The following is a 48,446-nucleotide window of genomic DNA, read 5'->3' as shown; positions in this document are numbered from 1 at the left end:
CCAAGGCTACATTAATGACGGCTAGTGGCTTCTTCTTTGGAGTTGGGTGTGCCGCTCACGGGGGTTTCAACCTCCACGCTTTCGGCCTCCTCTGGTAACGGATCGGGTAGGTGTTGCAAAGCGATTTCTAAGACTTCATCAATCCATTTTACCGGACGAATTTCTAAATCTTGGACGATATTACGCGGTAATTCTTTTAAATCACGCCGATTTTCTTCGGGGATCACCACGGTTTTAATACGGGCACGCAATGCAGCCAAGAGTTTTTCTTTTAAACCACCGATGGGCAGCACCTCTCCACGCAGGGTAATTTCGCCGGTCATGGCTACATTGGCGCGGACAGGAATGTTAGTTAATGCTGACACAATTGCCGTGCACATGCCAATACCGGCGCTCGGACCATCTTTGGGCGTTGCACCTTCGGGTACGTGAATATGAATATCGCGATTTTCATAAAAATCTGTTTTGATCCCTAAGGCACGACTACGCGATCGGACGACGGTCATGGCGGCTTCAATCGATTCTTGCATCACATCACCTAATTGGCCTGTAAAAGTCGTTTTACCTTTACCAGAAACCACTGCAGCTTCAATCGTTAAAATTTCACCGCCCACTTCAGTCCATGCAAGACCTGTGACTTGGCCTACTCGATCTTGCTCTTCAGCAATGCCATAACGGAATTTGCGCACGCCTAAATATTTTTCAATATTACGCTGAGTAATGCGCTCCAATTTTTTGGCTGGTTTGGTTAGAATTTGTTTAACGACTTTACGGCAGATTTTCGCAATTTCGCGCTCTAAACCACGCACACCCGCTTCGCGAGTGTAATAACGAATAATTTCTTGCACTGAACCTGGCGTAATGTTGATTTCATTTTTCTTTAAGCCATTGGCTTTGACTTGTTTATCAATTAAATGGCGAGACGCGATATTCATTTTCTCATCTTCGGTATACCCCGGGATGCGGATCACTTCCATACGATCGAGTAATGCTTCGGGAATATTTAAAGAGTTTGCCGTGCAAACAAACATAATATCCGATAAATCAAAATCAACTTCTAGGTAATGATCGTTGAAAGTATTATTTTGTTCGGGATCGAGCACTTCTAATAAGGCGGAGGCCGGATCGCCGCGAAAATCCATGGCCATTTTATCGATTTCATCGAGTAAGAATAAACAGTTGCGCACGCCTACTTTGGTTAAGCGTTGAATAATTTTTCCTGGCATGGAACCAATATACGTGCGACGATGACCGCGAATTTCTGCTTCATCGCGTACTCCGCCTAAGGACATGCGCACATATTTGCGACCAGTAGCTTTGGCAATCGATTGTCCGAGTGAGGTTTTACCAACCCCAGGGGGTCCCACTAAACATAGTACAGGGCCTCGTAATTTTTTCACGCGTTGTTGCACGGCTAAATATTCGATAATTCGTTCTTTAACGCGATCGAGTCCGTAATGATCAGCTTCTAATACTTTTTCCGCTTTTTTTAAATCATTATTAATTTTCGTGCGTTTTTTCCAAGGAACGTTGACGATCCAATCGAGAAAATTACGCGAAACTGTGGCTTCTGCCGACATCGGTGGCATCATTTTGAGTTTGTGCAATTCTGCTAAGGCTTTATCAAGTGCTTCTTGAGTCATACCGGCTTTTTTTATTTTTTTCTCAAGAATTTCTAATTCATTAGGCGCATCTTCTAATTCACCTAATTCTTTTTGAATGGCCTTCATTTGTTCGTTTAAATAATATTCGCGCTGGCTTTTTTCCATTTGACGTTTAACACGACCACGAATGCGCTTTTCCACTTGCAATAAATCAATTTCAGCTTCCATTAATGCCATTAAACGTTCTAAGCGCTCTTGTAAATTGCGAATTTCTAAAAGACCTTGTTTTTCTTCTAATTTTAACGCCATGTGCGCCGCAATGGTGTCGGCTAAACGACTGGGATCTTCAATGCCGGCGATAGAACTTAAAATTTCGGGTGGGATTTTTTTATTCAGTTTTACGTATTGCTCAAATTGAGACGTCACCGAGCGCATTAAAATTTCTGTTTCGCGTTCAGAGACCATTTCTTCTTGAATAGGTTCTACCACGGCAGCGTAATATTTATCATACGCTTTAAATTCAACAATTTTAGCGCGTTTAATTCCTTCAACCAGCACTTTGACTGTGCCATCTGGTAATTTTAAAAGTTGTAAAACTGTGGAAATACACCCTACTTTAAAAATATTATCTTGTTTAGGATCATCATCTGAAGCATTTTGCTGGGTGACTAAAAAAATTTGTTTATCAACATTGGTTGCTTGATCTAAGGCTTCAATGGAGCGATCGCGTCCCACAAATAAAGGAATTACCATGTGCGGGTAAATCACAACATCGCGTAAAGGTAACAATGGAAATTCACTGATTTCGTGGACAATTTCATCATCATCGTTTGTCATAACTTAATCCTTTGGTAAAAGCAGATTGTTTTCACACTCTTACGGTTTTTCTCTAGCAACTAAGGCGTCATCGTTATTGTCGTAGATTAATAAAGGTTCGCTATCACCTTTTACGGAATTTTCATCAATCACAACCTTAGATACTCCGTCTTTCGAGGGAATTTCATACATTAAATCGAGTAAAACATTTTCTAAAATAGACCGTAAACCGCGTGCGCCCGTTTTACGTTCCATGGCGCGTTTGGCCACTAAACGTAATGCGTCTTCACGAAATTCAAGATCGACACCTTCCATTTCAAATAATTTTTCATATTGTTTGGTTAAGGCATTTTTAGGTTCGGTTAAAATTGAAATTAACGCACTTTCATCCAACTCTTCTAAGGTAGCAATCACCGGGAGACGACCGACAAATTCAGGAATTAAACCAAATTTAATTAAATCTTCGGGTTCTACGGCATTCAGCGTTTCACCAATCGATTTGCGGGTATCTTTATCGCGAATATCCGCGTTAAAACCAATACCCGATTTTTCAGAACGATCGCGAATCACCCGATCGAGTCCGGCAAATGCCCCACCGCAAATAAATAAAATATTTGATGTGTCGACTTGCAAAAATTCTTGTTGCGGATGTTTACGTCCACCTTGTGGTGGTACAGAAGCAATGGTACCTTCAATGAGTTTTAACAAGGCTTGTTGGACACCTTCGCCAGAAACATCGCGAGTGATTGAAGGGTTATCGGATTTACGCGAAATTTTGTCGATTTCGTCGATATAGACAATACCCGTTTGCGCTTTTTCGACATCACAATCGCATTTTTGCAATAGTTTTTGGATAATGTTTTCGACATCTTCACCCACATAACCGGCTTCGGTTAAGGTGGTAGCATCGGCGATGGTAAAAGGCACATTTAAAATTCGAGCAAGTGACTCTGCTAACAGTGTTTTACCACTTCCGGTAGGCCCAATGAGTAGAATGTTGCTTTTACCTAATTCTACGTCATCGTCTTTATGATTACTGTTTCTACGCAAACGCTTATAATGGTTGTAAACCGCCACCGATAAAATACGCTTAGCACGATTTTGGCCAATGACATAACCATCAAGAAAATCTTTGATTTCGCGAGGAGTAGGTAAGTTGAAACTGCCATCACTATCGTTAGTTTCATCCACTTCTTCGCGAATAATATCGTTACAGAGTGCCACACACTCATCACATACAAAAACAGAAGGACCCGCAATTAATTTGCGTACTTCGTGTTGGCTTTTGCCGCAGAATGAACAATATAGTACTTTGCCATTATCGTCACCACGGTTGTGGTAATCACTCATCAGTCGACCCCTTCTATTAATACTTTGAATATATAGCTATTTTCCACGATTTCAAGGGTATTTTGAAACGTTTTTCTTTAACTATACCCATTTTATTAAAAAAATGCGAAACATTCTTTGTAATTTGTCACATGAACATGGAAATTTTAGAACATTTAATACCAAACTTCGTCATTGAATTCTCTTGCGTGCAAGTATGGGATTATCTCTTTCAGACAGTATGATGATGGTTATTCTTATGAACGACTAGGGCGTGTTGACAATTCTACTCTGCTGGCCGTATCTCGCTGAATTTTTGTGCTCCGCTGCTCATTTATAGGCTGTAAACTGCGCGCTCGTGCTCAAAATTAACAAGAGAGTCCGCCAGAACGAATTGTCATCACGCCCTAGAATGTAACGAGTTACTCTTTGCCTTTCTCAGCTTTAGTGTTACGGTTTATCATCACATTATCGATCAAGCCGTAATTCAATGCTTCCTGAGCACTCATGAAATTATCACGTTCAGTATCGCGCATAATTTCTTGCGAGGTTTTACCGGTGTGCGTTGCCATGATTTGATTCAGACGTTCACGCACGGTTAAGGTTTCCCGAGCATGAATTTCAATGTCGGTGGCTTGCCCTTGATATCCGCCGAGCGGTTGATGGATCATCACGCGTGAATGCGGTAAACAATAGCGTTTGCCTTTAGCACCCGCACACAGTAAAAGTGCTGCCGCACTTGCTGCTTGGCCGATACACACGGTGCTAACATCGGGTTTAATGAATTGCATGGTATCGTAAATGGCTAAACCTGCTGTGACTACACCACCAGGAGAGTTAATGTATAAAGCGATATCTTTATCGGGGTTTTCAGACTCTAAGAAGAGTAATTGGGCGACAATTAAATTCGCCATATAATCTTCCACTTGTCCCACTAAAAAAATTACCCGTTCTTTTAACAAGCGTGAGTAAATATCGTATGAACGTTCACCCCGTGCGGTTTGTTCAACCACAATCGGTACTAAATTAGAAGTAATGGCATCTGAAAATTGATTTTTCCCATGTTGATAAGGTGTCATAAGCTCATCCTTTAGTGTTGACAGTTTTCATCGTGCACATGATCATGATCGAGGTGATGATCATCTACCTGTGCTTGTTTGGTGAATTCAGTATAACTGGTTACTTCGTAAGTTACAGTAGCTTCTTCGAGTAATTTTTCGACAGCTTGTTCTTCTAATACGGCAGTTTGCGCTTCATTCAATAACGCTTCCGTCGTATAGATAAGCTGTTTCACCCGTTCAGGTTGAGGATAGTTACTGACCATGAGATCCACATGCCTGTTTAATCTGTCTTGATCCAGTTTAATGGCATAATCGGTGATCACTTGGCGTAGTAACAAGGCGATATGAACGCGTTTTTTACTTTCTGCTTCGAAAAGCGCATCGGGCAATTGATTAATATCAATTTTGCCGCGCATTTGATTGACAGAGCGTTGTTTTAAGGCGTCAACTTCCGCACGAATTAATGCTCGCGGAATATCAATAGGATTAAGTTCGACGAGTTTATCGAGCACTTTACCTTTGATATCAGCTTTAATGCGGATGTCGATTTGTTCTTCCAAAAGTTTTTTTAATTCTTCTTGTAAGCCTGCCAATGTTTTATTTTCAACACCTAATTTTTCGGCAAATGCATCATCTAATGTAGGCAATTGGGCTTCTAATACTTTATGAAGTTTGATCGAGAAAACCGTGGGCTTTCCAGCTAAATCTTGATGATGATAATTCTCGGGGAAGGTAACATTGATATCACGTTCTTCACCCGCTTTCATTCCTAACAAGGGTTCTTCAAATCCAGGGATCATTGAATTTTTACCCAGCTCTAATTCAAATTCAACGGCAGTGCCGCCTTCAAATGCTTCACCATCGATTTTACCAACAAAATCAATCACGATTTTATCGTTATTCGCAGCACCGCGCTCCACTTCAACCCAGTCAGCATGTTGCTGTTGTAATTTTTGCATGGCTTCTTGCATATCATCACTGCTAATCTCGACTTTCTTTTGGGTTATTTCATTATTTTTTAGCGAGGTTAAAGTAAATTCAGGAAATACTTCAAAGCTCACTACATATTCGAGTGGTTTGCCTTCTTCAGCCGTGGTACTTTCGATTTTGGGCATACCAGCCGGAGTGATGGATTGTTCGTTTAAGGCTTTGTTTAAACTATCGCGCATAATTTCATCGAGCACTTCATAGCGCACGGACTCACCAAATCGAGATTTAACCACGCGAGCAGGTACTTTACCTGGACGAAAACCTTTTATTTGTGCTTTTTTTTGCAACTCGTGCAAACGCTCTTCGATCTTTTCAGTGATCTGTTCAGCGGGGATAGCGACGGTCATACGTCTTTCTAAGCCTTGGACGGTTTCCACGGAAACTTGCATAGTATTACCTCTAATTAATATATCAATAACCTGAAATTATGGTGCGAAAGGAGAGACTCGAACTCTCACGGGTTGCCCCGCTGGAACCTAAATCCAGTGCGTCTACCAATTTCGCCACTTTCGCAATGGTAGCACCCAATCTATGGGCTTGAAGTTGAAGAAAGAAAATCTTACTTTTTCAGATGGCGAGGATAATAATTTTACCCGCGTATTGCAAGGTCTTTTTTAATTTTCCAAGCCTTCCTCTACAGTTTTTATCGCAGGCATCCTGGTTTTTTTATTAAAAAGAATCGTGCCCGCTCCAACTAACGATAAAATAACCAATAAACCGAATAAGCCTGAAATTCTGCCAGTAAACAGCGCATTTAATAGTGTCGCAATTAGCCAGGATAAAGCAATCAGAGCCGTGAGTCCGCCCATAATCCATCCTTGTTCATTGGGATTAACGCTATTCGAAAACATGGATAAGAGAACGTTATATGTCATACTCATACCGATCCCACACGGCACCACCGCGGCATATATCCAATAAATATGATGCAATGCGAGAGTTAAACATAAAAATCCGCTGGCTAGGGCAAGCATGCCGAATAAAATAATCATCCAATGCGCCAACAGGCGAAGTAAGACGGGAAGCAGAACACCTAAGGAAAACGCAAACACAATACTGAGATAAGTCAGAAATAATCCAATTTGACTTGGCGTATAGTGATAATGATCGGCTAACAGTAACGATGTGGTTTGAAAAAACGTCGCCCAACCAATTTCCATGGCGAGATAAATAATCACAAAGGCGCGCACACGCTTATCGAATGCTGCGGAAAATACGTTTGCCATCACCCGCCAATAGTTGCGCTTTTGGGTATGGGCTTGCAGCAGAGTATTACGATAATATAAGCGTAATAAGACTACGTTAATTAACGTTAACATTAATGCCACGATAAACGGCGTATTGTAATTGAACCAGGAAACCAGATTGTGATCCGCAAGCACTCCTCCTGAGATAGGCCCTATCACAAAACCAAACACCATGGCCAAGGTGACTTTACTCATGTTTTTTGCTTTATTTTCAGGCGTGCTTAAATCGGCAATCGACGCTTGCGCAATGGCTTCGCAACCATCCATGAACCCTACTAAACAGCGACTCAAAAATAAAATGACTAAACTCGAGGTTAAAATGCCGACTACTGATAATAATAAACCTAAAGCAATACCTAAAAGGGATATCGTTAAAATGCGTTTACGCCCATATTGATCGGACAAACTGCCAAGCAAGGGTGAACCAAACATCATGAACAATACAGGAAGTGCGAGCAATGCAGTATAGGCAAAATTACGTATTGCCGCTGAAGTTCCCGGATCGAATAATGGACTATTAGCAACGGTTAGCATTGGCGCAAATACGGGGATCACTAAACCTAGGGTTAGTGCATTAATAAACAAGACTAAACATAATGCAAAAATCGCCACAATAATTACCTTTTTTCTTAAATAACTTTATTTTCGATGCGGCGTTGATGCAAAAATTCTTTTGCACTCATCGTGGGCGTTAATTGCACTTCATTGCGAGGATGCAAAAATAACGGCATGGAAAACCGTGAAATATTACGTGTGTTTTGCGGATTGTAAACGCGATGTTTGGTGGCTAGGTAATAACCTTGTGTCGCCAACTGTAACATATCTCCCGCATTGACAATAATATCGCCCTCTTCCGATCCCACATCATGCCAGCGACCTTGTTTATCGAGCGCTTGCAACCCGGGTTCCGAGGATGCCGGTAATAAGGTGATGGCATTAATATCTTCGTGAGGCGCTGCGCGTAAGGCATCGTGCTCTTCGCTACCCGTTAAGGGGGGATAATGTAAAATGCGCAACATAGTTATAGGACTGTCTTTTACCATCTCGGGCAAAGGCATGGATAATTGTTTGAGAATACTGTCCGGCGTATGTTCTTGCAGCCAAGATAATAAGAGAGAACCCATGGCTGATAATTGCTGATAAAGTTGTTGCGTGCGATCACTCATGTGCTGAGGATAAACACCCCAGGGATAATACTGAAAAAATTCTTTAATATCGCGTACGTGATAGCCTTTGGCTAATTCAGATTGGGTAATTGGAAAAAACCCTGCTTGCGTTTCTGGGGTAAATAAATAATGATGCTTTTCTGCGCTAGCGAAAAAATCTGCCCATTCTACAAAAGCCGCTTTTACTTCTGCATAATCAATCGGCGGATTGGTAATGACAGCAAATCCTGTGTCACTTAAGGATTGCGCAAACTGAGCTGGTGCTGTTTTTGCGGTAAAATCAACTTTTTTAATCCACATCTTTTCACCCTTAAAATGGCGGACGGTTAATCATAAAAAATAATGTTATTAACACAAAAATCAGTGTTAAACCGATGGTTTTTTGAAAGCGTTGATAAGAAATTGCGTAAGCTTCCGTATGGTAATCAGCATTGTTGTCTTGAAGTAAATCGTAACACTGGGTTAACGAAGTTGCCGCGCAAAATAGACTCATCACAAAACCGATAAACCCGACAATAGTGGCAATAATCCACGGCTGATGCAAGGAGTACGGTTTGCTGCTTATCATACTAAATCCTGAAATCAATTGGAATAGTATTAATAGAGTAAGCATTATCCAGGTGTAGTTTACGGCAATTTTTAAATAGGTTAAGACTAATGCGCGATTATTTTGCCGATGGGATATCCACACTAGACTATAAATAATCAAGCCACCGCCAACGATTAAACTTGCGCTGATCACATGGGCTATTTTCATCCAGTAGTACAGCATATTAGAGCGACACCAAGGTTTGTTTAGTGACAGCATCGTGAATGATTAACACAAAACTCACGATAAGAATTATTTGCAAGGCATGATACGTTAACCACATCCCCAAAGAAATTGACTGCCAACGCTGTTGTTGTACTTCGGCTTTTTTTCGTAAATAAGCAGTTAAGAACAATAAAATACTATTAATTCCTAATAAAAAATACGCAGCAATAATCCACGGCGTATGAAATGTAAAGCCTTTCGGATACACGAGTAGTGTACCTGTTAAGATTAATAGCACGATTACGCCATAGATAAAATAGTCGAGTTGTTGAAGAAAATTATTATAAAACTGTCGATGCGCTATTGAAGCCTCACGCCAATTAAATACGCTTAACCCATACGCTAACACACATGCACCAAATAAACTCATGGCTAAGATGACGTGCAAGTATTTTTCGAGATAAATTATCATGAGCGTATCCTCTTTGCGAATGATTGTAGCGATTCGCTTTTAAAAAGTCGAACGCTCGATGAGTATTTATCAGCGAACAGTCAATAAAAATTTTGGTAAATCTGGTTCTCATTCGCAAAATTTCGTACAATCGCAATCCCAAGGACACGGAATCCATAATACTCATGAATCAACCATTTTTAGCTAAGTTTGCTTTACTTGCCTGCCTTTTCACCCTGGTAGTGATTAGCTTGGGTGCATTTACTCGATTAGTCGATGCAGGATTAGGCTGTCCCGATTGGCCTGGCTGTTATGGCCATATTATAGTTCCAGCCAATGCGAATGTTGTTAACACTATCAATGCGCAATATCCACAAACTCCACTCGTCGCCTATAAAGCCTGGGCGGAAATGACTCACCGATTTTTTGCCGGCTCTTTGGGTATTTTGATGTTAGCAATAACAATTCTCGGTATTCGTCATAGCGTGCGTAGACAATTTCCTCGACAGTTGGCGATTTATTTATTTATGCCGCTATTACTGGCTTATCAAATTACGCTAGGCATGTTGACTGTTACCTGGAAATTATTACCCTTAATTGTCAGCTTGCATTTATTGGGCGGCATGTTGATCTTGAGCACGTTATGGTTGGTGCATTTACTCAATCGTCCGTGGCAGCCTCTTAGCGGCAATATTCCTTTTTCATTACGCGTTTTGAGCGCACTCGCTGTTGTTTTATTATTTTGCCAAATCAGTTTAGGTGCATGGACCAGCACCAATTACGCCTCGTTAAGCTGCCCAGGTTTTCCCACCTGTTTTGCCAATACACTTCTACAACATTGGGATTTCAAAGGTGCTTTCAATTTATTTCATCCCATTGGCATTAATTACCAAGGCGGCGTGCTTGCCATGAACGTGCGTAGTACGATTCAAATGGTACATCGCAGTGGCGCGCTCATCGTCAGTTTATATTTAGTATTTTTAGCGGCGTGGATTAATCTTAGGCTGAGAAAATTGCCGCAGATCAAAAAAGCGACGCAATGGCTGTTAATGCTATTATTCCTCCAACTGTGTTTAGGCATTAGCAATGTGCTGTTTAAACTTCCTTTGCTGATTGCGGTTGCTCATAGTGTGTGTGCAGGATTACTTTTAATGAGTGTTATCTATTTGAATTATTGTTTTTATCGCCAATTCAGTTAGAATCAAATGGCAGCATTCACGGAGGGAGATAAACGAGTGACGCCCGAACAAGAAGTGATCCGCAAGCTATCCGATCGCCTAGTCAACGCGCAAATTCCATTGCGAATTCTCGATTCAATTAAATGGAACGATGAGATTAAACAGGATTTTTTTAAGCACCAAGCCAAAGAACTTCCCCAAATCACTCCCGAATTTTATGCTCAACGCAAATTAAATTTTAGTCCCAGCGAAAAAAAAGAAGAATTTAATTTAATTATTCGCGATGCGCAAAATCAATTAGGTCAATATTCGATTATTACCCAGCTCATTCAACAGCGCTGTAACGATTATATCAAAGCCGTGGATATGCTAAAAGCTCGTGGTACACCAGAATTTTCTGCCATTTCCAAAGAACTTTATGGTAGCCCCAATGATGCATTTTATTTAGGCGGTCCTAATCTCTCGCAATTGGGCGGATTTTTAAGTGATATTTTAAAAAGCTTAAGCGCCGATTTACTCAACGTCAGCGATCAAAAAATTTATAGCGCTCAACAAGCTATCGAATTATTAGAACCCAAGCTTAAGCACTATTTTTATGATGATCAGCAAGTCATTGTCAAAATCAGCGATAACATTGTCGCCGACGCGGCAGCAGGAGCAGATTGCATTAAACTCAATCGCGATAGTTATTTTAGCGAACGTGATTTAAAATATTTAGAAGTGCATGAAGGTTGGGTGCATGTTGGCACCACCTTAAATGGATCAAAACAACCTTATTGCACTTTTCTCGCCAAAGGGTCGCCCGCTTCCACCGTGACTCAAGAAGGTTTGGCTGTGATCACTGAAATTTTTACATTCTCATCCTACCCTGATCGCATGCTCAAATTAACCAATCGCGTTCGCGCTATTGATAGGGTAAATCAAGGCGCTAACTTTTTAGAAACCTATCAATTTTTTTTAGAGCAAGATTATAGTGAAGATGAAGCCTATAATTATACGGTGCGGGTTTTTCGCGGCAGCGCACCGGAACTGGGACCATTTACTAAAGATTTATCTTACACCAAAGGGTTTGTTTTAATTTATAATTATATACGCCTGGCGGTGCAAAATGGTTTTGTCAATTACATTCCTATGCTATTTTGCGGTAAAGTATTAATTAACGAAGTGAAACTGCTGGCTAAATTGGCCGAACAAGGTTTAATTGCTAATCCCACGTATTTACCGCCGCAATTTAGCGATCTCTCGGCATTAAGCTCGTGGATGAGTTTTTCCCTTTATTTGAATAAGTTTGATTTGCAAGCCATGGTCAATCAATATAATTTTATTTAAGCACAGACTCCGCAATCCTCATAATCTGATTTCAGGCACAAAAATTTTAAACAGACGCTAAAACCAACGTTTGCGTTTAAAGAAAATAATTAAACAACAGACAATTAAAACCATTAAACCTAACACGCCAAAATAGCCATAGTGCCATTTTAATTCTGGCATGTAAGAAAAATTCATGCCGTATAAACTGGTAATAAAAGTTAAGGGAATAAAAATTGTGGCAAAAACTGCTAATACTTTCATCACTTCATTCATTTTATTATTCATGCTCGATAAATAAATATCCAACATATTGGCGACAATATCGCGCAGTAAATCTAAGTTGTCTAAGGTTCTCACGACGTGATCATGACAGTCGCGTAAAAATAATAGCGTTTTGGTATTAATCCATTCGACATTATCATGCATTAAATAAGACGTGATGTCGCGCAAAGGCATTAAAGATTTTCGCAGCCCCATCATATTGCGTTTTATGGTATAGAGCTCACTTAAAGAAAGTGCCGTCGGTTCTTCGACAAGAACCGATTCTAAGTAATCAATTTCATCGCTTAAATCATCGGTAATATCCATAAAGCGATCGACTAAGGTGTCTAGCAATAAATATAATAAAGTATCACTGCCGCTTTGACGCAAGCGACTATTTTTTTTATTAAGCTTCTGACGGATTAAATCAAAGGTATTATCTTGGCATTCACGAAACGTGATTAAACCATTTTTTAAAATAATAATACTAATTTGTTCATAACTAATTCGCCGGCTTGGCGCAGCTTCGCGATGCGGCATTTTTAAGGTCACGAAGGTATAATTTTCAAAATCTTCAATTTTGGGGCGTTGTGAGGGATGCAAAATATCTTCAATCACTAATTCATGAATAGACAGCTGTGTTCCTAGTTGTTGAATTAACGTTTCTTCAGAGGTGCTCAAATTAAGCCATAAAAATTCGTTATTCGCTAAAAAGAGTTGATCAAACTGCGTCGATTCATTAATTACGATCGTTTCACAAAGTTGTGAATTATAACGATAACTCTCATTGAGCATATTTGTTGCAGTTTCTTCCATCGTCCTACCCTATTTATTTGCTTGAGTAAAATAACTCTAGTTGCGATTTTTTAATGTGTTTTAAATGACAGGTTAAGCTAGGATCAATAATCACCCGTCGATTTAACGATTCGCGCCCCAATAATAAGCGATATTTTAAGGGATCGCGATTCGACAGCGCTAATTCCATTTCCCATTGAAAGCTTCCTAAGTGCAACGTGGTTTTTATAATACAACGTAATTCGCGATGACCATTGGAACTCATGACATAACGTTCATCAATTAAGGGTGCTCGACAATGCACGCTGATTTTTTCATTCGCCTGCAGCGGAAACACATCGAACTCAACCATATGCTGGTGTTGATGTTTTTTAACCACAATATTTTCGGCATGAATAGCCGAGGTTCGTGCGCCAGTATCAATTTTTCCTTTAATGGCTGGAATATTTAAATCCGGCAATCCGCACCATTCATGTCGACCAATTAATAATTTATCATGAAATAATTCATACATGGCTGCCTCATCCTTGATAGCGACTTTTTTTCCCAATTGGTTTTGCGTGTTTTTCCAAATATTGAATAATTAAACTGGCGACATCTTTTTTGGTGGCTTTTTCAATACCTTCTAGACCTGGGGAAGAATTAATTTCTAATAATAAAGGTCCGCGTTTGGAGCGCAATAAGTCAACGCCAGCCATACTTAAACCGGCCACTTTAGCCGCACGAATAGCGATTTCGCGTTCTTCTTTAGTGAGCTTGACTAAGCTTGCTTGTCCACCACGATGTAAATTCGCACGAAATTCGCCAATTTCAGCTTGGCGTTTCATCGCCGCCACCACTTTATCGCCAACCACAAAACAACGAATATCGGTGCCATTGGCTTCTTGAATAAATTCTTGAACAATAATATTGGCTTTTAATCCAATTAAAGTTTGCATTACTGATTCGGCGGCTTTTTTAGTTTCGGCGAGCACGACGCCAACGCCTTGTGTGCCTTCGGTTAATTTAATGACTAACGGCGGACCACCGACGAGTGCAATTAAATCGTCGATATCACTGGTGGCATGGGCAAACCCCGTCAGCGGCATTTCCACGCCTTTCATGGATAATAATTGTTGGCAACGTAATTTATCGCGTGAGCGCGTGATGGCAATTGAGGGATTAATTGAATAGGTGCCCATCGTTTCAAATTGACGCACTACCGCCGTTCCATAAAACGTGCGATTCGCGCCAATGCGCGGGATGATGGCATCAAATATTTCAAGCGTTTCGCCGCCATAATGAATAGAGGCATTTTGCGCGGTAATATTCATATAACAACGTAAATAATCGATAACCTGCACCTGATGCCCGCGCTCTTTTGCCGCTTCATACAAACGACGCGTAGAATATAACTGTTCATTTCGCGATAAAATAGCAATTTTCAAGCAATTTTCCTTTTAAAATATTAACGATAATAGGTATCGTTCAAAATAGTATTCACGCCTTTCCAACCCCAATAAATGCGATGACGCACAATTAATCCTTCGTCAATTTCCATGACTTCAATAAAATCCATTTGTTCGCCTTCTGGTGTATCGCGCGGATATTCCCACAGGATAGTCTTGCCATCGGTAAAATAATTACTGACATAAAAATTACGATACCTTGGTTTACGCAAAGCAGCGATTTCAATCACTTCTTTTAATTTTGCTTTACCGTGAATAACACCATGTTCAATGCCCAATAAATAGGGAAATAAAGGACTTTCTAAAATCACGTCATCCGAATAAAGTGCTAAAAAACCCACTAAATCATTGTCTTTCCAGGTACGATTCCAGGTTTCAAAAATATAACGGGCAGTGTTTAAATCGTCTTGTGGCATGGCAGGCTCTCAATAATCATGGATGATTAGGATTATACGCAAGCAAGTGGAAAATGCGAAGAAAGAATCCTCGGGACGGCGGGATTTGAACCCACGACCTCTTGCGCCCCATGCAAGTGCGCTACCAGGCTGCGCTACGCCCCGAAGTGCGTGCATGATACCGAAGTTTTATCGCAATTGGTACTGGTTAAGATTAAAAAATTAATGTAATGACCTTGTAAATCTATCAATAATCAGTATAATACAGTTTTTGGAATCAGATTATGATATTGGGCTATAGAAAAAATGTTAAGTAGAAAAGCCGTAAACAGAAGCGATGGTACAAGAGAAGTAGAAGTGTCATTTAACGATAATAATCAAGCTAAATTGATAGCTGATCTTATAATCGAAAAAATAAGCGATCAGGCTCTTGCGAAATGGATAAGCGGAATAAATTCGAACGATTTTAATGCTGTCATTAACCTGGTCGCTAATAAAATACTTTCAGATATTGATAAAATTGATTATACAACTGCTAGCCAGCTAATTTTTCATATTGCTAATGATTACGATGTTAGACTTGGTCAAGGAATGAATAATATAACTCCACAAATAAAGCAGCTTGTAACCAATATCCCCGATATGTTAGATATATCTACTGACAATAATTACCAAATCCTCGATAGTGAAGAAGAAGATGATGAGAACGCTCCAACTACAATTACTAAAAACTATTATAGAGGAATAGATAACCCTTTTTTAACTAGACAAACAGCTAAATACAACATATCAACTACTTCTAGAGAATATAATTACTATCTTCCGATTTATTCAGCTTCTGATACACAGGAAAATATAATCAGGAATGCTCTATTACGTTCACTATTCAGTAAAATAAGTAACTTTGAAACAAACTCATTAGTAGAAATTACCCAGCAGTTATTTACGCGCTATAATCAACGTTTTCCTTATGGTTCATTTTTTGCCTCTCAAAAAGGCCCTGCTGCCTCTTTCAAGATTAAAAATCATATATTCGCAAATAATCCAGAAATATTATTGCGCGGTTATAGAATGTTTCCTAGCCTGAACAAGAAGACGCTCAATTACATGTATAATAAAGATATTTTTGATAACTCAAAAGAATACTTAAAAAAGTATATTGCACTACTGGAAATGCATATAGTTATCTTAACTCAAGATAACAGTAAGCGATTAAAACCTATTCTTGAAAATATTCAAACTATGTTATTACATTACTACTTCAGAATTACTAATACGAATGAGTATATATTTCAAGTACTATTATCAGAAAAAGCAGCAAATTCTAACTATAACCAAAATAACGCCATGCAAGTTGGATTTGAAGCGCTGATGATTTTTACGCTATCCGAAAAAACCCTATTAAACTCAGTTTTGAATAAGTTAGATAAAGATGAAGCTAGCAATATCAAATCACGTTTCTATATCTATAACCCTTTTAATTGTCGCTAATGTTTTCATAATTATGAAACCTTAATGCTGAAAAATGAATAGAACGAGTTAATTTTAATTTCGCAGTTGAATAAATTCAGATAATTTAGTTATCCCAAAAAACTACGCCTTTAAAAGCTCTGCAATGAGTTTTAATTCACCAACAATTTCTTGAGAAGGAAGTGAGGTATCAGGGTTACAAAAATCGTTTAATTTTTCAGACAGCAAGGGCAAACTTAATTGCGTGCGCGCGCCACTGATGGTAAAACCTTGTTCGTATAATAATTCTTTGATGCGCTGAACTAATATAATGTCTTTTTGCTGATAATAACGGCGATTGCCTTTTCGTTTTAAAGGATTGAGTTGCGGAAATTCTTGTTCCCAATAACGTAAGACATGAGATTTTACCGCACACAAATCACTGACTTCACCAATGGTGTAGTAACGTTTGCTTAAATTGTTGCTTTCCGTGCTAATTTTTTTCATCGCTAAGAGGATGATCCATCACGCACGACTTGTCCACCAGCATAATTTTCTACACGGGCTTTGAGTTTTTGTCCGGCTTTAAACGTGACGACGCGTCTTGGGGTGATGGGAATTTCTTCACCGGTTTTGGGATTACGTCCTGGCCGCTCATTTTTATCGCGTAAATCAAAATTTCCAAATCCCGATAATTTGACGCGATGACCATTCGCCAAGGATTGTTTGACTTCTTCAAAAAAAATTTCGACGAGATCTTTGGCCTCTCGTTTATTGAGTCCGATTTCGTTGAAAAGATGTTCGGCAATATCTGCTTTGGTTAACGCCATGGCTCATGTCCTCAATGTCGCTCCCCACTCTTGCTGCAAGCCTAAAATTACTTGCTCCATGGTCTGATTGATTTCCTCATCAACCAATGTCCGAGTAGGATGTTGTAACACTATTCCTATTGCAAGACTTTTCAGGCCTTTGCTCACGCCTTCGCCACGATAGAGATCAAATAGCTTAATCTCTTGTAGCCACGCCCCTGCGGTAAGTTGAATTTTAGCGCAGATTGCCGCGGCTGGCACGTCTTCATTTACTAGTATAGCAAGATCTCGGCGAATACTGGGAAATTTAGAAATGTTTTTATAGACAGGCACTTGTGCGTCAAGTAAGGCGTTTAAGCTTAATTCAAACAAAAAGAGCGGACTTTTTAAATTAAAGTGCGCCATGAGTTTAGGATGTAATGCGCCCACATGGCCAATGATTTCATGATTTTTACGAATTAGCGCACATTGCCCCGGGTGAAAACTGGAATGGGTGCTCGCCGCAAATTCAAACGGTGTACGAGTTAGAATCAAAAGCGCTTCGACATCGGCTTTGATGTCGTAGAAATCGGTAACCCGTACTGGCGTATGCCAACCGCCTGTGCGCGCGAAGCCATAGCAAGCACCGGCTAACATCGGTTGTTGGACGATAGTTTCACCTTCTAGCAAATAGCGTAAACCGATTTCAAAAAAACAGCCTTGTTCTTGTTGACGATTTTGATTGTATGCAACTGTGGTTAATAACCCTGGTAATAAACTGGTGCGCATGACATTCATATCGCTGGCGATGGGATTGCGCAAACGCAGAGGTGTTATGTCAGGATTTAATGCGCGTTCAATTTTTTCATCGACAAAACTATAAGTAATAATTTCTTGATAACCCCGTTGAATTAAAGAGTCGCTGAATATTTCCGCAGTAAGCTTCGCTTCGGGTTGAGGTTGAAACGTTAAGCCCGCCTGCGGTGCTAAAGGTGGAATGGCATCGTAACCATGAATGCGAGCAATTTCTTCAATGACATCTTCTTCAATCGTAATATCAAAACGATAACTCGGCGCACACACTTCCCACGTTTCTGCATCTCGTTGGCTTAATGAAAAATTCAGTCGTTGCAAATAGTTTTTTATATCCTCAGCAGAAAATTCCATACCCAATAAACGTGAAATATGAGGTGTCTTTAATAGAATCGCGGGGTTTTTAGGTAGATGATGTTCTACGATCACTTCACTGATAGGCCCTACTTGCCCGCCAACAATCGCTAGTAATAATTCAGTAGCGCGCTCGAGGGCAGCGACGGTTAAGTTTGGATCGACACCGCGTTCGAAACGATGGGAGGAATCGGAGTGTAATCCATGTTGACGTGCTTTGCCCATCATGAAGGTGGGATTGAAAAATGCGCTTTCTAAAAATAAAGTAGTGGTTTCAGCGCTTACTGAAGAATCCACACCGCCCATAATTCCCGCTAACGCCAATGCTTTTTCAGCATCGGCAATCACTAAATCGTTTGGCAATAACGTGATTTCTTTACCGTCTAATAACACGATTTTTTCTTGAGGTTGTGCTAAACGCACCTCGATATGCTGTTGAATTTTAGCAAAATCAAATGCGTGCAAGGGTTGACCTAATTCCAACATCACATAATTGGTGACATCAACCACGGGATGAATGGATCGCAGACCGCTACGACGCAAACGTTCTACCATCCACAGCGGTGTTGTCGCGTTAGGATTAATATCGCGAATCATTCTACCCGCATAACGACTACAGGCTGTTGGTGCGGATAATCTCACTTCTAATTTTTCATCGAGCGTGGGTTTCACGATTGGAGAATTATTTTTTAAGAGTGATACACCATTTTTAGCAGCAATTTCTCGGGCAATCCCCTGAATACTTAAACAATCACCACGATTAGGCGTTAAATCGACTTCAATGATGTGATCGGGTAAATGTAAATAATCCTGTAAACTTTTACCTATCGGCGCATCTTCTGGTAACACCCAAATTCCACCAATGTCTTCACCTAAATTTAATTCTTTGGGCGAACAAATCATCCCTTGTGATGGAACTCCACGTAATTTTGAGAGTTTAATTTTAAAATTACCAGGTAATACCGCGCCAATTAAAGCCACCGGCACTTTGACACCTGCCGAAAAATTATGCGCGCCACAGACAATTTGCAAATTTTCTACTTCACCAATATTAACCTCACAGACGCGTAATTTATCGGCATCAGGATGGGGTGAAATCGTTTCTACCTGACCAATGACCACCTGTGAAAAATCATGACCAATGTTGATCACCTCATCCACTTCTAAACCGGCTAATGTTAATTGTTGCGATATTTCTTGTGTAGTGATAGCGGGATTAACCCATTCACGTAACCATTGCTCACTGATTTTCATGGTGATTCCTAAAATTGTTGTAAAAAGCGTTGATCATTTTCAAACATTAAACGCAAATCATCGATACCATAACGCAAGAGGGTTAAGCGATCGATGCCCATACCAAACGCAAATCCACGATATTTTTCACTATCGATATTCACAGCTTTTAATACTTCTGGATGCACCATACCGCACCCTAGCACTTCTAACCAACGCTCTGTACCCGGAATGGGTTTGCCCTGCTCATCATAATCGTAGGCTTGAATATCCACTTCAGCCGAAGGCTCAGTAAAAGGAAAAAAGGAAGGACGAAAACGAATTGTTAATTTGCGTTCAAAAAAATGTTCGAGAAAATCGATGAGGATACCTTTTAATTGCGCAAACGTTACGTGAGTATCGACGTATAAGCCTTCAAGTTGATGAAACATCGGCGTATGCGTCATATCGATATCATCGGTGCGATACACTCGTCCTGGTGCAATAATTCGCAAAGGAGGTTTACGTTGTTCCATTTGGCGAATTTGCACGCAAGAAGTGTGAGTGCGTAATAATAAATCGTGGGCATCCAAGAAAAAAGTATCTTGCATGTCACGTGCGGGGTGATTTTCGGGAAAATTTAACGCTGTAAAATTATGAAAATCGTCTTCAATTTCAGGACCCGTTATCGTTTGAAAACCCAGTTTTTCAAAAAAAGCCACCATGCGTTGGCGCGTACGTGAAATAGGATGATGATTTCCAGGTTTAAATCCGCGCCCCGGCAAGCTGACATCGATAGTTTGTTGTGCTAATGCTTGAGCTAATTGTTGCGTCTCTAAATTATTTTTTTTTTCTTGTAAAGCCTGTTGCAATGTGTGTTTTGCTTGATTGATTAATTGTCCGGCGTTGGGACGCTCACTGACTGGTAAAGAAGCAATGGATTTTAATAATTCCGTTAACTCCCCTTTTTTTCCTAAATATTGCACACGGATCTGTTCGAGTGCATTTAATTCTTGAACATGATCAACCGCAGTTAATGCCGTTGTTAAAATTGTATCTATCGAATGACTCATGAGTGGTTTCCAAAATAAAAAAAGGGAACACGCTTAAGCGTTGTTCCCTTTTATCCTCTTCATACTTGACTGTTAGGCTTTATCGCCAAGCTCAAGCTACTCAATCCTGTATTAGCTATACACTTTTTCGTAGCGTTATACTGAGCGCCTCACCTATAATCCAAGTGTTATGAGTAGACATAAAGCAAAAAATGTTGCTTAAGCAGACAACGCAGAATTAGCTTTATCTACTAAGGCTTTAAACGCTGCTTTATCATAGACAGCAATATCCGCTAAAATTTTGCGATCGATATTGATGTCGGCTTTTTTCAAACCGTCGATAAAACGACTGTAGCTCATGTCAAATTCACGCACTGCTGCATTAATTCGCACAATCCACAACGCACGGAATTGACGTTTACGCTGGCGACGATCGCGAAACGCATATTGTTCCGCTTTAATAACCGATTGTTTAGCCACTCGAAACACGCGTGAGCGTGCGCCATAATAGCCTTTCGCTTTTTTTAGCACTTTTTTATGACGGGCGTGTGCTTGTACGCCACGTTTTACTCTTGGCATCGCAACCTCTCCTATTCTTCTAACAACATACGGCGAATGCTTTTAACATCGCTTTTATTAACTTGATGCATGCCACGTAAATTACGTTTACGTTTCGTGCTCTTCTTTGTCAGAATATGATTGCGATTCGCACAGCGATATTTATAACCGCCTTTGGCAGTTTGTTTAAAACGCTTTGCTGCGCCGCGATTGGTTTTCATCTTTGGCATGGATGACTCCGCATTTATTAAATATTAATATTCGGCACAAGGTGGCTGCTTAAAAAAATTAAGCCGCTCTTTTCGGTGCTAATACCATGACGACTTGACGCCCCTCTAATTTAGGTTCTTGTTCAACAACACCATGCTCCAGTAAATCTTTACGTAAGCGTAGCATTAATTCCATACCTAAATCTTGGTGCGACATTTCGCGACCACGATATCGCAATGTTACTTTAACCTTGTCACCTCCGTTCAAAAAACGAATCAGGTTGCGTAGCTTTACCTGATAATCGCCTTCTTCAATGGTCGGACGAAATTTAATTTCTTTAACGTCAACACGCTTTTGCTTTTTCTTCGCCAGCGCTTTTTGTTTGTTTTGTTGGAATTGGTGTTTACCAAAATCCATAATCCGACACACCGGCGGCAAGGCATTGGGTGAAATTTCCACTAAATCTAAGCCCGCTTCTTCTGCAAGACGCAACGCTTCGTTTAGATTGACTACCCCAATTTGCTCACCTTCGATCCCGATCAACCGAATTTCTTTCGCGCGAATTTCATCGTTTACGCGAGATTGTTTTTGAGTGGTAATACGCCAACTCCTCCTAACAGTTAAACTAATTTTGTCCGACCACGTTGCGCTAAGTCTTGGTGCAAATGAGTCACAAACTCTTCAAGAGCCATGTTACCTAAATCTTCACCAGCACGAGAGCGCACCGTGACACGTTCGCTTGCAAGTTCTTTATCGCCGATGACCAGCAGATAAGGAATGCGTTGCAAAGTGTGCTCGCGGATCTTAAAGCCTACTTTCTCATTTCTCAAGTCTGTTTTGACTCTAAACCCACGTTTTTTTAAAATTTTTGCAATTTTTTCACAATAAGCATGCTGATTATCGGTAATCGAGAGCACTGACACTTGTGTAGGCGCTAACCAAGTCGGAAATTTACCGGCATAGTGCTCGATTAAAATTCCCATAAAACGCTCAAATGTGCCAAAAATCGCTCGATGTAACATCACAGGAATTTGACGAGAACCATCTTCAGCGACGTATTGTGCCCCTAGCCGTTCCGGTAAACAATAGTCGAGCTGCAAAGTTCCTAACTGCCAAATCCGCCCTAAAGAGTCTTTTAAAGAATATTCAATTTTAGGTCCATAAAAAGCACCTTCGCCAGGATTGAAATCAAAGGTCATGCCGGTTTCTGTTAAAGCATTGGTTAAATCGCGTTCTGCCCTATCCCAAAGATCATCAGACCCCACCCGTTTTTCAGGACGGGTAGAAAGCAAAACGATGATGTCATCAAAACCAAAATCATGGTAAACATCAACGAGTAATTGATTAAACTTAGTGACCTCTGCTTGAATTTGTTCCGGCGTACAAAAAATATGACCATCGTCTTGAATAAACCCGCGAACTCTCATAATCCCATGCAAGGCACCCGACGGTTCACAGCGATGACAATGCCCGAATTCCGATAATCGTAAGGGTAAATCGCGATAGCTTTTTAATCCTTGATTAAAAATTTGAATGTGGAAAGGGCAACTCATGGGTTTAATCGCATAATCATGATTTTCCGTTGTGGTCATAAACATATTTTCGCCGAATTTTTCCAAATGACCAGATTTTTCCCATAAAATTTTATCGGCCATAATCGGTGTGCGAACTTCTTGATAGCCGTATTCTTGGCATTTTTGCCGCATATACTCTTCTAATGCGCGATAAATGGTGAAGCCATCTGGATGCCAAAAAATTTGCCCAGGTGATTCTTCTTGGAGATGAAATAAATTTAATTCTTTACCAATTTTACGATGATCGCGTTTTTGCGCTTCTTCGATCCGCAATAAATACGCATCTAAATCTTCTTTATTTGCCCAAGCAGTGCCATAAATTCGTTGCAGCATTTCATTATTGGAATCGCCACGCCAATAGGAACCGGCATGCTTTGTTAATTTAAATGCTTTCAGTTTTCCAGTGCTTGGCACGTGTGGACCACGACACAAATCCACAAAATCACCTTGTTCGTATAAACTTAAATTTTCGTGTTCGGGGATTGCTTCAATGATATCAACTTTATATAGTTCACCTTGCGCTTTAAAAAAGGCAATAGCTTCTTCCCGGGATACGACTTTACGACTCACTGGAATATCGGCCTTTGCTAAGGCTTGCATTTTGGCTTCAATTTTTTGAATATCATCTGGTGTGAAGGAGCGTTCAAAACTAAAATCGTAATAAAAACCATCTTCAATCACCGGACCGATGGTGACTTGAGCGGTAGGATAAAGTTGTTTGACGGCATGCGCCATTAAATGCGCGCAGGAATGACGCAAGACTTCTAAGCCTTCGGGTTGTTTGGCTGTGATAATCGCCACAGTAGCATCGGTGGTGATCAGAGAATTCACATCGACCAATTCATTATTTACTTTTGCCGCCAAGGCAGCGCGCGCTAAACCTTCGCCAATCTTCTCTGCGACTGCAAGCGGCGTCACCGCGGAAGAATGATGTTGTTGACTGCCATCGGGCAGAGTGATCACCGGCATGAAAGGCTCCCTAATTTTAAATGAGACAAATATACTAACGATGTATTGGATTCTTCACAAGAGGTTTGACGAGGGGCGCTTCACACAAAGAGACTTAAGCACTAAGAAAAAAAGAGTATTTAATGATATTTGATGTAATCAGGAGGGTTAAGACATGGCTAAATCATTTAATAAATTACGTAATAAAATGTCTCCAGTAGCGAGACGACAAGCGGATAAAAAAACCAAGCAGATGCTTGCTGAAATGCCCCTGCAAGAATTGCGTCGAGCACGAGCAATGAGCCAAGAGCGATTAGCTGAAGTACTTGAAACAAAACAAGCAAATATTTCTCGTTTAGAGCGACGCACCGATATGTATATTTCAACCCTACGCAGCTATGTTCACGCAATGGGTGGAGAGCTGAGTATTATCGCGCATTTTCCTGATGGCGACGTGCAAATCAACCAATTTAAAGATCTTGATTGGCGATAAATTATAATCTCTGGACGGTTTAATAACTGCTGGGTCGTGTAGGGTTCGAACCTACGACCGATGGATTAAGAGTCCACTGCTCTACCAACTGAGCTAACGACCCATGGAATAAACATCGTACTTGCCATCCTGGCGCAACTTAGGTTTTCTTTATTACTTATCGTCCGGCCCGCGTCCCTTCGCGGGCGTTCGACCTAAGCAAAGCGGTGCTTTGCTTACCTCGCTACGCTCGGCCGGTCTCACCCAACTGAGCTAACGACCCATGGAATAAACATTTCTTTTTATAAAAGCCCTGCTATAGCAGGGCTTTTATAAAAAGAAATAGATGGGGTGAACGATGGGGCTCGAACCCACGACAACCGGGATCACAACCCGGGGCTCTACCAACTGAGCTACGTCCACCATATACATGATTATATGACGAGAAAAATGGATTGGCGCGCCCGGCAGGATTCGAACCTGCCACCCTCGGCTTAGAAGGCCGATGCTCTATCCGAATGAGCTACGGGCGCAAATTCTTGCTGCGAGGAGCGAACCTATGTGAGTTAGGTGGTCGGGGTAGAGGGATTCGAACCCCCGACATCCTGCTCCCAAAGCAGGCGCGCTACCAGACTGCGCTATACCCCGAACTTGTCCAACTCAATATAGACGCGTGATAATACAAGCGAATCCTCTGATCGTCAACAATTGTGCGCCCATTTATAAAAATTTTTTGTCACTAGCGATATTTCTGCAAACGCCTCGTAAAAATTGGTTATTGCCAAGGTGAATTGAGTATCTTATCAAAACATGACAAAATTCGTGTTTGTACTTTTAGCGATTGGTGAATATGAAAGCACAGATCCTGGATGGAAAATTATTAGCACAGCAATTGCGCAATCGCTTGAGCGAAAAAATCGCGCAATATACGCAGTATTCCGGTCGAAAACCAGGGTTAGGCGTGATATTAGTGGGCAATGATCCCGCTTCAGAAATTTACGTGCGTAATAAAAAAATTGCCTGTCTCGAAGTTGGAATTGAACCAACATTGCAGCGCTTACCCACTACGATCTCTCAACATGATTTAATGCAAGAAATTCACATCATGAACCAAAACCCCGCGATTGATGGATTTATTGTGCAAACGCCCCTACCTCGCCATCTCAATGAAAAAATTATTTTTGAACGAATTGCCGCTCATAAAGATATTGATGGCTTTCATCCGTATAATATTGGTCGGCTTGCCCTGCGCGTTCCCTTATTAAGACCGTGCACGCCATTTGGGATCATGCGGTTGTTGGATCATTATCAATTACCCGTTAAAGGCCAACACACGGTGATTGTTGGTGCGTCGAACGTTGTGGGTAGACCGATGGCACTTGAAATATTATTAGTCGGTGGCACCGTAACGGTAACCCATCGCTTTACTGAACAATTAGCTACCCACGTGGCTATGGCCGATATTTTAATCGTCGCCATTGGAAAGCGCGGCGTTATTCAAAGTGACTGGATTAAACCCGGTGCGGTGGTGATTGATGTTGGCATGAATCGCGATGAGGCGGGAAAATTATGTGGTGACGTGGAATTTGCAACAGCGGCAAATCGCGCCAGTTGGATAACGCCCGTGCCAGGTGGCGTTGGCCCGATGACGGTCTATAGCTTATTGGAAAATACGTATTTAAGTGCCAGTGAATTACACACGCCTTGATGCTGAGTTTTATCGGATTAATTTAACGCGTTGATAAAGGTTTCGAACCTGCTTGCTGAGTTGATTTTTCATTTCCAGCTTGTTTTGATGGATCAGCACTAGAAGAGTTTCCAAATAATCCCTGCTTTAATTTACCTGCAATTGAATCCGCACCTTTTGCCATTAATGCCACCACCACGGCTAATAGCACACACGGCATTTTAATAACGGTATACGGTACTGCAAGCAATAAATAAAGCGGATTTTTAGCGCTCTTTTTCCATAGCGTTTTATTAGTCTCCCATTTTTTAGTTAAATACTCCTTAGGCTCTTTTTTTAAAAAATTTAATTCGCGAAGGAGTAATACACTCATAGTGGACAGAAACGTAATAATAATAATTTTCGCTTCGGTGGAATAGAGTTTGATCATATCTCCTAAAAGAGATAAATCGTTAAAAATTCCCGCAATCGAATCTAAGGGGACTAATTGTTTTAATTTATTGAGCAGCGGCATAAAAAAATTTAAAAATAATACCGTCATTAACGCATAACCCAGTGCATTTAAAAAATGATCGAGCGCCAATTTTAAGTGTTTTTTTACGTCGTTTTCTTTCCAAGCTTTCCACAAGTGATAACACATACAACTAAAATGATACAAGGCATTGATGGCAACCATCGCCAACACGATGGCGGGCAAAACGTGCATGAGCACATAACCCGAAATGCCAATTAAGGTGGCAACGCCAATAATAAGCAATGAAATATTACCCACTAAACGCAAACCGTGAAATAATAATTTCAATATCGCTTGGCGTTTGCGTTTTGTAGTTTGGTTTTCTTGACGATATTCTTCTAAGGCAATTTCAATGGCGTCCCAATCTTCAGTAATCGCCAAGGCGGCAAACACCATTTGAAAAACAAAACCACCAATCCGCATACTTTTTGAAGCCATAACATTCCAAAATCCCTTATCCAATTGCGGATGCGGGACGATTTGATTGGGCACGGCTTGCAAATTTTGGGTGGCAGTAGCTAAATTAGTCGATAAATAGCCGGCCGTGCTTAAGGCAAAACTTGAAGAGATTGTCGTTGACTCTGTCGTGTTTGATTCTGTGGACATGCTATTCTCGCTATTTTTATCAATGTCTGTGCAATTACCAGCATCAGGAAGACGTCCAGTTTAAACCGATTTGTTCAGCAATGCAAAATAGCGCCCGTTGCGTGATTTAAATGTGTTTAAATTATTGTCGACGCCAAACGGTATTGCCCGATTGATCTTCTAAGATCACACCTTGCGCTAGTAAATGATCGCGAATTTCATCGGCTTTTGCCCAATTTTTTTCTTGTCGCGCCAATTGCCGCAGTTGAATTTGCGTTTCAATATACGCCGTATCCAATACTTCACCTTGCACATCACTTTGCAAAAATAATTCTGCATCGGTTTGTAATAAGCCAATAATTCCAGCTAGCTGTTTAAGAATGCTTGCCAAATGATGCGCTAATTTTAGATCGTGTTCACGCGCCCGATTTATTTCATGAGCTAAATTAAATAAAACAGCGAGCGCTTCTGGCGTATTAAAATCATCATTCATCGCCTCAAAAAATCGCTGATAATATTCTGAGGAAGGATCCGCAAGCGGTTGATTGATGGTTAATCCTCGTAATGCCGTATATAAACGATTTAAACTGGCTCGCGCATGGTTTAAATTTTCAGTGGAATAATTAATTTGACTGCGATAATGACTGGCTAATAAAAAATAACGCACGACTTCAGGATGATAATGCTTTAATACTTCACGGATAGTAAAAAAATTACCGAGTGATTTTGACATTTTTTCATTATTGACTTGCACAAATCCGAGATGCATCCACACATCCGCAAAGGGTTCTCCTGTGGCTCCCACCGATTGGGCAATTTCATTTTCATGATGAGGAAATAATAAATCAAAGCCACCACCATGAATATCAAAATGATTGCCTAAACATTGCGTGGACATCGCCGAGCATTCAATGTGCCAACCCGGTCTACCCAAACCCCAGGGCGATCCAAAGGCCGGTTCAGAGGGTTTAGCACTTTTCCATAACACAAAATCCAAAGGATCTTCTTTGGCCTCAGTAATTTCTACTCGCGCACCGGCACGCAAACTTTCCAGATCGCGACGCGATAATTTGCCATAGTCTTTAAAGGCGCGCACGCGATAAAACACATCGTTATTTGGCGCTTGATAGGCTAAACCGTGTTGAATTAAACGTTCAATCATGGCAATAATTTCGCTGATATAAGCCGTAGCACGCGGTTCAACATCGGGCGGCAATACCCCAAGAGCTTCTGCATCTTCATGCAACGCTTCGATAAAACGCGAGGTGAGGGTTTGATAAGGTTCTTGATTATCGTTGGCGCGCTGAATGATTTTATCGTCGATATCGGTAATATTGCAGACATGAGTGACGTCATAACCCACGGCACGCAAATAGCGAGCAATCATATCGAAAGCTACCAGTAACCGCGCATGTCCTAAATGACAATAATCATAAACCGTGATCCCACACACATAAAGCCCGACTTTCCCAGGCTCGCGGGGAATAAATTCTTCTTTGGTTTGGGTTAAGCTGTTATAAATTTTCAACACAAAACAATCCTCATCTTCTAGGCCACGAACGCTAAAAATATGAGCGACATCATAACCAAATGACATCGACTTGCCTACTGTTTCGGCTTAATGTTTTGAATTTAAGGAATGCGTATAATAAAATAGCATAAGCGTTTTCAGCACAGTGAATGTTTTCAGTTATGGCCACGTATTTTATTTCGGATTTGCATTTGGATGAATCTCGTCCTGAGATCACGGAGTTATTTTTGCATTTTTTAACGCATCGCTTGCTAGATGCAGATGCTTTATACATTTTGGGCGATTTATTCGAAGTGTGGATCGGCGATGACGAACAAACCTCCTTGCAACAAGTGATTGCAAAAGCCTTAAAAAAATTAACCATTCCGGTCTTTTTTATTCATGGTAATCGCGATTTTTTAATGGGTAAGCGCTATGCTAAACAAGCGGGACTCACCTTACTTCCCGATCCGGCGTGCGTGACGATTTATGGTAAAAAAATTCTGCTCATGCATGGTGATTTACTGTGCACGAATGATATTGCGTATCAACGCTTTCGTCGCAAAGTACGCAACCCTCTTATTCAATGGTTTTTTTTGCGAACAAGCTTGCGCTATCGTTTAAAAATAGCTAAACATTATCGCGAAGGTTCGAAAGCGCATACGGCAACAAAAACCTTAGAAATTATGGATGTGACACCACAGACGGTAATCGACTACCTCCAACGTTATCAAGTCACTTTACTGATTCATGGCCACACTCACAGACCGGCTATTCATTCCATTGCATTAGCGGGCACAGAAGCTCAACGCATTGTCCTTGCAGATTGGCATCAACGAGGTCAAGCTATCGTTCTTTATCCCGACCATTCAGTTGAAAATCAATCGGTTGAAGTTTGTACTCCAAATACGTTTGAGAAAATAGCAAAAGTCAGCACTCCAGAAGTGTAATATTGCTGTTAGCACAAATCGCGATTATCTTACAGGCTTGAAATACAAGATTCGTTATACTGTATTTCCATTTTTTAGGAGAATATTTATGGAATTCGCCAGCATAACAAAAAGTCGCCAACTTGCCGATAAAATCAATGCTCAACTTAAATCCACCATCCGCATCGTCACCACCGATGGCGCGCATCAAACCACGCAAGAATTAATGAACGTTACCCGATCGGATTTAAGCAATTTACCGCAAAATTGTGCCATTAAGTTTTCGCATGAAGGTTTAGAAATCGCGACTCATCACGATAGTACCCGATTAATTTCTGCCAATTCCTCCACGTTTAATATTTCATTATCCTTAGCGCTTGAATATTTATCACTCCAACTCACCACCATTATGGCTAAACTGGATCAAGCCAAATCCATCAACATCACCACGTTAAGCGAAGCGATTGCTGAGCTTAAAGCTCAATATTTAGCATTAGGATTAAGTCCACAACAACATGATTACGTACTCCACCATATCCCCGAACGCATTGCGCAATTAGAAGATTTGTTAAATGATCTTTCTGCCTATAATGCTATGCAAAATCCAGAACTCAATTAAGGCTTGTTTTGCTGTGTGACGTTCCAAATAAACCAGATAGTTAAGTTAGCAAAGGGCGTCCTGAATGAAAACGAAACACTTCTTCGGGTGCAAGAATAATATTATTTTCAATGTGACGAAAATAATCCAGCCGTTCGCTAATGTCGTCTTGACTTAAACGTTGCGCAAAATTTAAATACAATTGATAATGACGAGCTTCTGAGGCAAGTAATGAGGCGTAAAAATCCTGCATTTCCCCTTGCAAATGTGGCACTAATAACGCAAATCGCTCACACGAACGCGCTTCAATAAAAGCACTGACGATTAATAAATCAATTAAACGCTTGGGTTCAAACGTGGCCACTGGAGCACGCAATTTTTCGGCGTAATGCCCAGGCGGTAAATGATCAAAACGTATCCCCAGTTTTGTCATTAAACTTAATACCTTTTCAAAATGGCGGAGTTCTTCGCGGGCAAGGCGAGATAATTGTTGTAATAAATCAGGATATTGCACATAACGAAACATCAAATTGAGCGCGGTTGAGGCCGCTTTTTTTTCGCAATGCGCGTGATCGATTAATAAAAGGGTTTTATTGTCTAAAGCGAGCATCACCCACTCGTGCGGTGTGCTGGCGCCTAAAAATTGCTGTATCTCAGACAGTATTGTTTGCATGATCAAAACTTCATCGTGGGTATAGCTGGCATCAAGTGCGTGATCGTATTATACTTAAACACTCAATAGCAACGTTTAATTCTTAAAGGGCGCTATGTCTTATACTTATAACGACCTAAAAAATAGCGATAATAAACTCGCGGTATTATTGCATCGCTTAAGCTATCCCGAAAAAGAAAGCCGTGATTATTGGGAGCGCTGGGCGCGTCAGCCGTTGCATGAATTGGTACTAAAAATTATTCGCGGATTGGGTGACTATCGCCAGCGTATTCTTCGTTTACACCACGAACAAGATTATATTCGCCGTCAATATGAAGAATTAGCCGATGCCAAGGTGGTAGAAGAAGATCGTCTTAAAATCCAATCCTTTTTACACGAAGAATATCGCAATTTATTAAAAATGGAACGCGAAATTCTCGATCAACAACACCACTTTCTTCAACAACAAGAAACGCTGGTTAAAGAGCGAATCAAAAATATCGACAATGAAAACCAAAAACGTTGGAAAATCTTTTATAAAGAACAAATGAAATTTATTACGCAAGAAATGAAAAAGCTTGGCTTAGTGAAAGAATGGCAAACCATCATCAAAGAGGTAGAAAAATAATGAACCTATCCATAGCAAAACTTTATGCGCGAATTGCCACCCTCCCTGATGAAAAAATACCAGCACTCCTCGATGCTCTCAAAACTAAAGAAAAAGCATTTAACATCACTCTAGAAGATCCTAAAACGTTAATGACGATCGCCAAAGCCTTGCATCAAGAATTACGCCATACCTCAGAATCTAAAGCGCGTCTTTCCTTCGAATATAGCCCAATGATGGCAACAAGAGTATTAAACTCTCCGCAAAATCTCCCAGAACACCGCATGGTGCAAAAAGAAGAATTTTTAGAACGAGTTCAGGATAAAGTTCAACACATTAAACAAACGCCAGTTACCAGCGAAACCGATAAAGCGGCACTCAGACAAACCCTTGATGAATTCCGTTCAAAAGTTGGCTTAGGTTCAAGCAGTGGTGGAAGCACATAATAAATCACATGACCTATTGTTTTTTTGGCGTATAAACTGCGCACCTATACTCAAAAATCGACACTTTCTGGATCTAAAAATAAACTCATATCCGTTCTGATACTCTCACTTACAACAACGATGTTTTGGAGGTGAGGCAGAAACGTTAGCAGATTCTTGAGAAAACTCAATTTTAGTTTTAGATTGCTGTGGCGGTGTTAACTCTTTTTGGCATACCACCGTAAAAATCTGCTTAAATGCTGCGTCTAGTCCTGAATTGGTTTCCGCACTGACTAAAAAAATGTGATTTTCATGAAACGGATTGGTTAAATTCGCCGCGATTTCTTGATAAAGATAATCCAAATTACAATTTTCTCGCTTTAAATTGGGACACAAGTCACTTTTATTAATCAATAAAAATATATCGATCTCCTGAGAAATACGGGCATTATTCAAGGTGCGAAATTGACGTGCTAATTGATCATCTAAATATTTCTGCAAATAGTCTTTATTAGCACAATGTTTATTTAAAGACACCACGATGATAATCGCATTGGCTTGCCTAAAATAGGTCGGCAACAGCAAGGCAAAGCGTTCTTGACCTGCGGTATCCCATAAATTGACCGCATAAGTTTTTTCATTCAAGCGAAACGGATAATGTTTCAAATCGCCGCCAATTGTCGCTGAATTATGACGAATACTGCAACTGTTATCGATAAGACGATTCAATAAAGAAGTTTTTCCTACTTCTGAATCTCCTACCAGGCAAATTTTTCGCGGATTTTCATGCAGCTGACTAAACATAACTCATATCTACGAGATCGTAGCTTATCAATTAAAACACGCTCATCGTAGGTAATTTTTGAAGGTAATGAAATACCCTGATTTTGTTTTTTACCCTAGAAAGGATTAGTGGTAGCGATATTGATATATATCTAACGCACTTCAAGATGCGGTGAGCATCTTGAAGTGCCACTCTACGATTAGTGTCAACCATCCCCCACCTTATGGTGTAACAACGTTTGGAGTATTGGGCGCTGATGGCTTTGTGGGATTAAGTTTAGTGGCTGCATCATCAATTTGCTGATCGGATTTTTTCGCTGGCGTTTCCGTGTCATCGTCGTTGGTTTGAGGTTGTAAATATTTTTGCATTGATGCAGGAATTAAATCGTGGATCCATTTCACTAACCACGTAAATTGACTCGGTAATTGTGCTTTACTATACCAAGTTTGTTGGGTGATTGGCGTTAAATTAACAAATAATAAAACAATAGCCACCACTAAAATCCCGCGAACAAAACCAAAAATTAATCCCATAATGCGATCGGTTCCACCCAGTCCGGTTTTATGAACGGCTGTCGAAATAATAAAATTAATTAACCCGCCGACAATTAATACGGCGACAAAAATACCGGCAAAAGCCAATGCTTCACGCAGAGAAGGATTTTTAACGTGATCGCCAATCCAATCGGTGGCAATGTGATTAGAAAATTGAAATGCTAACCAAAACGCTAAAATCCACACTACTAATGATAAACCTTCACGCACAAAACCGCGGAATATGCCGACTAAGGTGGATAAACCAATTAATCCGATAATTGACCAATCTACCCAATTAAATGCCATGATATCCACTGAATGTCTCCTTGCGTTCGCCGTTACGTGTAATGAATTTAATGACCTCTCCCGCCGTAATAAATGAACCGAATACGATAATCGTTCCTGAAGAGCGGCACGCACCTTGATAGGCGCTGGTCACGCTATTATAAACAACAATATTTCTGACACCTAGATCTATTAATAAATTCTCTAATTCGCCAACATCGATCCCTCGATCAGTCCCTAACGGGGCAATATGCCAGTCGTGGATCAAGGGAATAAGCGGTTGCACACACTCTGCTACCGCTTTATCTTTAGCAATAGCCAACACGGCATTTGCCGGTAAAAACGCTTGAATTTCATTCGCTAAAGACGCACAGGCTTGTGGATTATGCGCGACATCGATTAACGTTGGCTGAGGCTTAGCATAAAACTCTAAACGCCCACGCAATTGAATGTGCTCGAGGGCACGATGGGCAAGCAGAGGCAGTTGTTGTGGAAATAATACATCAAACGCCATGAATGCCGTAGCCGCATTATTTAATTTAATCTTAGGCAAACTCAAATGACTGAGTTGAATATGGTGATTACCCCACTCCCAATAATCAGTGCCGCGTGAAAAATAATAATCTCTCTGAATTTGATATAATGCTAAATTTAATTCATGACATTTTTTTTCTACCTGCGCTGGCAAATCGATTTCACCGCACACTAGAGGTTTATGCGCGCGCCCAATACCAATTTTTTCTAAACCGATGGCTTGACGCGTATTGCCTAAAATAGCTTGATGATCGAGCGCGATATTCGTTAACACCGCCACATCGGCATCGATAATATTACACGCATCTAAACGTCCACCAACGCCTACCTCTAAAACTATCACGTCCAACGACTGGGTTTGAAAAATCATTAATGCGGCAATGGTCACGGCATCAAATAGCGAGGGGGCTAAGTCCAATTCGTCAATCTTAGCAAAGGCCGTTAAAATAGTGCTTAATTCAATGGGAGTTTGATTAATACGAATGCGTTCGTTAAATTCGAGCAAATGTGGGGAGGTTAAACTTCCCACTCGTAACCCCGCACTCACACACAAACTTTCTAATAATGCGACTACACTACCTTTGCCATTGGTGCCAGTGACGGTAATAATTTTGGCCGTTTGTTCTAAGACATTAAAGGCGTCAACAAAGGGATCTAAACGCGATAAAGGTTGATTTAATGTGGTGTGTGTAGACCACTTGTGGTAATAATCGTTTAATTCAAGCAACGGTTTCATGTGACGCGTTAATCACTTGGTAAAAACAGAGTTTTCGTACGATTTCTGCAATTTTAGCACGCATCATTGTGCGATCAACGATCATGTCGATAGCACCATGCTCGAGTAAAAACTCACTACGCTGAAAACCCTCGGGTAAGGTTTGGCGAACGGTTTGTTCAATCACACGGGGACCTGCAAAGCCAATTAATGCTTTAGGTTCAGCAATAATAATATCGCCCAACATCGCCAGACTTGCCGATACGCCACCCATCGTCGGATCGGTTAATACGGAAATAAACGGAATGCCTTTTTTTTGTAACCGTTTTAAAATGGCTGCGGTTTTAGCCATTTGCATTAATGAAATGAGCGCTTCTTGCATGCGAGCGCCGCCACTGGCGGAAAAACACACCAATGGTGTGCGATTATCCAAACAATATTGCGCAGCTTGCACGAATTTTTCGCCGACTACTGCCCCCATCGATCCACCGATAAACGCATATTCAAACGCACAAGCGACCATCGGCTGACTTTCCAACAAGCCACGCATGACGACTAAGGCATCTTTTTCGCCGGTTTGTTTTTGCGCTTGCGAGAGTCTATCTTTATATTTTTTGGAATCTTTAAATTTTAATTTATCGATAGGTTCCACGTGTGCGGCAATTTCCTGATGAGTATTTTCATCTAAAAATAATTGCAATCGCGAACGGGCGCTGATGGGCAGGTGATGATTACACTTAGGGCAGACGCTAAAATTGCGTTCCAATTCGGCGCGATAGAGTATGGCATCGCATTGGGGACATTTCGTCCATAAGCCTTCCGGTACGCCTTTTTTTTGGGTGGCATCGGTGCGAATTCTAGAAGGAATTAATTTTTGAAACCAACTCATAATACCCTGGATCATCAATAACAAAGGCGCATTATAATCGAGTCTTTCAAGATAATAAACCTTCTTATTTCATGCGATTATCGACAGTCTTGCACCACCTCGATATACTGTTTTTTATTTGAGGCAGTTAAGGATTAATCATGAGCACTATCCAGTATCAAAGTGGCTTTCACAATCATTTTGCCAGCGAAGCACTCAAGGACGCTTTACCCCGTCAACAAAATAATCCGCAACAAGTACCCCTGGGACTGTATGCGGAACAATTAAGTGGTAGTGCTTTTACCCAAGCTTATCGAGAAAATTTTCGCACCTGGTTTTATCGTCTATTACCTTCTGTGGCGCAAGGGGAATTTAAATCCTTAGCTCATCCTCGATTAATTCCATCGCCATTTAATCACGAAGCCACCCCTAATCCTTTACGTTGGCAACCCCTACCTTATCCAGAAGAGCCGACGGATTTTTTAATGAGTCTCACGACTTATGCCGGCTGTGGTTCTGCGCACGCACGCAGTGGTGCCGCTATTCATTTATACAGTGCCACTGCCAATATGGAAAATACTTATTTTTATAATTCCGACGGCGAATTATTAATCGTACCGCAAGAAGGTTCATTACTCTTAAAAACCGAATGTGGCGATTTAAGCATTGCCCCCAGTGACATTGCGCTTATTCCACGAGGATTAAAATTTCAAGTCGATTTAATTGATAAAAAAGCACGTGGCTATGTGTTAGAAAATTTTGGTTTACCCTTTACCTTACCAGAGCCTGGGGTGATTGGTCCTAATGCCTTAGCCCAGGCACGTTTTTTTCAAGCACCCACGGCGCGTTATGAAAAAAAACACGGAAAATTTACGCTCATCACTAAATTTCAAGAACATTTATTCAGCGCAGAGATTGATCATAGTCCATTAGATGTGGTGGCTTGGCATGGCAATTTGGTTCCTTATAAATATGATCTTCGCAGTTTTTGCCCGATTAATTCAGTGCGATTTGATCATGTCGATCCTTCCATTGCCACCGTGTTAACATCACCGTCCTCTCACCCAGGCATTGCCAACATTGATTTTGTGATTTTTCCAGAACGTTGGCTCACTATGGAACATACCATGCGATTACCGTATTTTCATCGCAATATTATGAGTGAATTTATGGGATTAATTACCGGCCATTACGATGCCAAACACGGGGGATTTGTACCCGGTGGAGCGAGTCTCCATAATTGCATGACACCGCATGGGCCCGATCAATCTTCTTATGAACACGCCATTACCGCCGCATTAAAACCGCAATATTATCAGCATACCTTAGCATTTATGTTTGAAAGTCAAAGTGTGTGGGTGCCAACACCTCTGGCTTTGGAGGCCTCCCATCGCGATAAAAATTATCAAACGTGTTGGCAAGGATTTAAAAGTACAACAAATGTTGGGTAAATCAATAATAGGTCATGTTTAGTTTAAATCATAGTAAACGGAATTTTGTATAGAGTGGTAAGTGATCGGATAATTTATACCAAGGTGCTTCATCTAAAGTTGCAGCTTCGAGTACGGTGAGTCCGCGATAATACACGCGATCTAAAGCAAATAATGGAAATACCGCGGGAAAGGTTTTGGCGTGTTTACCTAAGCATTGAAAATGAGCTTCTTGTAAATTTAAGGTTTCGTCGAAATAGGCGCGTATTGATCCTTTTAAATCATTCGAGTCGCCAGCAATAATTAACGGCGCATCTAGGGGTACGTGCGAATGTATACGCTCACTTAAAATTTGGATTTGTTGTTTGCGCGCTTTTTCGCGCAAGCCTAAATGAAAGCAAATCACGTGAATAGGCAAAGGATAATGTGGGATTTGAATAACACCGTGTAACAAACTGCGACTGAATTTTTTATTATTAACAAGATTAATATTTTCCCAGGACGTAAAAGGATATTTACTTAATATTGCATTCCCATGATGACCTGTTTGATAAATCGCATTTTTGGCATAAGCATAATGCGGCCACAGTTTATCGGCTAAATATTCAAACTGTGACTCCATTGGCCAATTTTCAATATTCGCTTGATGTTTTTGATGCTCGCCTTGCACTTCTTGTAAAAATACCACATCACAATTTAATTCATGCAAGGCATTGCGCATGCTTTGCAAATTAAATTGCCGAGCAATAAATCCAAAACCTTTATGAATATTAAAAGTGACGATAGTCAGTGATTTTTCCTGTGGCATGGTGTATGAATTAAAGTCTTTGGTAAATTGACTATATCATACTCCCTCCTAAAGAGGGAGTTTTTAACGAAATGACGCGGGCAAGCCATTCGTTATCAAAAGTCTATACACCTAAAGATTGTAAAATAAATGTTGTGGAATTTTTGATGGCAACTGGAATATTCTGCGGTATATCCATCTCGCGAATGAGGGCGGAATTTTTTTCATGTTTCATCGCCAGCATTAATTCTTCACGAGAAATAATCGTTTGATGTGAATATAAAGTATAATGAATAACGGTTTCATACTGAATTTCACGGATCAAAATAAATTCTTCTATTCTATGAATGTGATTACCAAGCTCGGTCGCTGTGGAATAATAGTGAGAAAATTGCTGACAAAATTCTTCTAATATTTTTAAAAATGAATTTTTTTGGCGCGTTGCTGTTGTGGTATTTTGATTATTTTCGGCAATTTCTAATAATATTTTATACATGTTAATGTTACCTGGGTGTTTTTTTTATTAGTGTGACACAAGTCCTTTATCCATAACGAGCGCTCTCGCCACTGAATAACGTACGCGTGCTTGCAGAATTTTTGTGAGAAAAAGTTAATTACCTCAGTCGCAAAATCGCCATGAATAAATTTTAAGCACAAATTGTCGTTGATTAACTCACGTAATTTATTGTATTTTTTTATCACTTACGCTAATCTTTGCCCATTCTTGAACCGAAAATGACGATGGGAAATCTTCATGACCACGCTACAAACCATTATCGAAACCGCCTTTGCACAACGCCAGCAACTCACTCCTCAGCACTGTGATTTAGAATTAATGCAATCCATTTTGCAAGTCATCGCGCAATTGGATTCTGGCGAATTACGCATCGCGGAAAAAATTGACGGTCAATGGCGAGTGCATGAATGGTTAAAAAAAGCGGTATTACTGTATTTTAAAGTCATGAACAATGACATTTATCGTCTCGGAGATCTGCAATGTTTTGATAAAGTCCCACTTAAATTCCAACATTACGATCAACAACGATTTAACGCAGAAAAAATTCGGGTGGTACCTCATGCTGTCGTACGTCATGGTGCATTTGTGGGGAATCATACCGTACTCATGCCGAGTTATATTAATATCGGGGCTTACGTCGATAGCGGTTGCATGATTGATACCTGGGCGACAGTAGGCTCATGTGCGCAAATCGGTAAAAATGTTCATTTATCGGGAGGTGCAGGTATTGGTGGCGTCTTAGAACCCCTGCAAGCCAATCCCACCATCATTGAAGATAACGTCTTTATTGGCGCACGCAGTGAAATTGTGGAAGGTGTCATTGTGGAAGAAAATAGTGTGATTGCCATGGGTACGTTTATTGGTCAAAGCACCCGCATTTACGATCGCGCCACGGGCGAGACGTATTTTGGTCGAGTACCTGCCGGCAGTGTAGTGGTTCCAGGCAGTTTACCGGCAAAAAATGGCGCGTATTCATTGAATTGCGCTATTATTGTTAAAACAGTCGATGAACAAACCCGCCGAAAAACCGCCATTAATGAATTGTTACGCGGTTATGATTAGTCGCGAAAATTATTAAATTGCAATGGCAATAAAAATTCAGTTTTTTTAATAAGAGCAATGGTTGCTTGTAAATCATCGCGATTTTTGCCAGTTACCCGCACCTGCTCACCCTGAACACTGGCTTGCACTTTGATTTTACTGTCTTTAATGACCTTGATAATTTTTTTAGCCACCTCTCGATCAATACCTTGGCGTACCGTGATTTCTTGACGCGCTTCATTTAAACTGATTTTTATTTCTTTGGCCTCTAATGCCGTGATATCAATTCCGCGTTTCGTTAATTTTAATTTTAAAATATCATCCATTTGTTTAAGTTGAAAATCATTTTCCGCCTTAAGCCAAATGGTATTTTCAGTCAGTTCAAAGGTGGCATTCACGCCCTTAAAATCAAAACGATTGGTGATTTCCCGATTCGCTTGATCGAGCGCATTACTTAATTCATGTTTATCCACTTCAGAAACAATATCAAATGATGGCATAGCTTTTCCTAAATGACGTTTTTGATCTATGATGTGCTTTTAATGCGAAGTCGAGTAAGCTAAGCCCTCACCACGCAACCCAGTAGGAAATATTATGAGTGCGACCCTGGAATTATTGCAACAATTAATTCGCATCGATTCGATTACCCCTCACGATAAAGGCTGCCAACTTATTTTAGCCGAACGCTTACGTCAATTAAATTTCACCGTAGAATCTTTAAAATTTAATGAGGTCGATAATTTATGGGCGACTCAAGGTGAGAATGGTCGCTTGTTGGTATTTGTTGGCCACACCGATGTCGTACCCCCAGGACCACTTGAAAAGTGGACCTATCCACCCTTTACGCCAACCCTCGCGGATGGCAAACTTTATGGAAGAGGCAGTGCCGATATGAAAAGTGGTATCGCGGCGTTTATCACTGCTCTCGAGCGCTACCTGCGCCAACATCCTCATCATCACGGACGCATTGGCGTATTGATAACGAGCGATGAAGAAGGTCCCAGCATCGATGGCGTAAAGCGTGTCGCTCATTATTTAGCACAACGTAAAATACATATTGACTATTGTTTAGTTGGCGAAGCCACCTGCGAAGATTACTTAGGCGACACCATTAAAATCGGTCGACGTGGCACGTTATCGGCAACCCTCACCATTCACGGCAAACAAGGCCATGTGGCCTACCCTTCACGCGCACTCAACCCCATTCACCAAGCGAGTTCCTGGCTTGCGGAATTATGTGGAAAAAAATGGGACGATGGCTTTAAAGCATTTCCCCCCACCAGTTTTCAAATCTCCAATATTCATGCGGGTACCGGTGCGAATAATATTATCCCAGGAGAGTTAATGATTACGTTTAATTTTCGTTTTTCACCGGCTTTTACTCATTTAGAGTTACAGCAAATAGTCGAATCACTGTTACAACGTCATCAATTAAATTATGACATTGAATGGCATTTGGGAGGAGAGCCGTATTTTACGGAAGCGGGCAATTTGATCATGCAGGCAACCACGGCGATTCAGTCTGTCTTAAACATCACCCCTACGCTTTCAACTACGGGCGGCACCTCCGATGGGCGTTTTATTGCGCCACTGGGCGCGGAAGTGATTGAGTTTGGCCCGATTAATCACAGTATTCATCAAATCGATGAGCATGTGAAAGTGGATGATCTAGAACGTTTAAGCACGGTCTATGAAACTATTCTGCAACGTTTATTTTCGTGATCCTTCCCAAGCTTATTTTACGGTCATCCCTGGAATTCAGGGGATGACCGTTTAATAACTGCTGAACGTATCTGTCTTATCGGTGTGGTGGAGGTGGCGGACTCACGTAGGTAGTTGAGCTCGATCCTGAACGCGGGGGTGGCGGTGGACTGACGTAAGTGGTAGAACTTGAACGCGACGGTGGCGGTGGGCTTACGTAAGTAGTAGAACTTGAGCGAGACGGCGGTGGCGGACTCACATACGTCGTTGAACTCGAATATGACCGAGGCGGTGGCGGCGGACTCACATAAGTCGTCGAACTCGAATACGACCGAGGTGGTGGAGGACTGACGTAAACCGTCGAGCTTGAATATTCACGATGCCGGTGCCAATGTCGAGGGATAACATAAGTCACCGATGAAGAATAATAGGGCGGCGGCGGGCTGATATACGTGGTGGTAGTACTGTAGCTATCGGGAAAATCATAGCTATCGAGATCACATCCTGCTAGTAATAAAGTGCCCAAAGTCACTAATAAAGCTAACCCAATTTTCATAATTAGTTTTTCCTTAGGTTATTGTTTTTTCAAGTGTGGAGGTAATGCGCTAACATAATGTTGCGTCACACCAACCATAGCACCATTGGCCGCATTGCAAGTGACGTTTGTGACATATTGATTGTTATCAATTAAGATGTTAACTGTCGCAAAAGCTATCCCGCCTTGAGTACAAATATCATGATCAAAAAAGCAATAAGCATTAGGTTGATAAGAATTATCACATAAAACAACACGAAGACTGTCTAATTGTGTGTTGAGATCGGTAGAATAAGGCGACTGATTTGGATACGCCGGATCTGCAGGAAGCTTAACAGGAGAAAATCCCGTAACATTTGCACTAATATCGTCATAGGGCGTGTTATTAACAATCTTCAACGGGCCAATATTATTCGTCGCCGCAAAACTACTTGCAGAAATTAACACACTGCACACGACACCTAATTTTAATATCAATTTTTTCATGGTTTTTCCTCGTTAATGAGTTGAGTATATTCAGACGTATCATACTGAAGTGCGAGATTAACCTGTTAGTACTTTTTTGTAAAAGTTTGGTGCGTATTTGTGAAACACTGTAACGAAATGATTACAACGCCACGAAGAGGCGAACATTTTCATTTTGCTTTGACAAAACACCACAAAAAGTTTGCAAAATGACGTAAAAACCGCTACATTCTCATCCCTCTCGCCAGCGAATGATGACATTCTTTATTTTCGAGTGTCATCCTTGGTGGCGAGTGGTCCCCGTGCAATGTTAACTTGCAAACCCCGCCAGGCCCGGAAGGGAGCAACGGTAGTGAGCTTAACCTGTGCAATGGTGTGGCTACTCGTTACTTTTTATTTTCAAGCGGAACGTTTTCATGAGTTACCGAGTTTTAGCGCGCAAATGGCGACCCCACGATTTTACTAGCTTAGTTGGGCAACACCATGTCACCCAGGCCTTAATCAATGCGCTTACCACCCAACAATTGCATCACGCTTATTTATTTTCAGGTACACGTGGCGTGGGTAAAACGACTCTCGCACGCATTCTTGCTAAATGTTTGAATTGTGAAACCGGCATCACCGCTACCCCCTGCAATGAGTGTAAAACGTGTCTAGAAATTAATGAAGGTCGATATATCGATTTAATCGAAGTCGATGCGGCATCACGCACCAAAGTTGAAGATACCCGCGAATTATTAGAAAATGTCCAATATTTACCAAGCCGTGGCCGCTTCAAAATTTATTTAATCGATGAAGTCCACATGCTCTCACAACACAGCTTTAATGCTTTATTAAAAACCCTAGAAGAACCTCCAGAACACGTTAAATTTTTATTAGCCACCACCGATCCCGAAAAAATTCCTATCACCGTATTATCACGTTGTTTGCAATTTAATTTAAAACCGCTGACTCCAGCAGAAATTAGCCAACAATTAGAATTTATTTTACACGCCGAACACATTGCCTATGAAGCAGAAGCCTTAACCTATTTAAGCCAGCGCGCAGAAGGCAGTTTACGCGATGCTTTGAGCCTGTTAGATCAAGCTATCGCCTACGGCAATGGCCAACTCACCACACCGTTAGTTACCGATATGCTGGGTATGTTAGTACGGGAAAATGTCGATGCCATCCTGCAAGCGATTATCGACAATCAACCGGCTGAATTAATGGCACTTAGCGATGCAATTTATCAACTCAATGGTAATTATAAAACGGCACTCACGCAACTGCTTGAATTGTTGCATCAAATCGCGCTTAAACAAGCTGTGAAAAATTATCAACCCATTAATGTTTTATCCACCAAGCTCGCAGCATTTGCTGCAACCATTTCACCATCCGATCTTCAACTTTATTATGAAATCCTAACGCTTTGCCAACAACATTTTAGTTTGGCACCCACCCCTAAAATTGCGTTTGAAATGGCATTATTACGTTTATTGCAATTTCGCCCCGCCCCACAAATTACTCATCGTCCTACACCAGAAACTGCTGTCACTGAACCCCATATCTCATCCACAGCAACAATAAAAAATTCCCTGCCCTCCTCCGTGGCTACGAATTTAGCGGATCATTGGCGCGCGCTTATTCCTCAACTTAACCTACGTGGCCCATTATTAGCATTAGCCCAGCATTGCGAATTTGTTCAGCAAGATAATCATCATTGGAAATTTCATTTGGATAAGACTCAAAAAATTTTATTAACCAGTAAGCAACAACAACGCTTGCAAGAAATATTAACAGAGCATTTGCAACAAAAAATTAGCATTTCAATTACCTGTGAGCAAGCAGCGCCGAAATCTCCGGCGAATCAACAACAGCAAGAACGTCATCAGCATCTGAAAAGCGCGACTGAATCTTTACAAAACAATCCTAACTTGCAACATTTTATCCAAGAATTCGATGCAAAAATACTGCCAGACTCTATAAAAATTGCTGAAGAAACGCTACAATAATTTTTTTATTCTTAAAACAGTCAAGAGGTCAACCTTATAATGAAACCTGATATCAAACAACTCATGGAACAAGCGCAGAAAATGCAGCAGAACATGCAAAAAGCGCAACAAGAATTAGCGGCTATGCTCATCACCGGTCAAGCGGGCGGTGGTTTAGTGAAAGTGGTGATGAATGGTCGTCACGAAGCCAAATCGTGTCACATTGATTATAGTTTAATGGATGATGATAAAGACGTATTAGAAGATTTAATTGTTGCCGCCATCAACGATGCCGTCAATCAAATCGAAAAACGTTCACAAGAAAAAATTGTCGATCTGACTTCTGGATTAGAATTACCCGCGGAATTCAAAATCCCTGGGGCGGATGATTCTGGTCGCGATAATTAAGCGTGAATTTCAGTCCCTTACTCGACGAATTCATTACTGCGTTGCGCTGCTTACCTGGGGTTGGCCCAAAATCAGCGCAACGCATCGCGTTTTCGTTATTGCAACAGCATAAAGAACAAGGGTTGCAACTCGCCCACATCATGCAACGCGCCTTAAACACCATTCAACATTGTCAACAATGCCGCACTTTTTCAGAAAAACCGCTCTGCGATTTATGCACTAACCCCAAACGTCAAGCCGATATTTTATGTATTGTCGAGTCACCTATCGATATTCTGATGTTTGAGCAAACCTCGCAATTTCACGGACACTATTTTGTCTTGTTAGGTCATTTATCCCCTCTCGATGGTATTGGTCCTGCCGATTTAGGCATCGACGTATTATTACCACGCTTGCAATCCAACACGTTAAGCGAAATTATTATTGCCACCAATCCCACCGTGGAAGGCGAAGCCACTGCGCATTATCTTTTGCAAGTAATACGCCCGTTTCACATTAAAACTTCTCGCCTGGCTCACGGTGTGCCAATGGGGGGAGAATTAGAATATATCGATAACTACACCTTAACCCACGCCTTGCTGGCGCGCAAAGAAATGGTTTAAGCGCGATTCTAAACGTTATGTTAAAGAGGTGGAATGTGTGTCAAAAATTATCGTGGATCAATCGGTATTAAGCAGCGACAGCAGCAAGCGAATTGCAAATCAATGAATTTCGATCTTCATCACCCATTGAAATTGAATTTCCTGTAAAATAACAATTATTCGGTAATTTCCCACTAGGTTGAAATAAACTTTCTGCGGCTCTTGGCGACCAAGCGCGTGATGTTATATTTTTAGGTGAATCTTGGGAATTCGCATTTTGTTGATTTTTGATAAAAAATGAATAGCGGTTTACAGAACTTGCTTTTTCGTTTTCAGATGATGAAAAATTTTTAGTGATGGATAAATTATCTGCTTCTGCTGGTACAGGCGTTAAAGAAGTAGATGCGTTGGTGGTGAGTGATGAGTGTTGCAAAGGGTTTTTTGCAGCATGCAGATTTTGACTTGAACTATCGGATGCTGTTGATTGAGCTTCTTGAACTTGTTGATTTTCAGCCAATCTTTTGGTGAAACATTCTTGCTGTTCTTGCTGTTGTTGCTGCGCTTTAGATAAATTTTGAGGCGTTACTCCTTGCACTTCATTATTTTCTGCAATACTTGTTTGTTGTTCAGCACGTTGCTTAACAAATCCTTTATAAGATTCATGATTAAATTCAAAAGCTTCATTCGTAGGTTGATGATTTAAATTTCCTATCGCTTTAGGGATCTCTTCTCGCGCACCCCGCATATAAAAGAAAATCATCCCAATAAAAGTTAAAGCAGATATCACAATATTACCAATGCGCTTAAACGCCGACTCAAAGCCACTTTGAATAATACCCTTGAAAGTACCAAAGGCTTCTAATGCAGAAGAACCCACTGCAATGACTAATCCCAAAAAAGCCCCAATTTTTTGGCCTACCGAATATTTTTTATCGAGCGATTGATAAAAACAATACATAGCGATTAAAAACGTTATTCCCAATGCTGCCCAACCAACCGGCGAACTGGCATAAAACATCGATAATACTACTAAATTCAAACTCAGTGAAAAAACATCGCCATAGGAAAGCACAAAGGATGTTTTTTTACTCTTTGGATTTTTGCAATGCTGCCAATAACGCCAAACTAACGAACCTAGACTGAAAACGATCCCGGCAACCGGCACAATCCATCCTGCCATATGAGTGAGATGGGTAACATGCGTAAGACCATGCGCAATTTGATGAATTAAAAAGGTATCGGGGTATTGTCGATAGCACAGACCAAAAAATCCAATAGCGCTTGCAAGCAACGTTTTCCAAGTATAATCGCTTTGCGCATTATCTTTATCCTCGGCATTTTGCTCTGAGGCTTTATAATTTAATTTGCGTTGAATTGAGTCGCTCATCAATAATAATGAACCAAGAGTCGAAATAATTAATAAGAAAATCATTACCGGCATCGGTGCAGCGCTTAAAGATAATTTGATGAGTGACATATTGCCAATCACCACGCAAAGCGCCAGTAATGCAATAATCAGTAAATTCTTTTTTTTATTTTCGACATTGGAATTGCGAAAATAATCAAAACCCTGATCCAAATGCCGCCCACAATTACCCGCCTGATCCATGACTTTCGGAACAGAAAAATAAAGATTGGTCACAAACGCTGCTAATGCGCAAAGAATTAATAAGCCAATGATCAGCGGATGCGGAACGACACTCAGACGAAAAATAGTGCTTAAAATCCAGTGTAAACTGTGTTGGCCAAAAAAATACGCCTCGGCTGAAAATGATAACGCAGAAATTACACCACCGATGGCAGCTCCTGTTCTAAAGCGTTTTTCCCATTTTTGCCGTCCAAATTTTGCTGCAATCATCAAGCGTTGTTGACGTCGGGCGTGGATATAGCGATTTATTTCCTGGTTATTTTCAGTTTGCTGTTTAAAATAGCGTGCAACTTGCTCATCGTATTTTTGATAGTCAATTTCCTTTTTTAATGCATTAATTAAGTCTTTTTTAAATTGCGCCTCATCAAGTCCGGGTAGTTTTTCTCTGGCTCTGGTAATTTCAATTTGCAAGGAATGTTTCAGGCGCTCTTTATTCGAGCATGAGCGGGGCGACGAGGATTGCGAGTTTAAATCTTCAAGCTCATTAATCATTTCCTTAATATCGTCAAGCTTAACACCACGCGCGATTTTTTTATTTATTAATAGCAATAAATAATAAAAGGATTGGTGGAGTAGTTGTTGATAACGAAAATTATTGGCATCAATTGTATAAAAGCGATTTCTTGCAAACTCCAGATTTCCCCCATCCACTAAAATATTATCGTTTAAATTTTCATTAAATATTTTAGCATGCCCTTCATAACTTAACTGATCTGTATTTTTAATTTTTGGTTTTAGTAACTGCTCTCTTAAGTAGAGAATGTCCTGACGGTATTTGCTGAGATCTCCAGACGATGAATTTTTAAAGTAATCATCATTAATATCATTTTTATTTTTAAATTGCTCAAATAGCTGTTCACGAAGCTTTGCACGATAAAGCACAAAATAAATCAAAGCCTCGCCAGACAAACGTAGATTTTCAGCCTCAGAAATATCGCATAATAATGCTAAATATTCCCAATGTAAAACCGATTGAATTAAATAGTCTTGCGCATGTAACAATTTTTTCTTAAGGTTTTTTTGGCTATTTTCACCATGAGATAAAATAAATTCTTTAAGTTTATGCGCCTCTTGATAGGTAAATGAAATACTTTTCCAACCTTCCTGCTCCAAGTCAATCTGTTGAATTCTTTGATTGAGTTGAATTAACTCAGGATCGTCTAGCAGTGAGGAGACACTAAAAAGCTGCTGGAGGGCTTTTACATTTTCCTTGGAAAAATTGACAAGCTCAAAAAAGTTGCAATAACGCAAATGATCGCGCTCATAAATATCAATCCCCCCCAAATCTTTAATCGTATCTTTAACTCCCAAAAAAATCATGGAGATGGGTTTGGAATATTGAATTATCGGCTGAGTAAAAAGTTGCAACGGTAAACTAACAGTGCTATGAATATCGCCACTTTTAAAATGAGAACCTGAGATACTGTTCAGTATTTTGGTGATGCTTAACACCGTAGCCACCGAAAAACAGGCTGTGCGATAAATACGATTGCCGAGTAAAAATCGGTCAATATCACGTTGACGCTCTTGATCGTTACCAGCGGCAAAGCCATTCCGTGAAATATAAGAGAGGATCATGATTGCACGCGGTATAGGAGGACTAGCAAGCCAATCAGCATGTTTAAGACGAGATATCGCTGCATCACAGAGTCACGGCAAAAAATGCTTAAGAAAGAATTATAATCAATTTTCTTCATTCGGAAGGCATCCCGAATTGGCTCACTTTTGATGGCCGCGATTATATCCAAACTCTTCCCAAAAAGCACCCTATTTTCAATATTTTTTTTGTAGCCTGGCGTAGCCTGGAACGAAGCGCAGCTGTAGCCTGGAACGCAGCGCAGCGGAGATCCAGGATCGAGGTTTTTTTAATATTCTGATCCTGGATCTCCGCTGCG

At 40.7% G+C, this 48,446-nt stretch carries 48 protein-coding genes, 6 tRNA genes and 1 other RNA gene; 16 read left to right on the top strand and 39 right to left on the bottom strand.

The genetic code is table 11. The features are described from left to right. Positions 1-11 precede the first annotated feature (11 nt). The 9 genes from lon to KIT27_07820 form a co-directional block, all read right to left on the bottom strand. A complete protein-coding gene (gene lon, locus KIT27_07860) occupies positions 12-2,441 on the bottom strand; it encodes an endopeptidase La (protein MCW5589561.1) in 2,430 nt (809 codons plus the stop codon). Between the two features lie 39 nt (positions 2,442-2,480). Beyond that, positions 2,481-3,770 carry an ATP-dependent Clp protease ATP-binding subunit ClpX gene (clpX, locus tag KIT27_07855; protein MCW5589560.1) on the bottom strand — a complete coding sequence of 430 codons (1,290 nt, stop codon included), beginning with the start codon at positions 3,768-3,770 and terminating at the stop codon, positions 2,481-2,483. Between the two features lie 401 nt (positions 3,771-4,171). Further along, positions 4,172-4,828: an ATP-dependent Clp endopeptidase proteolytic subunit ClpP gene (gene clpP, locus KIT27_07850; GenBank protein ID MCW5589559.1), complete on the bottom strand. Its 657-nt coding sequence runs from the start codon at positions 4,826-4,828 to the stop codon at positions 4,172-4,174. Positions 4,829-4,839: 11 nt separating this feature from the next. Then, complete coding sequence (gene tig / locus KIT27_07845; protein MCW5589558.1) at positions 4,840-6,189, bottom strand: trigger factor; 1,350 nt, start codon at positions 6,187-6,189, stop codon at positions 4,840-4,842. A 39-nt stretch (positions 6,190-6,228) separates the two neighbouring features. After that, positions 6,229-6,313 (bottom strand) — tRNA-Leu (locus KIT27_07840). A gap of 101 nt (positions 6,314-6,414) precedes the next feature. Continuing rightward, positions 6,415-7,659 (bottom strand): MFS transporter, encoded by a 1,245-nt coding sequence (locus tag KIT27_07835; GenBank protein ID MCW5589557.1) that lies wholly within the window; start codon positions 7,657-7,659, stop codon positions 6,415-6,417. A 17-nt stretch (positions 7,660-7,676) separates the two neighbouring features. Then, positions 7,677-8,513, bottom strand: a complete 837-nt coding sequence (locus tag KIT27_07830) for an isopenicillin N synthase family oxygenase (protein ID MCW5589556.1) — start codon at positions 8,511-8,513, stop codon at positions 7,677-7,679. A 10-nt stretch (positions 8,514-8,523) separates the two neighbouring features. After that, positions 8,524-8,970, bottom strand: coding sequence for a DUF2269 family protein (locus tag KIT27_07825; protein MCW5589555.1), 447 nt, complete (start codon positions 8,968-8,970; stop codon positions 8,524-8,526). 16 nt (positions 8,971-8,986) lie between these two features. Beyond that, entirely contained in the window at positions 8,987-9,439 is a 453-nt protein-coding gene (locus tag KIT27_07820) for a hypothetical protein (GenBank protein MCW5589554.1), read from the bottom strand. Positions 9,440-9,603: 164 nt separating this feature from the next. Between KIT27_07820 and KIT27_07815 the strand changes: the two genes are divergently transcribed. Both KIT27_07815 and KIT27_07810 read left to right on the top strand, forming a co-directional pair. After that, entirely contained in the window at positions 9,604-10,617 is a 1,014-nt protein-coding gene (locus tag KIT27_07815) for a COX15/CtaA family protein (protein ID MCW5589553.1), read from the top strand. 6 nt (positions 10,618-10,623) lie between these two features. After that, positions 10,624-11,925 carry a flavohemoglobin expression-modulating QEGLA motif protein gene (locus KIT27_07810; protein ID MCW5589552.1) on the top strand — a complete coding sequence of 434 codons (1,302 nt, stop codon included), beginning with the start codon at positions 10,624-10,626 and terminating at the stop codon, positions 11,923-11,925. 57 nt (positions 11,926-11,982) lie between these two features. On the opposite strand, the gene corA is transcribed toward KIT27_07810, so the two are convergent. The 5 genes from corA to KIT27_07785 all read right to left on the bottom strand — a co-directional run bounded on the left by corA (position 11,983) and on the right by KIT27_07785 (position 14,971). Then, entirely contained in the window at positions 11,983-12,984 is a 1,002-nt protein-coding gene (corA, locus tag KIT27_07805) for a magnesium/cobalt transporter CorA (protein MCW5589551.1), read from the bottom strand. 13 nt (positions 12,985-12,997) lie between these two features. Further along, complete coding sequence (locus tag KIT27_07800; protein ID MCW5589550.1) at positions 12,998-13,477, bottom strand: RimK/LysX family protein; 480 nt, start codon at positions 13,475-13,477, stop codon at positions 12,998-13,000. 7 nt (positions 13,478-13,484) lie between these two features. Next, positions 13,485-14,390 carry a 30S ribosomal protein S6--L-glutamate ligase gene (gene rimK, locus KIT27_07795; protein MCW5589549.1) on the bottom strand — a complete coding sequence of 302 codons (906 nt, stop codon included), beginning with the start codon at positions 14,388-14,390 and terminating at the stop codon, positions 13,485-13,487. A 20-nt stretch (positions 14,391-14,410) separates the two neighbouring features. Further along, complete coding sequence (locus tag KIT27_07790; protein MCW5589548.1) at positions 14,411-14,827, bottom strand: nuclear transport factor 2 family protein; 417 nt, start codon at positions 14,825-14,827, stop codon at positions 14,411-14,413. A 70-nt stretch (positions 14,828-14,897) separates the two neighbouring features. Continuing rightward, a tRNA-Pro gene (locus KIT27_07785) sits at positions 14,898-14,971 on the bottom strand. 141 nt (positions 14,972-15,112) lie between these two features. Between KIT27_07785 and KIT27_07780 the strand changes: the two genes are divergently transcribed. After that, entirely contained in the window at positions 15,113-16,297 is a 1,185-nt protein-coding gene (locus KIT27_07780; protein MCW5589547.1) for a hypothetical protein, read from the top strand. Positions 16,298-16,399: 102 nt separating this feature from the next. Here KIT27_07780 and KIT27_07775 read toward each other — a convergent pair whose 3' ends face one another. The 8 genes from KIT27_07775 to thrS all read right to left on the bottom strand — a co-directional run bounded on the left by KIT27_07775 (position 16,400) and on the right by thrS (position 23,785). Next, the gene (locus KIT27_07775; protein MCW5589546.1) at positions 16,400-16,762 is read right to left on the bottom strand and encodes a MerR family transcriptional regulator; all 363 of its coding nucleotides are present in this window, start codon (positions 16,760-16,762) and stop codon (positions 16,400-16,402) included. 2 nt (positions 16,763-16,764) lie between these two features. Next, positions 16,765-17,085, bottom strand: a complete 321-nt coding sequence (locus KIT27_07770; GenBank protein MCW5589545.1) for an integration host factor subunit alpha — start codon at positions 17,083-17,085, stop codon at positions 16,765-16,767. Between the two features lie 3 nt (positions 17,086-17,088). Further along, entirely contained in the window at positions 17,089-19,464 is a 2,376-nt protein-coding gene (gene pheT / locus KIT27_07765) for a phenylalanine--tRNA ligase subunit beta (protein ID MCW5589544.1), read from the bottom strand. 8 nt (positions 19,465-19,472) lie between these two features. Further along, positions 19,473-20,495, bottom strand: a complete 1,023-nt coding sequence (gene pheS, locus KIT27_07760; protein ID MCW5589543.1) for a phenylalanine--tRNA ligase subunit alpha — start codon at positions 20,493-20,495, stop codon at positions 19,473-19,475. Between the two features lie 198 nt (positions 20,496-20,693). After that, the gene (rplT, locus tag KIT27_07755; protein MCW5589542.1) at positions 20,694-21,053 is read right to left on the bottom strand and encodes a 50S ribosomal protein L20; all 360 of its coding nucleotides are present in this window, start codon (positions 21,051-21,053) and stop codon (positions 20,694-20,696) included. 11 nt (positions 21,054-21,064) lie between these two features. Beyond that, positions 21,065-21,262, bottom strand: coding sequence for a 50S ribosomal protein L35 (gene rpmI / locus KIT27_07750; protein MCW5589541.1), 198 nt, complete (start codon positions 21,260-21,262; stop codon positions 21,065-21,067). 58 nt (positions 21,263-21,320) lie between these two features. Next, the gene (gene infC / locus KIT27_07745) at positions 21,321-21,842 is read right to left on the bottom strand and encodes a translation initiation factor IF-3 (protein ID MCW5589540.1); all 522 of its coding nucleotides are present in this window, start codon (positions 21,840-21,842) and stop codon (positions 21,321-21,323) included. Positions 21,843-21,862: 20 nt separating this feature from the next. After that, the gene (gene thrS / locus KIT27_07740) at positions 21,863-23,785 is read right to left on the bottom strand and encodes a threonine--tRNA ligase (protein MCW5589539.1); all 1,923 of its coding nucleotides are present in this window, start codon (positions 23,783-23,785) and stop codon (positions 21,863-21,865) included. Between the two features lie 154 nt (positions 23,786-23,939). Between thrS and KIT27_07735 the strand changes: the two genes are divergently transcribed. Beyond that, positions 23,940-24,257 carry an XRE family transcriptional regulator gene (locus KIT27_07735; GenBank protein MCW5589538.1) on the top strand — a complete coding sequence of 106 codons (318 nt, stop codon included), beginning with the start codon at positions 23,940-23,942 and terminating at the stop codon, positions 24,255-24,257. Between the two features lie 30 nt (positions 24,258-24,287). On the opposite strand, the gene KIT27_07730 is transcribed toward KIT27_07735, so the two are convergent. The 4 genes from KIT27_07730 to KIT27_07715 form a co-directional block, all read right to left on the bottom strand. Then, positions 24,288-24,360, bottom strand: a tRNA-Lys gene (locus KIT27_07730). 223 nt (positions 24,361-24,583) lie between these two features. Then, positions 24,584-24,659 (bottom strand) — tRNA-His (locus KIT27_07725). Positions 24,660-24,692: 33 nt separating this feature from the next. Then, positions 24,693-24,769 (bottom strand) — tRNA-Arg (locus KIT27_07720). Between the two features lie 38 nt (positions 24,770-24,807). Continuing rightward, positions 24,808-24,884: transfer RNA gene (locus tag KIT27_07715), tRNA-Pro, on the bottom strand. Positions 24,885-25,086: 202 nt separating this feature from the next. Here KIT27_07715 and folD point away from each other — a divergent pair. Then, positions 25,087-25,944 (top strand): bifunctional methylenetetrahydrofolate dehydrogenase/methenyltetrahydrofolate cyclohydrolase FolD, encoded by an 858-nt coding sequence (gene folD / locus KIT27_07710; protein MCW5589537.1) that lies wholly within the window; start codon positions 25,087-25,089, stop codon positions 25,942-25,944. Between the two features lie 22 nt (positions 25,945-25,966). Here folD and KIT27_07705 read toward each other — a convergent pair whose 3' ends face one another. Together KIT27_07705 and cysS are read right to left on the bottom strand one after the other, a co-directional pair. Continuing rightward, positions 25,967-27,043 (bottom strand): hypothetical protein, encoded by a 1,077-nt coding sequence (locus tag KIT27_07705; protein MCW5589536.1) that lies wholly within the window; start codon positions 27,041-27,043, stop codon positions 25,967-25,969. 121 nt (positions 27,044-27,164) lie between these two features. Further along, entirely contained in the window at positions 27,165-28,553 is a 1,389-nt protein-coding gene (gene cysS / locus KIT27_07700; protein MCW5589535.1) for a cysteine--tRNA ligase, read from the bottom strand. A gap of 161 nt (positions 28,554-28,714) precedes the next feature. Between cysS and KIT27_07695 the strand changes: the two genes are divergently transcribed. Beyond that, positions 28,715-29,482, top strand: a complete 768-nt coding sequence (locus KIT27_07695) for a UDP-2,3-diacylglucosamine diphosphatase (protein MCW5589534.1) — start codon at positions 28,715-28,717, stop codon at positions 29,480-29,482. A gap of 88 nt (positions 29,483-29,570) precedes the next feature. Next, positions 29,571-30,080, top strand: coding sequence for a hypothetical protein (locus tag KIT27_07690; protein ID MCW5589533.1), 510 nt, complete (start codon positions 29,571-29,573; stop codon positions 30,078-30,080). 40 nt (positions 30,081-30,120) lie between these two features. Here KIT27_07690 and KIT27_07685 read toward each other — a convergent pair whose 3' ends face one another. Further along, entirely contained in the window at positions 30,121-30,732 is a 612-nt protein-coding gene (locus tag KIT27_07685; protein ID MCW5589532.1) for a tRNA-(ms[2]io[6]A)-hydroxylase, read from the bottom strand. 94 nt (positions 30,733-30,826) lie between these two features. On the opposite strand from KIT27_07685, the gene KIT27_07680 reads away from it, so the two are divergent. Next, positions 30,827-31,339, top strand: coding sequence for a hypothetical protein (locus KIT27_07680; GenBank protein MCW5589531.1), 513 nt, complete (start codon positions 30,827-30,829; stop codon positions 31,337-31,339). Next, on the top strand, positions 31,339-31,764 hold the full coding sequence (locus KIT27_07675; protein ID MCW5589530.1) for a hypothetical protein: 426 nt from the start codon (positions 31,339-31,341) through the stop codon (positions 31,762-31,764). Before KIT27_07680 ends, KIT27_07675 begins: the two co-directional genes overlap by 1 nt. A 105-nt stretch (positions 31,765-31,869) precedes the next feature. Here KIT27_07675 and KIT27_07670 read toward each other — a convergent pair whose 3' ends face one another. The 4 genes from KIT27_07670 to accD all read right to left on the bottom strand — a co-directional run bounded on the left by KIT27_07670 (position 31,870) and on the right by accD (position 35,486). Continuing rightward, positions 31,870-32,547 carry a GTP-binding protein gene (locus tag KIT27_07670; protein MCW5589529.1) on the bottom strand — a complete coding sequence of 226 codons (678 nt, stop codon included), beginning with the start codon at positions 32,545-32,547 and terminating at the stop codon, positions 31,870-31,872. A 201-nt stretch (positions 32,548-32,748) separates the two neighbouring features. Continuing rightward, a complete protein-coding gene (locus KIT27_07665; protein MCW5589528.1) occupies positions 32,749-33,378 on the bottom strand; it encodes a CvpA family protein in 630 nt (209 codons plus the stop codon). Next, entirely contained in the window at positions 33,359-34,618 is a 1,260-nt protein-coding gene (locus tag KIT27_07660) for a hypothetical protein (GenBank protein ID MCW5589527.1), read from the bottom strand. Before KIT27_07660 ends, KIT27_07665 begins: the two co-directional genes overlap by 20 nt. Continuing rightward, a complete protein-coding gene (accD, locus tag KIT27_07655; GenBank protein ID MCW5589526.1) occupies positions 34,602-35,486 on the bottom strand; it encodes an acetyl-CoA carboxylase, carboxyltransferase subunit beta in 885 nt (294 codons plus the stop codon). The genes KIT27_07660 and accD overlap by 17 nt, the downstream gene beginning before the upstream one ends. Before the next feature lie 140 nt (positions 35,487-35,626). On the opposite strand from accD, the gene hmgA reads away from it, so the two are divergent. Further along, complete coding sequence (gene hmgA, locus KIT27_07650) at positions 35,627-36,916, top strand: homogentisate 1,2-dioxygenase (protein MCW5589525.1); 1,290 nt, start codon at positions 35,627-35,629, stop codon at positions 36,914-36,916. 28 nt (positions 36,917-36,944) lie between these two features. Here the strand turns inward: hmgA and KIT27_07645 are convergent, their stop codons facing one another. Both KIT27_07645 and KIT27_07640 read right to left on the bottom strand, forming a co-directional pair. Next, positions 36,945-37,703 carry an endonuclease/exonuclease/phosphatase family protein gene (locus tag KIT27_07645; protein MCW5589524.1) on the bottom strand — a complete coding sequence of 253 codons (759 nt, stop codon included), beginning with the start codon at positions 37,701-37,703 and terminating at the stop codon, positions 36,945-36,947. Between the two features lie 103 nt (positions 37,704-37,806). Next, positions 37,807-38,178 (bottom strand): hypothetical protein, encoded by a 372-nt coding sequence (locus tag KIT27_07640; GenBank protein MCW5589523.1) that lies wholly within the window; start codon positions 38,176-38,178, stop codon positions 37,807-37,809. A gap of 258 nt (positions 38,179-38,436) precedes the next feature. On the opposite strand from KIT27_07640, the gene dapD reads away from it, so the two are divergent. Beyond that, positions 38,437-39,261 (top strand): 2,3,4,5-tetrahydropyridine-2,6-dicarboxylate N-succinyltransferase, encoded by an 825-nt coding sequence (gene dapD, locus KIT27_07635; GenBank protein ID MCW5589522.1) that lies wholly within the window; start codon positions 38,437-38,439, stop codon positions 39,259-39,261. Here dapD and KIT27_07630 read toward each other — a convergent pair. After that, on the bottom strand, positions 39,258-39,740 hold the full coding sequence (locus KIT27_07630) for a YajQ family cyclic di-GMP-binding protein (protein MCW5589521.1): 483 nt from the start codon (positions 39,738-39,740) through the stop codon (positions 39,258-39,260). The genes dapD and KIT27_07630 overlap by 4 nt on opposite strands. A 94-nt stretch (positions 39,741-39,834) precedes the next feature. Between KIT27_07630 and dapE the strand changes: the two genes are divergently transcribed. Further along, a complete protein-coding gene (dapE, locus tag KIT27_07625) occupies positions 39,835-40,962 on the top strand; it encodes a succinyl-diaminopimelate desuccinylase (GenBank protein ID MCW5589520.1) in 1,128 nt (375 codons plus the stop codon). Between the two features lie 76 nt (positions 40,963-41,038). On the opposite strand, the gene KIT27_07620 is transcribed toward dapE, so the two are convergent. Further along, a complete protein-coding gene (locus KIT27_07620; protein MCW5589519.1) occupies positions 41,039-41,497 on the bottom strand; it encodes a hypothetical protein in 459 nt (152 codons plus the stop codon). 18 nt (positions 41,498-41,515) lie between these two features. Further along, positions 41,516-41,962 carry a hypothetical protein gene (locus KIT27_07615; protein ID MCW5589518.1) on the bottom strand — a complete coding sequence of 149 codons (447 nt, stop codon included), beginning with the start codon at positions 41,960-41,962 and terminating at the stop codon, positions 41,516-41,518. A 270-nt stretch (positions 41,963-42,232) separates the two neighbouring features. Between KIT27_07615 and ffs the strand changes: the two genes are divergently transcribed. From ffs to recR, 4 genes are all read left to right on the top strand, one after another. After that, positions 42,233-42,329: signal recognition particle sRNA small type (gene ffs, locus KIT27_07610), an RNA gene on the top strand. Between the two features lie 28 nt (positions 42,330-42,357). Beyond that, positions 42,358-43,935: a DNA polymerase III subunit gamma/tau gene (dnaX, locus tag KIT27_07605; protein MCW5589517.1), complete on the top strand. Its 1,578-nt coding sequence runs from the start codon at positions 42,358-42,360 to the stop codon at positions 43,933-43,935. Positions 43,936-43,971: 36 nt separating this feature from the next. After that, the gene (locus tag KIT27_07600) at positions 43,972-44,322 is read left to right on the top strand and encodes a YbaB/EbfC family nucleoid-associated protein (protein ID MCW5589516.1); all 351 of its coding nucleotides are present in this window, start codon (positions 43,972-43,974) and stop codon (positions 44,320-44,322) included. 2 nt (positions 44,323-44,324) lie between these two features. Continuing rightward, entirely contained in the window at positions 44,325-44,924 is a 600-nt protein-coding gene (gene recR / locus KIT27_07595) for a recombination mediator RecR (protein MCW5589515.1), read from the top strand. A gap of 67 nt (positions 44,925-44,991) precedes the next feature. On the opposite strand, the gene KIT27_07590 is transcribed toward recR, so the two are convergent. Next, the gene (locus KIT27_07590; GenBank protein MCW5589514.1) at positions 44,992-48,129 is read right to left on the bottom strand and encodes a hypothetical protein; all 3,138 of its coding nucleotides are present in this window, start codon (positions 48,127-48,129) and stop codon (positions 44,992-44,994) included. Between the last annotated feature and the right edge of the window lie 317 nt (positions 48,130-48,446).

The organism is Legionellales bacterium (assembly GCA_026125385.1).
Lineage (GTDB): Bacteria > Pseudomonadota > Gammaproteobacteria > JAHCLG01 > JAHCLG01 > JAHCLG01.
Note: the sequence above shows the minus strand (reverse complement) of the source record. Positions and strands in the feature narration are given on the sequence as shown.

Coding starts and splice junctions, on each gene's coding strand:
- lon (MCW5589561.1), bottom strand. CDS start 2,441: ATGACAAACGATGATGATGAAATTGTCCACGAAATCAGTGAATTTCCA.
- clpX (MCW5589560.1), bottom strand. CDS start 3,770: ATGAGTGATTACCACAACCGTGGTGACGATAATGGCAAAGTACTATAT.
- clpP (MCW5589559.1), bottom strand. CDS start 4,828: ATGACACCTTATCAACATGGGAAAAATCAATTTTCAGATGCCATTACT.
- tig (MCW5589558.1), bottom strand. CDS start 6,189: ATGCAAGTTTCCGTGGAAACCGTCCAAGGCTTAGAAAGACGTATGACC.
- KIT27_07830 (MCW5589556.1), bottom strand. CDS start 8,513: ATGTGGATTAAAAAAGTTGATTTTACCGCAAAAACAGCACCAGCTCAG.
- KIT27_07825 (MCW5589555.1), bottom strand. CDS start 8,970: ATGAAAATAGCCCATGTGATCAGCGCAAGTTTAATCGTTGGCGGTGGC.
- KIT27_07820 (MCW5589554.1), bottom strand. CDS start 9,439: ATGATAATTTATCTCGAAAAATACTTGCACGTCATCTTAGCCATGAGT.
- KIT27_07815 (MCW5589553.1), top strand. CDS start 9,604: ATGAATCAACCATTTTTAGCTAAGTTTGCTTTACTTGCCTGCCTTTTC.
- KIT27_07810 (MCW5589552.1), top strand. CDS start 10,624: ATGGCAGCATTCACGGAGGGAGATAAACGAGTGACGCCCGAACAAGAA.
- corA (MCW5589551.1), bottom strand. CDS start 12,984: ATGGAAGAAACTGCAACAAATATGCTCAATGAGAGTTATCGTTATAAT.
- KIT27_07800 (MCW5589550.1), bottom strand. CDS start 13,477: ATGTATGAATTATTTCATGATAAATTATTAATTGGTCGACATGAATGG.
- KIT27_07790 (MCW5589548.1), bottom strand. CDS start 14,827: ATGCCACAAGACGATTTAAACACTGCCCGTTATATTTTTGAAACCTGG.
- KIT27_07780 (MCW5589547.1), top strand. CDS start 15,113: ATGTTAAGTAGAAAAGCCGTAAACAGAAGCGATGGTACAAGAGAAGTA.
- KIT27_07775 (MCW5589546.1), bottom strand. CDS start 16,762: ATGAAAAAAATTAGCACGGAAAGCAACAATTTAAGCAAACGTTACTAC.
- KIT27_07770 (MCW5589545.1), bottom strand. CDS start 17,085: ATGGCGTTAACCAAAGCAGATATTGCCGAACATCTTTTCAACGAAATC.
- pheT (MCW5589544.1), bottom strand. CDS start 19,464: ATGAAAATCAGTGAGCAATGGTTACGTGAATGGGTTAATCCCGCTATC.
- pheS (MCW5589543.1), bottom strand. CDS start 20,495: ATGAGTCATTCGATAGATACAATTTTAACAACGGCATTAACTGCGGTT.
- rplT (MCW5589542.1), bottom strand. CDS start 21,053: ATGCCAAGAGTAAAACGTGGCGTACAAGCACACGCCCGTCATAAAAAA.
- rpmI (MCW5589541.1), bottom strand. CDS start 21,262: ATGCCAAAGATGAAAACCAATCGCGGCGCAGCAAAGCGTTTTAAACAA.
- thrS (MCW5589539.1), bottom strand. CDS start 23,785: ATGCCGGTGATCACTCTGCCCGATGGCAGTCAACAACATCATTCTTCC.
- KIT27_07735 (MCW5589538.1), top strand. CDS start 23,940: ATGGCTAAATCATTTAATAAATTACGTAATAAAATGTCTCCAGTAGCG.
- folD (MCW5589537.1), top strand. CDS start 25,087: ATGAAAGCACAGATCCTGGATGGAAAATTATTAGCACAGCAATTGCGC.
- KIT27_07705 (MCW5589536.1), bottom strand. CDS start 27,043: ATGTCCACAGAATCAAACACGACAGAGTCAACGACAATCTCTTCAAGT.
- KIT27_07695 (MCW5589534.1), top strand. CDS start 28,715: ATGGCCACGTATTTTATTTCGGATTTGCATTTGGATGAATCTCGTCCT.
- KIT27_07690 (MCW5589533.1), top strand. CDS start 29,571: ATGGAATTCGCCAGCATAACAAAAAGTCGCCAACTTGCCGATAAAATC.
- KIT27_07685 (MCW5589532.1), bottom strand. CDS start 30,732: ATGCAAACAATACTGTCTGAGATACAGCAATTTTTAGGCGCCAGCACA.
- KIT27_07680 (MCW5589531.1), top strand. CDS start 30,827: ATGTCTTATACTTATAACGACCTAAAAAATAGCGATAATAAACTCGCG.
- KIT27_07675 (MCW5589530.1), top strand. CDS start 31,339: ATGAACCTATCCATAGCAAAACTTTATGCGCGAATTGCCACCCTCCCT.
- KIT27_07670 (MCW5589529.1), bottom strand. CDS start 32,547: ATGTTTAGTCAGCTGCATGAAAATCCGCGAAAAATTTGCCTGGTAGGA.
- KIT27_07660 (MCW5589527.1), bottom strand. CDS start 34,618: ATGAAACCGTTGCTTGAATTAAACGATTATTACCACAAGTGGTCTACA.
- accD (MCW5589526.1), bottom strand. CDS start 35,486: ATGAGTTGGTTTCAAAAATTAATTCCTTCTAGAATTCGCACCGATGCC.
- hmgA (MCW5589525.1), top strand. CDS start 35,627: ATGAGCACTATCCAGTATCAAAGTGGCTTTCACAATCATTTTGCCAGC.
- KIT27_07645 (MCW5589524.1), bottom strand. CDS start 37,703: ATGCCACAGGAAAAATCACTGACTATCGTCACTTTTAATATTCATAAA.
- KIT27_07640 (MCW5589523.1), bottom strand. CDS start 38,178: ATGTATAAAATATTATTAGAAATTGCCGAAAATAATCAAAATACCACA.
- dapD (MCW5589522.1), top strand. CDS start 38,437: ATGACCACGCTACAAACCATTATCGAAACCGCCTTTGCACAACGCCAG.
- KIT27_07630 (MCW5589521.1), bottom strand. CDS start 39,740: ATGCCATCATTTGATATTGTTTCTGAAGTGGATAAACATGAATTAAGT.
- dapE (MCW5589520.1), top strand. CDS start 39,835: ATGAGTGCGACCCTGGAATTATTGCAACAATTAATTCGCATCGATTCG.
- KIT27_07620 (MCW5589519.1), bottom strand. CDS start 41,497: ATGAAAATTGGGTTAGCTTTATTAGTGACTTTGGGCACTTTATTACTA.
- KIT27_07615 (MCW5589518.1), bottom strand. CDS start 41,962: ATGAAAAAATTGATATTAAAATTAGGTGTCGTGTGCAGTGTGTTAATT.
- dnaX (MCW5589517.1), top strand. CDS start 42,358: ATGAGTTACCGAGTTTTAGCGCGCAAATGGCGACCCCACGATTTTACT.
- KIT27_07590 (MCW5589514.1), bottom strand. CDS start 48,129: ATGATCCTCTCTTATATTTCACGGAATGGCTTTGCCGCTGGTAACGAT.